General features: G+C 44.6%; 44 protein-coding genes (2 of these 44 only partly in view). 22 read left to right on the forward strand and 22 right to left on the reverse strand.

What is annotated here, in order from left to right; all coding sequences use genetic code 11:
• Positions 1-176 carry the 5' portion of a transcription-repair coupling factor gene (gene mfd, locus BZA03_RS03195; protein ID WP_110287953.1) on the reverse strand. Its footprint begins 3,322 nt before the window's first position, so only the first 176 of its 3,498 coding nucleotides appear in the window; the start codon lies at positions 174-176; its stop codon lies beyond the left edge, outside the window.
• Between the two features lie 58 nt (positions 177-234).
• Positions 235-837, reverse strand: a complete 603-nt coding sequence (locus BZA03_RS03200) for a PilZ domain-containing protein (RefSeq protein WP_110287954.1) — start codon at positions 835-837, stop codon at positions 235-237.
• A gap of 192 nt (positions 838-1,029) precedes the next feature.
• Here BZA03_RS03200 and BZA03_RS03205 point away from each other — a divergent pair, with 192 nt between their 5' ends.
• On the forward strand, positions 1,030-2,367 hold the full coding sequence (locus BZA03_RS03205; RefSeq protein ID WP_110287955.1) for a lipoprotein-releasing ABC transporter permease subunit: 1,338 nt from the start codon (positions 1,030-1,032) through the stop codon (positions 2,365-2,367).
• Positions 2,368-2,444: 77 nt separating this feature from the next.
• The gene (locus BZA03_RS03210; RefSeq protein ID WP_014949139.1) at positions 2,445-3,008 is read left to right on the forward strand and encodes a phosphoribosyltransferase; all 564 of its coding nucleotides are present in this window, start codon (positions 2,445-2,447) and stop codon (positions 3,006-3,008) included.
• A gap of 24 nt (positions 3,009-3,032) precedes the next feature.
• Here BZA03_RS03210 and BZA03_RS03215 read toward each other — a convergent pair whose 3' ends face one another.
• From BZA03_RS03215 to BZA03_RS03235, 5 genes are all read right to left on the reverse strand, one after another.
• The gene (locus BZA03_RS03215) at positions 3,033-4,475 is read right to left on the reverse strand and encodes a sensor histidine kinase (RefSeq protein WP_110287956.1); all 1,443 of its coding nucleotides are present in this window, start codon (positions 4,473-4,475) and stop codon (positions 3,033-3,035) included.
• On the reverse strand, positions 4,472-5,647 hold the full coding sequence (locus BZA03_RS03220; protein WP_110288082.1) for an FIST signal transduction protein: 1,176 nt from the start codon (positions 5,645-5,647) through the stop codon (positions 4,472-4,474). The genes BZA03_RS03215 and BZA03_RS03220 overlap by 4 nt, the downstream gene beginning before the upstream one ends.
• 111 nt (positions 5,648-5,758) lie before the next feature.
• The gene (locus BZA03_RS03225) at positions 5,759-6,400 is read right to left on the reverse strand and encodes an energy-coupling factor ABC transporter permease (RefSeq protein ID WP_110287957.1); all 642 of its coding nucleotides are present in this window, start codon (positions 6,398-6,400) and stop codon (positions 5,759-5,761) included.
• Positions 6,401-6,443: 43 nt separating this feature from the next.
• Entirely contained in the window at positions 6,444-7,253 is an 810-nt protein-coding gene (xthA, locus tag BZA03_RS03230; protein ID WP_014949143.1) for an exodeoxyribonuclease III, read from the reverse strand.
• Positions 7,254-7,436: 183 nt separating this feature from the next.
• On the reverse strand, positions 7,437-8,156 hold the full coding sequence (locus BZA03_RS03235; protein WP_110287958.1) for a hypothetical protein: 720 nt from the start codon (positions 8,154-8,156) through the stop codon (positions 7,437-7,439).
• Positions 8,157-8,473: 317 nt separating this feature from the next.
• Between BZA03_RS03235 and BZA03_RS03240 the strand changes: the two genes are divergently transcribed.
• Positions 8,474-8,869: a DUF2750 domain-containing protein gene (locus BZA03_RS03240; RefSeq protein WP_110287959.1), complete on the forward strand. Its 396-nt coding sequence runs from the start codon at positions 8,474-8,476 to the stop codon at positions 8,867-8,869.
• A 16-nt stretch (positions 8,870-8,885) separates the two neighbouring features.
• Complete coding sequence (locus BZA03_RS03245; protein WP_110287960.1) at positions 8,886-9,278, forward strand: SufE family protein; 393 nt, start codon at positions 8,886-8,888, stop codon at positions 9,276-9,278.
• A gap of 21 nt (positions 9,279-9,299) precedes the next feature.
• On the opposite strand, the gene BZA03_RS03250 is transcribed toward BZA03_RS03245, so the two are convergent.
• Positions 9,300-10,589 (reverse strand): glycosyltransferase, encoded by a 1,290-nt coding sequence (locus BZA03_RS03250; RefSeq protein WP_110287961.1) that lies wholly within the window; start codon positions 10,587-10,589, stop codon positions 9,300-9,302.
• 489 nt (positions 10,590-11,078) lie between these two features.
• Here BZA03_RS03250 and BZA03_RS03255 point away from each other — a divergent pair, with 489 nt between their 5' ends.
• On the forward strand, positions 11,079-11,924 hold the full coding sequence (locus tag BZA03_RS03255; protein WP_014976262.1) for an HDOD domain-containing protein: 846 nt from the start codon (positions 11,079-11,081) through the stop codon (positions 11,922-11,924).
• A gap of 39 nt (positions 11,925-11,963) precedes the next feature.
• Here the strand turns inward: BZA03_RS03255 and BZA03_RS03260 are convergent, their stop codons facing one another.
• Positions 11,964-12,779 (reverse strand): acyl-CoA thioesterase II, encoded by an 816-nt coding sequence (locus BZA03_RS03260; protein ID WP_110287962.1) that lies wholly within the window; start codon positions 12,777-12,779, stop codon positions 11,964-11,966.
• Between the two features lie 169 nt (positions 12,780-12,948).
• Here BZA03_RS03260 and BZA03_RS03265 point away from each other — a divergent pair, with 169 nt between their 5' ends.
• Both BZA03_RS03265 and BZA03_RS03270 read left to right on the forward strand, forming a co-directional pair.
• A complete protein-coding gene (locus BZA03_RS03265) occupies positions 12,949-14,271 on the forward strand; it encodes an MFS transporter (RefSeq protein WP_014949150.1) in 1,323 nt (440 codons plus the stop codon).
• 71 nt (positions 14,272-14,342) lie between these two features.
• The gene (locus BZA03_RS03270) at positions 14,343-15,155 is read left to right on the forward strand and encodes an alpha/beta fold hydrolase (protein ID WP_110287963.1); all 813 of its coding nucleotides are present in this window, start codon (positions 14,343-14,345) and stop codon (positions 15,153-15,155) included.
• Between the two features lie 69 nt (positions 15,156-15,224).
• Here the strand turns inward: BZA03_RS03270 and glgC are convergent, their stop codons facing one another.
• Complete coding sequence (gene glgC / locus BZA03_RS03275; RefSeq protein WP_014976266.1) at positions 15,225-16,511, reverse strand: glucose-1-phosphate adenylyltransferase; 1,287 nt, start codon at positions 16,509-16,511, stop codon at positions 15,225-15,227.
• Positions 16,512-17,217: 706 nt separating this feature from the next.
• Here glgC and BZA03_RS03280 point away from each other — a divergent pair.
• Together BZA03_RS03280 and BZA03_RS03285 are read left to right on the forward strand one after the other, a co-directional pair.
• Positions 17,218-17,751 (forward strand): SRPBCC family protein, encoded by a 534-nt coding sequence (locus tag BZA03_RS03280; protein ID WP_014976267.1) that lies wholly within the window; start codon positions 17,218-17,220, stop codon positions 17,749-17,751.
• A 76-nt stretch (positions 17,752-17,827) separates the two neighbouring features.
• A complete protein-coding gene (locus BZA03_RS03285) occupies positions 17,828-18,982 on the forward strand; it encodes an MFS transporter (protein ID WP_110287964.1) in 1,155 nt (384 codons plus the stop codon).
• A gap of 6 nt (positions 18,983-18,988) precedes the next feature.
• Here the strand turns inward: BZA03_RS03285 and BZA03_RS03290 are convergent, their stop codons facing one another.
• The 7 genes from BZA03_RS03290 to BZA03_RS03320 all read right to left on the reverse strand — a co-directional run bounded on the left by BZA03_RS03290 (position 18,989) and on the right by BZA03_RS03320 (position 27,439).
• Positions 18,989-19,966: a transposase gene (locus BZA03_RS03290; RefSeq protein WP_309146365.1), complete on the reverse strand. Its 978-nt coding sequence runs from the start codon at positions 19,964-19,966 to the stop codon at positions 18,989-18,991.
• Positions 19,967-20,280: 314 nt separating this feature from the next.
• Positions 20,281-21,177, reverse strand: coding sequence for a hydroxymethylglutaryl-CoA lyase (locus tag BZA03_RS03295; RefSeq protein WP_110287965.1), 897 nt, complete (start codon positions 21,175-21,177; stop codon positions 20,281-20,283).
• A 4-nt stretch (positions 21,178-21,181) separates the two neighbouring features.
• Positions 21,182-23,200, reverse strand: a complete 2,019-nt coding sequence (locus BZA03_RS03300) for an acetyl/propionyl/methylcrotonyl-CoA carboxylase subunit alpha (protein ID WP_110287966.1) — start codon at positions 23,198-23,200, stop codon at positions 21,182-21,184.
• On the reverse strand, positions 23,190-23,990 hold the full coding sequence (locus BZA03_RS03305; RefSeq protein ID WP_110287967.1) for an enoyl-CoA hydratase/isomerase family protein: 801 nt from the start codon (positions 23,988-23,990) through the stop codon (positions 23,190-23,192). The genes BZA03_RS03300 and BZA03_RS03305 overlap by 11 nt, the downstream gene beginning before the upstream one ends.
• 11 nt (positions 23,991-24,001) lie before the next feature.
• Positions 24,002-25,609, reverse strand: a complete 1,608-nt coding sequence (locus BZA03_RS03310; protein WP_110287968.1) for a carboxyl transferase domain-containing protein — start codon at positions 25,607-25,609, stop codon at positions 24,002-24,004.
• A 256-nt stretch (positions 25,610-25,865) separates the two neighbouring features.
• Positions 25,866-27,035 carry an isovaleryl-CoA dehydrogenase gene (locus BZA03_RS03315; protein WP_014949160.1) on the reverse strand — a complete coding sequence of 390 codons (1,170 nt, stop codon included), beginning with the start codon at positions 27,033-27,035 and terminating at the stop codon, positions 25,866-25,868.
• Complete coding sequence (locus BZA03_RS03320) at positions 27,032-27,439, reverse strand: MerR family DNA-binding transcriptional regulator (protein ID WP_014949161.1); 408 nt, start codon at positions 27,437-27,439, stop codon at positions 27,032-27,034. Before BZA03_RS03320 ends, BZA03_RS03315 begins: the two co-directional genes overlap by 4 nt.
• 352 nt (positions 27,440-27,791) lie before the next feature.
• Here BZA03_RS03320 and BZA03_RS03325 point away from each other — a divergent pair, with 352 nt between their 5' ends.
• The 4 genes from BZA03_RS03325 (at position 27,792) to BZA03_RS03340 (ending at position 32,979) form a co-directional block, all read left to right on the forward strand.
• The gene (locus BZA03_RS03325) at positions 27,792-28,967 is read left to right on the forward strand and encodes a thiolase family protein (RefSeq protein WP_110287969.1); all 1,176 of its coding nucleotides are present in this window, start codon (positions 27,792-27,794) and stop codon (positions 28,965-28,967) included.
• 108 nt (positions 28,968-29,075) lie between these two features.
• The gene (locus BZA03_RS03330) at positions 29,076-30,218 is read left to right on the forward strand and encodes a S9 family peptidase (protein ID WP_110287970.1); all 1,143 of its coding nucleotides are present in this window, start codon (positions 29,076-29,078) and stop codon (positions 30,216-30,218) included.
• A complete protein-coding gene (gene kynU, locus BZA03_RS03335; RefSeq protein ID WP_080760020.1) occupies positions 30,208-31,443 on the forward strand; it encodes a kynureninase in 1,236 nt (411 codons plus the stop codon). Before BZA03_RS03330 ends, kynU begins: the two co-directional genes overlap by 11 nt.
• A gap of 132 nt (positions 31,444-31,575) precedes the next feature.
• Positions 31,576-32,979: a diguanylate cyclase gene (locus tag BZA03_RS03340; RefSeq protein ID WP_039227064.1), complete on the forward strand. Its 1,404-nt coding sequence runs from the start codon at positions 31,576-31,578 to the stop codon at positions 32,977-32,979.
• A gap of 19 nt (positions 32,980-32,998) precedes the next feature.
• Here the strand turns inward: BZA03_RS03340 and BZA03_RS03345 are convergent, their stop codons facing one another.
• On the reverse strand, positions 32,999-34,654 hold the full coding sequence (locus BZA03_RS03345) for a FapA family protein (RefSeq protein ID WP_014976276.1): 1,656 nt from the start codon (positions 34,652-34,654) through the stop codon (positions 32,999-33,001).
• 127 nt (positions 34,655-34,781) lie between these two features.
• The gene (gene sbcB, locus BZA03_RS03350) at positions 34,782-36,212 is read right to left on the reverse strand and encodes an exodeoxyribonuclease I (RefSeq protein WP_110287971.1); all 1,431 of its coding nucleotides are present in this window, start codon (positions 36,210-36,212) and stop codon (positions 34,782-34,784) included.
• Between the two features lie 241 nt (positions 36,213-36,453).
• On the opposite strand from sbcB, the gene BZA03_RS03355 reads away from it, so the two are divergent.
• From BZA03_RS03355 to BZA03_RS03365, 3 genes are all read left to right on the forward strand, one after another.
• Positions 36,454-40,236 (forward strand): ATP-binding protein, encoded by a 3,783-nt coding sequence (locus BZA03_RS03355; protein WP_110287972.1) that lies wholly within the window; start codon positions 36,454-36,456, stop codon positions 40,234-40,236.
• 148 nt (positions 40,237-40,384) lie between these two features.
• Positions 40,385-41,452, forward strand: coding sequence for an isoaspartyl peptidase/L-asparaginase family protein (locus BZA03_RS03360; protein ID WP_110287973.1), 1,068 nt, complete (start codon positions 40,385-40,387; stop codon positions 41,450-41,452).
• Positions 41,453-41,632: 180 nt separating this feature from the next.
• Positions 41,633-42,052: a CBS domain-containing protein gene (locus BZA03_RS03365; RefSeq protein ID WP_014949170.1), complete on the forward strand. Its 420-nt coding sequence runs from the start codon at positions 41,633-41,635 to the stop codon at positions 42,050-42,052.
• Positions 42,053-42,250: 198 nt separating this feature from the next.
• Here BZA03_RS03365 and BZA03_RS03370 read toward each other — a convergent pair whose 3' ends face one another.
• Positions 42,251-44,569: a phytase gene (locus tag BZA03_RS03370; protein ID WP_110287974.1), complete on the reverse strand. Its 2,319-nt coding sequence runs from the start codon at positions 44,567-44,569 to the stop codon at positions 42,251-42,253.
• A 144-nt stretch (positions 44,570-44,713) separates the two neighbouring features.
• A complete protein-coding gene (locus BZA03_RS03375) occupies positions 44,714-47,419 on the reverse strand; it encodes a TonB-dependent receptor (protein ID WP_110287975.1) in 2,706 nt (901 codons plus the stop codon).
• Between the two features lie 374 nt (positions 47,420-47,793).
• Here BZA03_RS03375 and BZA03_RS03380 point away from each other — a divergent pair, with 374 nt between their 5' ends.
• The 6 genes from BZA03_RS03380 to BZA03_RS03405 all read left to right on the forward strand — a co-directional run bounded on the left by BZA03_RS03380 (position 47,794) and on the right by BZA03_RS03405 (position 57,001).
• On the forward strand, positions 47,794-48,705 hold the full coding sequence (locus tag BZA03_RS03380) for a diguanylate cyclase domain-containing protein (protein WP_014976289.1): 912 nt from the start codon (positions 47,794-47,796) through the stop codon (positions 48,703-48,705).
• An 88-nt stretch (positions 48,706-48,793) separates the two neighbouring features.
• A complete protein-coding gene (locus BZA03_RS03385) occupies positions 48,794-50,065 on the forward strand; it encodes a helix-turn-helix domain-containing protein (RefSeq protein WP_110287976.1) in 1,272 nt (423 codons plus the stop codon).
• Between the two features lie 391 nt (positions 50,066-50,456).
• A complete protein-coding gene (locus BZA03_RS03390; protein WP_110287977.1) occupies positions 50,457-51,803 on the forward strand; it encodes a Na+/H+ antiporter NhaC family protein in 1,347 nt (448 codons plus the stop codon).
• A 100-nt stretch (positions 51,804-51,903) separates the two neighbouring features.
• Positions 51,904-55,899: an ATP-dependent RNA helicase HrpA gene (hrpA, locus tag BZA03_RS03395; RefSeq protein WP_110287978.1), complete on the forward strand. Its 3,996-nt coding sequence runs from the start codon at positions 51,904-51,906 to the stop codon at positions 55,897-55,899.
• Between the two features lie 257 nt (positions 55,900-56,156).
• Entirely contained in the window at positions 56,157-56,459 is a 303-nt protein-coding gene (locus BZA03_RS03400; RefSeq protein ID WP_014949177.1) for a PilZ domain-containing protein, read from the forward strand.
• 284 nt (positions 56,460-56,743) lie between these two features.
• Positions 56,744-57,001 (forward strand): DUF2061 domain-containing protein, encoded by a 258-nt coding sequence (locus BZA03_RS03405; RefSeq protein WP_041693724.1) that lies wholly within the window; start codon positions 56,744-56,746, stop codon positions 56,999-57,001.
• Positions 57,002-57,101: 100 nt separating this feature from the next.
• Here BZA03_RS03405 and BZA03_RS03410 read toward each other — a convergent pair whose 3' ends face one another.
• A protein-coding gene (locus BZA03_RS03410) for a class I SAM-dependent rRNA methyltransferase (protein ID WP_110287979.1) crosses the window boundary here: on the reverse strand, positions 57,102-57,671 show its final stretch. Its footprint extends 624 nt past the window's final position; 570 of the gene's 1,194 nt are visible here — the last part of the coding sequence; its start codon lies off the right edge, out of view; its stop codon occupies positions 57,102-57,104.

Raw genomic sequence — 57,671 nt, forward strand, 5'->3', positions numbered from 1 at the left:
ATTGCCGATGGAGTATCGGCGGTAATCAGTACAATAGGGCCTTTGTATTGGCTGAGTGCTTGGCTAATGCACAGCGCGGCACTACTGCCTTGGAGTTGGCCCCAGTGTTTGTGATCTTGTGAAGAGGCTTCTTTTTTAGGCGCAGGTAATGGAAGCGATAATAAAGTGGCTGTCATGACGTCCTGTTTTTTAAGTGCAAGATGAGTTTTACGGCTTATATACTGATGTTAGGGTCTATTCAGATCCCGCTTTTTTTTCTTTTGCCCGCTTTCTTAACTGTTGTGTTTGAATATGCAAGCTAGCGCGAACCAAAAGCTCCTGATCTTGCTCTCGAATGGTGTTAAAAATAAAGGCAATATGGTAACTATCTTCAACTTGCTCGCAAGTAATTACTTCGCCATAACAAAAAATTGCTGCTGCTTCGGCATCCAAGAAAAGTTTAAGTTCCGCCTTAGCACCCACGTCCAACGCTTCTTTTGACTCGATGACTACACCGCCACCACCGAGCTTTACGGTTTTGAAGCGAAACTCTGGTTCGTCTTGCTGGTGCAAAACGAATGACATCATCAAATCGATTTTTCGTGCCTGATGGTTTAAGTAATCAGTCAGCGACTCAGCATGATCACTTAGGTTGCGAAGCGGACGAATTGCCTGTGCTTCAATAGCGGCCATTTCGCTGGCAATGCGAAATGCATACGGCATCGACTCCTCTAAGTTTTCTTCATCTGGCACTACTTCGTCTTCACCTAACGGGCGCATATTGGCGTTTATGCGATGTGCGATAGAAAAATATTCATCGAATTGGGCTTTTTTTTGTTCTAGGCTAAGTTCGCTCACATCATTCCTCTGCCACTAATTCTTGTGCAGTTAGTAACTTATAAGTAGTATACCGATCACACGTAGTATACCCACTTTACTATTTTGGGGTTAACCCGTCATCTCGTCTTTGGGCTACTTATCTGAATTTTTCATTCATTAAGCATAGCTAAACATAAGGCAGATTACCGTATTACTGAAAAGCAAGGCGCTATGTTTTATCCTCTTTCTGCATTCATTGCTTATCGTTATGCCAAGTCTAACAAAGCAAGCCAAACCAGTTTTGTTTCATTTATTAATCGATTTTCAGTGGCCGGTATTGCACTGGGGTTGATGGCGCTCATTATCGTTGTGTCTGTTATGAACGGCCTAGAAGGTCAACTAAAACAGCGCATCTTAGGCATTGTCCCTCATATTGAAGTTACAAAGACACCCATCATAAGCGAGAGTGAAATTACAAAGACACCCATCATAAGCGAGAACCCTAGCAGGACATCCAATGCAATTACAGAGACACCCACGCAAACTGCAGAAAAAACGCAGACAGTGACTTTAAAAGAAATTAGCGAGACACCCATCAAAGGCGTTGTTGCCACTATGGCTTACAGGGAAGCTGAAGCAGTAGTGCAGTCTCGCTCGGACTTGCGTGGTGTCCAGGTTCACGGTGTTCAACCTGAAGTAATGATTGAGCACACTTTGGTTGCTAACCATATGGAGCAGGGGCGATTTAGCGATCTAACCAAAGGAAGTTTTGCAGCGATCATTGGGCGCTCGCTTGCCATAAAACTTGAAGCACGAGTAGGAGATAGATTGCGTGTCATGGTGGCTGGTGCAAGTGTGTATACACCGTTTGGAAGAATGCCAAGTCAACGGCTTGTAACCGTGGTGGGTGTATTCGATATGGGTTCACAGATGGACGACAAGGTGATGTATATGAACCTTGAAGACGTTAACCGCTTAATGCGAGATCCTAAAGGTAGCGAACAATCCCTCCGGCTATTTTTAAATGACGCTTTTAACTATCAAGCAGTTGTTAGCGCGCTCACCGATAGGGTGGGTGTCTCTGTAAATAATATGAAGACTTGGCGTGAGCGTCAGGGGCCGCTATTTGATGCCGTCAAGATGGAGAAGAACATGATGACACTCATGTTGCTGCTTATTATCGCGGTAGCGGCATTTAATATCGTTTCGGCACTGGTAATGGTGGTAACGGAAAAACAAGGCGATATCGCAGTACTCCAAACTCAAGGTATGTTACCCAGTTCAGTAATGTGGATTTTTGTGTTAAACGGTTTGTTTAACGGCATTAAAGGCGCTGGCATTGGTCTAGTATTAGGCGTAGTGATTACGCTCCAATTAAATAACATTTTGGACCTTATCGGGTCGCCGTTAGCCTTAGCGGCAGACGGTAGAGGGCTGCCAATTGAAATGGACGTTGTACAAATTGCAGGCATTGCTTTGCTGTCTTTGCTACTGTGTGTTTTAGCCAGCGTTTATCCAGCGCGCAAAGCGATGAAAATTGCACCATCGCAAGCGCTCCAAAACGAATAAATCGCTGAATTTACCGTGCAAGTTAGTGCAAAATTCACTATACTCGCGGTCTTTTAAATTTTGCCCAGTGAGACGTCATGAACAAGAATTTTATCACCTCGCAATCGCTTCTACAGGATTCCTTTCGCCTAGCGGCAAAGGTGTATGAAGACGGCTTTCGCCCTGACTTTATTATTGGTATCTGGCGTGGTGGTGCTCCCATTGGTATCGCGGTTCAAGAATTCTTTGAATTTAAGAATACGTCAACCGACCATATCGCAGTACGTACATCGTCTTACTACGGAATAAACAAACAATCGAAAGAGATCCGTGTGCACGGATTACACTACTTGGTAGAAAACGCGAATGCTGATGACAAGTTGTTGATTGTTGATGATGTTTTCGATTCAGGCCGCAGCGTAGATGCACTTATTAAGCAAATTAATAAACTAATGCGTTTGAACATGCCTAAAGATATTCGCATTGCATGTCCGTGGTACAAGCCGCAAAACAACACAACAGACATCGTGCCAGATTATTACGTTAACGAAAGTGATGAATGGCTAGTTTTCCCTCATGAAATTGCGGGTTTGTCGGAAGAAGAAATTCGTGAAGGCAAAGGCGAGCTGGCTGACGTTATGGACATTTTGTTCAAAAAGTAGTGAGTAATTGCTTGATATAAGCGACTAGGAGTTGCTGTCAAACGTATCTAAACCGCACGCTTGTGCGGTTTTTTTATCTTCCAACTTTGTTGGAAAAGATAGGGTAAATGTGGTGCCCACGTTTACTTCACTTTCTACGCTAATGGTTCCCCCCATCGCTTCAACGATGGAGAACGAGATATAAAGTCCTAACCCAGTGCCTTTGCCGGTTGGTTTGGTGGTGTAAAACGGTTCAAAGAGCTTTTGAAGGGCATGCTTTTCTATACCGCAGCCCGTATCTTTTACCGTTATGACGGTGTGATCTTTTTCTTCAAACGAAGAAATAGTTAATTTATCCCCATCTTCCATCGCTTGCGCAGCATTTACGAATAAATTGACTAATACTTGGTTTAATTTTCCTGTTTTTCCCTTAATTAAAGGCACATCGCTTAGGTGCTGTTGAATCTTTATGCGGTGCTTCAATTCACTGTTTACTAATCGCAAGGCGTGAGCTATGCAGTCGTTCACGTTTACGGTTTCATCATCGGGAATATCTGCATCGTGGGAAAAAGAGCGAAGACTGGTGATAATGTCTGTAACTCTATTTAGGCCTTCCTCTGATTCGCTGCAAATATCTGCAATTTCGTCGCTTAATGAATCAATCTTATTTTCAACCTTCCACTGTTTCGCAGCTTCAGCTACCTTCAGCCTCTCATCGTCGGTTGCGCTAGATGCCAATTGTAAGACGATGTCTTGCATTTGCGATAGCGCAGGCAGCACGTTCCTTAAAAAGTGAATGTTGCTATTAATGAAAGCAACAGGGTTATTAATTTCATGGGCAACACCAGCGGCAAGTAAACCTAGCGATGCCATTTTTTCTGAATCGATAAGGCTTTTTTCTACAATGGCTTTTTCTTCTTTCAACCTCACCGTTTCAAGCGCCATTAGCTTAGCCTGCATCCCCATGGCCATTTGCTCGGTAAAGGTACGGTATCTGTTAGCCATATCCACAAATTCTTGGGTGTAATAACCCAGAGCTTGATGGCAAAACACAATAACTGCGTGTTGCTGATGTACTTTAAATGGACAATAAAGTACAGAGGTGACGGGCGTGTCGAATAAGGATAGGTGGCGTTGCCACGTCGCTTGCTGCTTGATGTTGAATAGTGCTATAGGCTCACTTTTTACCGCGCGGGAGAGCGTGTCATCGATTTGCCATACGGTGTTAAGTAGCGGTGGATGGGTGCTGTTAATGCACCTCATTTTGCCAGCGCTTTCATTCTCAAGAACAAAGCAAACTTGATAATTATAAAGTCCTTTGAACACACTAAACATTTTTTTATAAAGGTCTTGTTCGTCCTCTGCGGTAAGTAATACGCGAGTGCCTTCTAGCAAAGCATCGCTTTCCTTCTTATGTGCCTCAGCCTGCTGTTTAAGGCGGTAAACAAGCGCTAGATCTTCTAAAACATTTTCGTAATCTTTATTCATTGAGAGAACACTACCGCTGATATCATAAGGTTGCCGTGTCTGTTCTTGCCATCTAAAAAGCGCCCTTGCTCGCCAAAAGTAAACGGGCCGCAAATAGGTAATGCTGGAAATTTTTCTTGCAGCGAATTCAGCATGAAATTAATTTCGTCTCCAACCATCAAGCGACATCCTGCGCAGTAAATCATTAGTACGCCAACAGGCTTTCTATTTTCGGGCAGCAACATAACCGCATTGTTTATCACACGCTCTGCACGAGACGTAAGGCTAGAAATGCTACCTTCCATCAACACCAACTCTTCACCTTCTTCTACTTCTGAAAAAACATGTAGTGCACCACTTTCATCGACAGAATCGGGGTGGCACAGAAGGTAATTCACCGCACCGTTGTCTAATTCTACTGGTCTGCCTAGCGGTGCTGACGATGTTAGTCCTAAAATTTGACCGCCATATAGCTGTTGAGCGATAAGGTTATTGGTCGCTTTGTTATAAACGGTGCTTGCACCGCTATTGTTAAGCTGTTGTAGTTGGCGTCCTTTCGCTTTCGTTGCTTTAAATAGGGTATCGGTTGGCTTGTATCCTGAGCTATAACTCACCCCTAATGGAGTAGAGGGATACATAACTGCAACTACCACAGTGTGTGGTCCGCACGCATCTTTTGTAACGGTTGTCCAGTCGCCTGAAACCGTGTTGTCTGCCATTGAACCACCAAAAATAGGAACTTGAGTCCCTACAATGCTGGCGAAACCTTCAAGTATTCTTTCTTCTTCTCCTGGCGGCAACGCACACCAAATTAACGCTGGGCTTTCATAAGGTCTTCCCGCATTGTTTAGCGCATTTTGTAACGCGATGGCGCCAGCTTCAAAGGCGCTGTAGCAGGAGGCGCCTGCACTTCCAACGCCGTAGGCTCCACCATCGTCATTCACACAAAAAAGCGCTAACTGGCACCCCGCGTCAACGGTACTGCCGTCGCAAAGTAGCGCTCCTAAACAAGAGCTGGAAATGAAATAAGGCGCGGTAAACGCGCTAAGGCCATGTTGAAGCTCGTTAAAAGGTAAGTCTGCATTGCCGTAGCCAATAACGAGTGAAGGTGTATTTTCACTAAATAACCTATCTATTTCGGACGCCATACTAGGTGCGTCGTTACACTCCAACGAAAATGTTTGTATATACATTCGGCCTTTACCACTCAACCATACTCTTTAATAATAGATTGAAATTAGGAAAAGCTTATTAAACATTAGTTGAAGAGTTACACGAGTTACAGTAAACGTGTTGAAGAGAACTTAATTATCGAGGTAAAACTTGTCGTGAAAGGTATAAACCCACGTTGGCTGGTAGATCACTAAAAGCGTTATCGCCATACCGTTTAACAGAGCTTCAGGAAAGACCAAAAGTGGTATAAGCAAAACGTAGTTGTCAAAAATGATGTCCCAAGTATATGTACCTTCAATGTAATAAAACGCACCGAGCGTTAGCGTCTTTAATGCAATAGAAAGAGCGGCAGGGAAAAAGGCACAAACAAAAATGTACACGAAAAGTTGTCGAGGGATACGGTGAAAAGAAAGCATATAAAATAGATAGGTTATGCCAATAGGTACAACGGTGCCGAGTAGCCCGTTAACGCCAAAGTTTTCCCAACTTCCGTAGCCGACTGCGTTTGCGCCTAATAGCGCGATAAACGATGCAATAATAGCGTTTCTAAAGCCGAGCATTAATGTCAAAACTGAAAGGCCTAGAAAATGAACATCTAGGCCCTCGAAGATGCCTGCTTTAAACAACCAGAGAACGAAAAGCGAAGCAGCAGTTCCAAAAATAAGGTGTTGCTGCTGCTTGTTACTCGCAAAATGAGTAAAGTCCACATGCCTGACCGCACCGAGTAAAAATACACCGTAAATCAGCAATGCTAGCAGTTGTAGTGAACTCACTTTTACTCCTTAGTTAATGGTGGGGAGCAGTATTTAGTACTGTTTACCCTTTATACTCAGCCCAAATAGGCGCGTGATCAGACGGCTTTTCGATGCCTCTTAGCTCATAATCAATACCGGCGTCATGTAGTTTTGCATGAAGCGGTTTTGTTGCCAAAATCAAATCTATGCGAAGGCCACGATTATCGTTGAATCCTTTTGAGCGGTAATCGAACCATGAAAACTTGTCGTTTGTCTCTGGGTTGAGTGTTCGAAAACTATCTTCAAAGCCCCAGTCAATTACTGTGTTCAACCACTCACGCTCTTCCGGCAAGAAGCTGCATTTTCCAGTTTTCAGCCAACGTTTGCGGTTGTCTTCACCAATACCAATGTCCAAGTCTGTATGAGAGATGTTGACATCGCCCATAACAATCACGTTGTCATCTGGTGTGTGGTTATCATCTAGATAAGTCATTAAGTCTTTGTAGAACTTACGCTTAGCTGGGTACTTGGTTTCATGCTTTTCGTTTTCGCCTTGAGGAAAGTAACCATTTAGAACGGTAACGGGCTCGCCAGCATCATCGGTGGTTTTTAAAATAATCATGCGACGTTGGGCGTCTTCGTCATCTGTTGGGAAACCCATCGACACAGAAAGCGGCTCTTTCTTCGCCAAAAAAGCAACGCCGTAATGGCTTTTTTGTCCGTGGAAATAAACGTGATAGCCCATGGCCTCAACGGCTTCTACCGGAAACTGTTCGTTGTGAACTTTAATTTCCTGTAAGCCAATAATATCGGGTTGGTGTGCGTCGATAACCGCCTGAAGTTGATGTAGACGAGCGCGAATACCGTTTATATTAAATGAGATTACTTTCATGCTTTTTTAGTGGTTGCTTCGAATTTGGCTAGAGTTTACCAGAAACTGCACGGCCGCTTAACGACGTTTTGCCACTATATTAATGCATTCAGTCGATTGGCTAGATTAAGTTTATTTATAGCTAATGGTGAAATCGCTGTGTATTAGAATCTCGTCATTAGCATAAATTTAGTCATCCATTAATCACACGCTTGCCTCATGGTAGGGAGTGGCATTTGGTGCCGTGCGCTTGCCCAGTGAAATCAAAAACTCAAACCAAGCATTTGCGTCTTGCACCGCGTTCTTAACAAAGCTTTCATTATCTAGGCCGAGCTCGGGTAAGAGTGTTTCTACTTCTTGTTTGAAAGACACCCATGCTTTGGCACATCCAGCCATCGCTTGATAATACTCGGTAGGAATATCTAACGTCATGGCTTCTAACCGCCTAACAATAATGTTGGCGCCCATTGATGAGCCCAACCATACATAGATAGCTGCGATGGCATGGCTGGTGGTTGAATTGGAGCAAGGAGTTAACTGTGCGATAGCCTGGGCGTTTAATGCAGGCTCATCTTTGTTTTTTATTCTTGTAGTAGGTTCGAGCTTGGCATGGCTGTCATTGTAACGTTGTTGAGCAGAAAGTGTTGCGGACGACAACGCGTGGGCGTCATTGTTAAGCGCTAGTAGAACAACTTCGCTATTGAGCATTGAGGCGATGCGGTTAAGGGAAGGGGTCTGGAGTGCAGCCTGTTTTACGGTTTCTGCTGTTGTTTGGTGAAACACCCTCATGATGTTAAGGATGGCAAGATAGGCCTCATGGTTAAACTCACTATCTTTGTGGTACATCGAGAAGGGAAAGGTATTTTCCAAAATAGCGTGGTTGGCATGGGTGTCTTGCTTAAGAGCAGTAAATAGATTGCGCATGAGGTAAAGGTCTTTGCGTTTAAGCTTTCACAGCGTTGGATGATTTGCTCTAACTTTATCATGGGTGTCTTCGTAACGGGCGAAAAATGTCAATGTTAATAATGTAGTGGCTGATCGAGTTACAACCGGGAGTGATTCCCGTAATTTCAGGGGTAAACTTGGGTGTCTTCTTAATAATGTTTTTGATGATGAAGAAGAGCTATGGATGGGTGTCTTTGTAAGTGTGTTAGCCGAGGGGGCTTTTTTAACGTTTATTGCATTGCGCCTATTACTGGGGCAGGTATACTTGCCGCAAAATTTGAGATAGGTGAAATAACGTGTTTCCAGAAACAGTTGCAGACAAATTAAGTGATGCGGTTATCGAGCAAGCGATGAAGCTAAGTGCAGAAGACCGACAAGAGCTTGTAGTGAGCTATATTGCAAAAGCAAAAGAAATTTGGATGGTGCAAGGTAGTGAAGGTTTTGTGATGTTTGAAGGTGGTGAAAGCGTTCAGCTGCCGGTATTCCCGCATCACGATTTAGCTCAAAAGTTTGTAGATATAAACGAAATTGAGGGCCAATGCGTGAATATTACACTCGATGAGTTTATGCAAACTTGGTTGCCAGGCCTTGATAAGAATGGCGTTGAGCTAGTAATGTTCCCCACCACGAGTGATGTTGAAAACCTAGTTATGACTGCAGATGACTTAGCCTCAGAGCTTAGCGGAAATTAAGCAAGGTATAGAGATCATGAGTTCTCTCGAAACTTTGCTTCCTCTGGCTTCATCTTTGGCTAACGCGAAAGGGTGGGACGATTTTACTCGTACACTGATGCTTGCGGGCAAATCGCTTGTCCCGCTTCCAGCGGAAAAACGTTTGGCTGAAACAGAAGTAGAAGGGTGTGAAAGCCCGGTATGGCTCGCCACTTCTGACGAACAAGGCAGTTTGATGGCTTACTCGCCTAGCAAAGTGATTCGCGGCGTGCTTGCAGTATTGTTAGAAAAAGCAAACGAGTTAACCCCGCAGCAGCGCAGTGAATTCGACTTTGAGAGATATTTGTCTCGCTGTCAGCTGGAACGCTACTTAAGTCAGTCCCGTGGAAACGGGATTAAATCTGTAATAGCTAAATTAAAGGGCATCTAGCCGCTAAACTAGTGGCTGCCGTTATTTGTTTTTTGCTTCAATCCACTGGCTCATGTACTTGCTCGCTGTCAGTGTTTGATGCCACAACAAGCTTTGCATAAATAAACCGTTTCTATGCGTGTTAAGCGACTGTTTTAAATCAGTGATTTTTTCAATTAACGGCACTTCTGGCTGTTCGCTTTCAAATGAGCTAAGTATTGTCGCCGTTAAGTTACTAGCGCTATCCCACGTAGACTTATCATTGTGAAGTGCCACAGCTTGTCTGACGTAGTCTTGAATAACCGCTGCGTCAGTTGTATTCGCGCTACAAAGCGCACCAGGCCATTGCGCTAGCTGCTTTGGATCATCGATTTCTTTTACATTGCTATTAGAAATGATTGAGTCGGTTGAAGTGATACCTTCTGCGCCTATCCACGTGGTGATACTAGGAGTAGCGCAGCGCATCGCATCAATTAGTTTGCCTTTAATGCCTGCGCCAAATCGTAAAGGAGCAATCAGCACCTTTGCGCTCAACATTATAGATTCCACATTTTCGGCCCAACCTTTTACCAAAAAGCCTTGTTTTTCGTTGTGCAGTTGGGTGGCCTTTTTAGGCGGGTAAGCGCCGTATATGTGTAATTCTGCTTTGGGTAGCGCTTTTCTTATCTCAGGCCATATGCTTTGCTTAAGTTGCAGAACCGCGTCCCAATTAGGCGCATGGCGAAAGTTCCCAATATGAACAAAGTGCGCTCTTTCCTCAAAAGGAAGCGTGACGAGGGGCGTTTTTCCTACCACAAGAGGGTGGTATTGGAGCTGCGCTCTAGGTACACTGTAATGTTCCGTCAAAAGCGCCATTTCTCGTTTTGAAATTACTAATGTAAGGTCGCTTCTTAGTATTGCTGCAACTTCTCTTTGCGCCAATTCGCTATTTAACTGAGCAAGGCGAGCATCATTGTCCTGTTTTACCGCTTCGTGCCTAGCCTGACGCAGGCTGTGCAAATCTTCAGTGTTTAAAACTCGAAGTGCGTCTGGGCACGCTTCTTTTACTCGCCAAGAAAATTGCTCTTCTGTCATGTAGCGGTCGAATATAACAACGTCAGGCTTTATATGCGCTATTTGGCTATTAAAAGAACTGCAATTCAGTGCCACAGAATGCATATCAACGCCTAATGCTGTAAGGTCTTCTTTATGGTCGCTATCGGTGGCAGCGGTCAGAAATGTCACATTGAAATCGGCAGATAAGCAACGCTTAATAATAGCTAACATATTTTGGCCCGCGGCCGAAGAATTTGGCTCAGGCCACACATAACCGATAACAACGACATTTAACATGGATGGATTACAACTTTTGCTTTAAGAATTATGCCATCAAGGGCATAGTGAATAGTATGCAAATACTACCATAAATTTGAATTGGTCATTACAAAAGCAAGTGTTCCTTAGAAAATCTAATTCTTATAGGTAATTACCCTAAGTTTTTCTGTGTATTAGAATTATTTGTATGTAAAAAGGGGCAAAAAGCTATAATACAGGCCTTCCAGAGATGCGCTGAATACACGAGTGTAGTGCGTATCAGCGGCGTTGCGTGGATTGTTGATGTTCAGCGTAAAGCAAGATTTTCAAATTGAAAATGAGCCCCGCGGTATCAAGGCTTATGAAGGATTCAGGTTAACTTAATGATTAGTAAAGAAATCATACTTTTTTACTAGTTGATACTTATTGACCAACTACATTTTTGTGCCTATACCTTAATGGACACAAGGCGAATGGAGGTGCCTTCAACGCTATATTGACAAAGGCGGCATGAAAGAGAGTGCACGAATGAATTTAGATGAACTAGTTTCGAAAGCGGAAAACCTCTTTGTTTTACCTGATTCGGTAACTCGACTTAAAGCTTGTATGGATGATGAAGCTTCAAGCATTGACGACATCGGCGATATTATTGCTTTCGATCCGTCATTGGCAACGCAATTGCTAAGAGTAGCAAACTCAGCGCTCTATCGTTTTCCTAATAAAATAGACACCGTCACAAGAGCCATCCAGGTAGTGGGGACTCGCTCCACTTACGACTTGGCACTGGCTTATGGCGTAAGCCAAGCATTCAGTGATGTAGACGGTCAACGTATCGATCTCGACAAGTTTTGGGAGCAAAGTGTATCGTGCGGTCTCCTGGCAAAATACTTTGCCGATATGCGCAATATTCGTGAGCCTGAGCGACTCTTTGTTTCGGGGCTGCTTCACAACATAGGCGAGCTGGTAACCGTTTCGGTTTTGCCTGAGTCGGCAACCCGTTGTCAGGCATTCAACACCAGAGTAAGTCCTGCTGAACTTCAATTTGGAGTGCTAGGGTTCACGTATGCGGAATTATCGGCAAGATTAATTGAAAAGTGGGATATTCCAAGCTCTATTTATACGCCAATTGCCAGTATCCACAAAGAAGAGGAGGAGTCTGCTTCTACAGATGAGAAGATTCTACAACTCTCGTATGTGTTGGCACTCGATAACGTTAACCCTGAGATCTACCCGAGTTATCACAACTTAAAGCCAGAATTGCATGAGGCATTGTCGCTTAATCGCGAAGATTTAGAAGACGCGCTAGATATAACCAACCTGCAGTGTATTTCGGTGATTTCTCTGTTTAACCCTAACGCGTTTATGCTGTATTGATGTAACGTTTTTAACGTGCTTTTCGAAATGCCGTAGCGATCAGTCGAAAATCGCTACGGTTTGCCTACTGATGGCAATCACTTCATTATCCTTATCCCAAATCGTCGCTTCAGTATGGCCATAACCATCTGCAGCTTGTCTTGTGTGAGCTTTATAAGCAAACCAGTCTGTCGGGCTTACCGGCTTGTGAGGATGGATAAATTCCAATTTCCAACTTACTGTACTGGCTGGTGCCGGAAGCTTCATCATTTGTAAAAGTGTAGGTGGCCATGCGTCGATCATAGTAATGATATGTGCATCAGTGATGGCTTCGGGGGGCTGCTTGAAGCGCATAAAGCCGTGATAATGGCTGGTTTTTCTGCGCGTAAATGGAATGCCGCCATCTTCAATTGCCAAATCAAAATAGCGTAAGAATTTAGGCGTAACTTTAGGTATTTGCGGGATGAACTTTGCTTTATTCGGCTGAGGCATGTCGTGTGTATCTGTATTCTCAACTTGAATACCTGACTGACGCGCAACACCAAAACAGGCTTGCGAAAAAACACAGCTTTTGCCGTCTTGAATAGCATGAGCGGTGAACTGAGAGACGTTTTTCCCTGTTCTAAGTAGCGTTACTTCTATAGAAAAAGGCGTTTCAAGAGATAGGGGACCAACAAAGTTAGTGGTAAAAGAGCGCAGCACGCGGTTATCAGTGACTTGCTGCTTTACTGCGGTGTAAAGCATACCGGCAGAAATTCCTCCAAACGCAGTTCGTCCCTGTCCCCACGTCTTAGGGATAACTAGTCCATCAACTTTCCATGTGTTTTCCGAAGTTTGAGATAATTGAGGAATATTGAGCAATTCATCTACTGTCATATTTGCTTGTCTGGTCTGATGAGTTAAGTGTTTGTCATCGTACCTTAAGCGCTATAGAACGAAAAGCCTCAGTTAGAAATTTTCGTTATGTTAACAAATAAGTAACAATTAGTTGTTTATTTTTTTGCCTAATGCATAGACTGGGCTATTGTCACTCAAAAGGACTGTTATGGCCCATACTCACGTTGAAGGTATTCCCGCTGCAGAAGCTGGAGCATCTAGAAGTTACCGGAATTACGTTCTATTCATATTAACCTTGGTGTATGCCTTTAACTTTATAGACAGGCAAATCATTGGGATTCTATCTCCTTTTATCAAAGCCGATTTGGGGTTAGATGATGCCCAACTCGGGTGGCTTAAAGGCATCTACTTTGCGCTACTTTATACCGTGATGGGGATCCCAATTGCATGGCTTGCCGACAGGTACAGCCGCGTTAATATCATTGCGATCTCTCTAACGCTTTGGAGTGGATTTACCGCTGCATCTGGGTTAGCTGCCAATTACATGCAGCTTGCCATAGCACGTATTGGTGTCGGCATTGGTGAAGCGGGTGGTAGTCCACCGTCCCACAGTATTATTTCTGACTTATTCCCTAAAGAAAAACGCGCGGGCGCGCTCGCAATATACTCTTTGGGTATTCCTTTTGGCGTCATGCTTGCGTTTTTTGCATCAGCGTTCTTTTTACAGGGCGGTTCTGCCGACTGGCGAACGGTAATGTACAGCGTGGGTATTCCAGGGGTGTTACTGGCTATTTTGCTTAAGCTCACGGTCAAGGAACCTGCCAGAACGGTCTCTTTACCAAGCGCAGATGATGCGAATAAGCCGAGTGTAAAGTCGTCGCTCAAGATGCTACTGAAAATTCCGACGTGGTGGGGAATGGCTCTGGGTATTTCCTTTGGATCATTCGGTAATTATGCCATATCGACATGGGTAATTGATTACTACGTTCGCGCCTTTGCGGGTTTAGATATTACACAGTTGCTAATCGTTTTTGGCATTATCAATGGCACCGCCTATGCGCTCGGTGTATGGCTAGGGGGCTATATTGCTGATAGATGGGGTAAGCACAATAAAAAAGCTTATGCGCTATTGCCCGCTATCGCACTTATTATTGGTGTGCCGGCATTTTATGCATCGTTACAAGTGCAAGATTTGTGGTTATCAGTAGGGCTCATGGCGCTGTTGTTATTCACCAGTGGTTCATACCTAGGGCCAAGTTTTGCGATGGCACAGACACTAGCTCCAATAAACGTAAGAGCCATGTCGACAGCGTTGTTCTTCTTTGTATTGAACATCATTGCTCTGGGTGGTGGCCCAACGCTGACGGGTATTATTAGCCAAGCATTGGTGCCATCTTTAGGCGAGACGGAGGCATTGAGACAGGCACTCATCTACCTAGTAGTTCCTTACGCGCTTTCTATTGCCGTGTTCTTGTGGACGAGCACGAAGATTGTAAAAGATTGGGAAATGGCAGAAGCCAGAGGCTTATAGTATTATCGAACTTTCATGCTAAGGGGCTGATTTAAAGCCCCTTTGTTGTTTGAGTATAAAGGAGTGTATTGGTGACATCGTCAGAGTTGAGTTTTCATTTTGCCCATGCAAATGGATTTCCGGCAGGTAGTTATAATGCGATGTTTTCAGCGTTACCTGATCACTTTCATCGTCTTCATGTTGAGCGCTTCGGACACGACCCTCAGCTTCCAGTGAATGGTAACTGGCGCAATCAAGTTCAAGAACTTATCAAGCATATAAAAAAAGAGAACAAGGATCCGCGAGGCGTGTATGGTATTGGGCATTCATTTGGTGCTGTAATTACCTACATGGCGGCTTGCGAAGCGCCAGAGCTGTTCAGAGGCATTATTTTATTCGATCCGCCACTTGTTGTCGGCCCGTTAAGTTACTTTTTTAAATTCGCGAAACACACGCCGTTAATTAACAAGCTAACGCCAGCGAAACTCGCGCAAACACGCAATACCAGTTGGCCAAGCAATACTGATATGGTGGCGTACTTTCACAGCAAAGCATTGTTTAGGGATATGGATAAACGATGCGTGCGCGATTATGTAAAATCTGTAACCGCCTTGAAGGGGGACAATATTTCGCTCACATTTCGTGCAGAAGTAGAAGCTGATTTGTTTCGCAATGTTCCGCACAATTTGGGTAAATATAAAGGAAAGCTTAAGTGTCCGGCCGTATTGGCGACAGGAAGCAAAAGTAACGTGTGTAAGCCAGAAATGTACTCGCGGCTTCTGAAGCATAATGCTATTGAGCATAGCGTGCTCGATGGTGGCCATATGTTTCCACTAGAACACCCTGAGCAGGTAGCGAGCTTTATTGAGCGTACTTTAACGCAGTGGAGTAATGAGGTGAATTAAATATTACGGAGATTGATTTAAGCGTTTTAACGCCAAAATCAATCTCGCCATAACATTAGGATAAATGAGTTAGTCGTGCTTTCTAGGCTTGCTTAGTCCACCCACGGGCTGACCTAACATTTCTCGCGTCACCAGTACCACGCCTTTTTCAGATACGCGGAATCCACGTGCCTTGTCTTGCTCGTGATCGTAACCAATTGTAGTACCTTCAGGAATGACACAACCTCGATCGATAATCACCTTTTTCAGCTTGCAATGGCGTTTAATTTCCACATCAGGAAGAATTACGGCGTCTTCAATAAGGCCATAGGAATGTACGCGTACATTGGAAAAGCAAATAGATGAACGAAGTGTAGAGCCTGAAATTATACAACCCCCAGAAACTACGGAGTTAATCGCTTCTCCACGTCTGTCGTGGTCTTCCCAAACAAATTTTGCTGGTGGCAGTTGCTCTTGGTATGTCCATATGGGCCATTTTCTATCGTAGAGGTTCAATTGAGGTACAGGAGCAACCATTTCCATATTGGCTTCCCAAAATGAATCGATAGTACCTACATCGCGCCAATAGGCGTTGTCTCCGCCACTTTTCTCAAAAGGATAAGCGTATACAGGGTGGTCGGCGATGATTGATGGAATGATGTCTTTACCGAAATCTCGCTGCGAGCCCATATTTTCAGCATCAACACGTAATTGCTCGAATAAAAACTCTGTATCAAACACGTAATTGCCCATAGATGCTAAGCAGCGCGTTGGGTCATTTGGAAGTGGAGTCGGGTTAGCTGGCTTCTCTTCAAATCCGTTAATACGATAGTTTTCATCAACCGACATAACGCCAAACGCACCCGCGGCTTCTTCCAAGGGCACTGACATACATGAAACCGTCATTTTTGCACCAGACTCTTTGTGCTTGGCCAACATATCACCGTAGTCCATACGGTAGATGTGGTCGCCTGAAAGGATCATGACATATTTTGGAAGCTCATCACGAATGATATCTATGTTTTGGAAGACCGCGTCTGCGGTTCCTTCATACCAACTGTCGGAGAAACGTTGAGAAGCGGGTAGGATTTCTACAGATTCGCCAAGTTCTTTTTTGAAATGACCCCAACCGCGAACCAAGTGACGAATAAGAGAATGCGACTTGTATTGGGTAACCACGCCTATTCGACGGATACCTGAATTAACACAATTTGATAGCGGGAAATCGATAATTCTAAATTTACCGCCGAAATAAAGTGCCGGTTTGGCTCGCCAATTAGTGAGCTCGTGTAGTCTAGAACCTTTACCACCCGCGAGGATGAGCGCATATGTATCGCGAGTAAGGTTACTGATGTAACGAGAACTTTGATCTGCCATTTCCTATAAACTCCTGTAATAAAGCGACAACTGTGTATCGATAGAAATATAAAAAGAAAACGAAGTGTTGCGATTGACTGCGCTATGCATGATAGGCCTGATTGAACAGGCTTTCTTGATAACCTAAATCCATATTACACAAGATAATTTAGAATGACAGCGCGATTTTCATGCTTTGTGATGAAATGGTAAATGTTTTTAAAAAATTGTAGGTTGGGGGGCACTCGCCCTTACAGAGACACCCACCCTTATCTTTTATTCTTAAGCTGGAATAGGCTTCTAGAATTAAAGTATTAGCATGACACCCATCGCTACTATGAGTTAGTTACTTAGTAAATTTGACGATAAAAAAGTTAGCGAGACACGCAACTCAATTTCATCATGCGCATCCTGAAAAGACCCTCGATCAAAGCAAGTCATTGTGTAGACACCCATTTTTAAACTGTAGAAAGTTAGTCTACACTTTGCTCGATAAACGAAGTGGTTACTTCATGCATCATAAGGTTTTATTGCTGAGTGTCCTTTCTCGGTAACGCGAAAGAGAAGGCTCAATAATAGTTATGTTGAGTATAAATTTGCTTTCAACTGCGTTAAACATGACGGGATGGGTGTCTATCTAACAGTAAAATGAGCAAGAAAGATCTTTAAGTGACAAATGTTAATTAAATGTTATATTTGAAGGGTCAATTCTTTTATGGAGTCTCAGATGGGAGCGTTAAAAAAACTCTTAATGGTCGTAGGTGTTGTTATAGTATTATTTGTCGCAACGAGCTTTTTTATTCCTAAAGATTACAGCGTTGAAAGAACAATTAATATTGATGCTCAGCCATCAGAAATATATCCCTATGTCGTTGATTTGAAAGAGTGGAAGAAATGGGGCGTATGGTTCAAGCGTGATCCTGATATGAAACTTGATTATTCAGGGCCTGATAGAGCTATTGGGATGCGTTCCGAGTGGTTAAGTGAAACCGAGGGAAATGGAGAAATGGAGATTACGCAACTAGAGCATAACAGACGTGTGATGTACCGATTATATTTTCCCGATTTTGACATGGGTTCATCGGGCGTCGTAGAAATTGAGCCTACAGAAAATGGTTCTCTTGTAACCTGGAGAGATGAAGGTTCGGTAGATAATAACCCAATAAACAAATATTTTGCTTTGATGATGGACAGCATGATTGGTCCTGATTTCGAAATGGGTCTAGAAAATCTCAAAATACTCGCCGAAAACGCTGGGTAGGGCATACAACTTTCTGATCTGACTGAATAAGTGCACCGTATATGTTCAATCGAATTGCGGTGCATGCTTACCTTCCATGAAACAAAAAAATTTACTTATTACAGGCCTTTCGCTTAATAAACTAGCCGACCTTCTGATCTCTGCTAAAACAACCTTGACCGCACTTCTTATTAGCATTGGCGCACCAGTTTGGATGATAGGCTGGCTGGTTCCAATTAGAGAGTCGGGCGCGCTTCTGCCTCAAGTACTTATTAGCATTTATCTTCGAAAACATACTCAGCGGCACTTGGTTTGGCGTGTCGGTATGCTCACACAAACGCTTTCAGTTTTCTGTATGCTGCTCGCGGTCATTTCATTTTCAGGGGGCTTGGCGGGTACCTTGATACTTATTTCCCTTGTCTTCTTGAGCCTGGGTCGCTCTGCCTGTTCTCTTACCGTGAAAGATATGGAGGCTGACGTAGCTAAGAAAGGAGAGCGGGGTAACCTAATCGGAATTGCATCTACCGTTTCAGGCATGGTCACTCTTGTTATCGCTATACCTTTGACAATTTACGACGGCTCTCTTTCTTCGAACGTGCTGCCGATAGTCTTGTGCGGGAGTCTTTTATCATTTGTTTTGACCCTTATATGTGTATGGCCTGTTAAAACGACGGTAGATGTGGGTGGTAAAGAGGAAAAAGCGTTTAGTATTGACTTCGACGCCACGGTTTACAAATTCATTTTGGTAAGAGGGCTTTTCGTTCACTCAGCCTTGGTTGCGCCTTATTTTATGATAGAAAAAAATGGAGATGTAAAAGAGCTGCTTCCTATTTATATAGGAGCCGAAGCAACTGCTGCTCTTTTATCATCAATAATTTGGGGAAAGATTGCAGACAAAAGCGCAAAGTTAACACTTCAAATTTCAGGGTTACTCGCAATAATTTCATGCATTGGTTTGCTTACATTGCAAACGACGACGATTGTAACCTCTGCACTGTTGTTTTTCTTGTTATCGGTATCCCATGCTGGCGTAAGAACCGGACGGAAAACATATAGTTTAGATGTTAAAGAAGGCCATGAAAGAACAGAGCTGGTTGGCTTCTCAAACACGGCTATAGGTATGATTTTATTAGCATTCGGTGCACTTTACGCTGCATTAACCCCTGTTTTAACCTTTTCAGTGGTTTATATTATGGCTGGTATGCTGTTACTGGCAATTATCACTACTGTTATCTTACCTGACGAGAAGTAGAATGGTTTAGTCAAAGCATATCGCTGCCGAAGATATTTTGGCCATTCGTTTTCTTTTAGTATTTGCTTGGAACTTCCGCATAGATGAACCGTCTCCTGCCGCGACTGAAAACACGTTTTCGAAATCACTGATAATGTGATGCCAATGATGTTGGTATACACCAAAAGGTTTTACATGTTGAATGGGTCTCGTTTGAGCGGCTGTCGAATCGGTGTTGCGCAACAGTTCGATTGACTGGTTAAGAAGATCGCAATAGTCATTCAATGTGAAATCTAAGCCGCGAGTGTTTCTACATCGTTGGTGGCTCTTTAATGGCATTAACCCTTTTATTGTCTTGTTTTGTGAAATATTCGTGTTCAATCTTTTATTAATGCTTGTGTGATATGAGTCTTGTAAGCCCGTTGCGACCTTTGCGCGTATAGGGTTTAAGTCAACATATGCCATACATGACAGTAGAGCTTTTTCTGTTAGCAATGCTTGTGAACGGAAGCGACCTTCCCAAAATCTGCCAGTACAATCGTCCTCTTCGTTTGCTTTTCTCGCAATATACTCGTTTAAATTTCTCATAAACCAGCTTATGTCGAAGAGCCTTTTTCTATACACATCAGCAGTACTTTTAACTGTCTCATACTCACTTTCGCTCAAAATGTCGCCCTTCATAAACTTTTGAGTAAGTACGGTTCCTTTGTGCATTTTATGCCATTGATGTAACACAGTTTGTAATGACCATGAGAGCGCTGCCTCTTTATTCACGCATAAAACGATATGGACATGGTTGCTCATAACAGCGTAAGCACAAATATCTATCGCGAATACCCGGCTCAAAAATAACAGCCGTTGTTCTACCCACGATTTTCGATGCTCGTAACTAACTCTATTGTTTCGGTCGTACCCGCAGAGGTAGCTACGGCGCACGCAGCGAGATATACAATGATAGTAGGGTGTATCTTTTAAACTAATGAGGGATTTTCTGCTTTGAGCCATGTTAGATAAATGCAAGGTAATTAGTCATTGTGTGACCTTAGCATTGTGAATATTGAGTTGTGACCTGACCGATGGACTTGTTTTGTTTTAGAAGAGACACCCAACGTAAGACTTTTCGCTGAAAAGCAATGAATATTTGAAGAGACATCCATTGCAAAGCGAACTAGCTGAGCGTGAAAGAATGTATTTATGAGTTTGTGCCTATAAACTTATAAAGACACCCATTACATAAACGGTGATTTTAAGTGAAACTTCACAATTAGGGTGGATGTCTTTCTTAGAGGGGGCGCATTGCCGCATCCCCCATCAGTTTTTTATTTTGCTAGAAGCGCATTAGCTACTTTCGACACGGGAGAGCGGCCTAAAAGTTCTGAAATGTAAGAAGACGCTTTTAACAATTTCGCCATGTCTATACCTGTTGATATCCCCATACCGTTCAACATATATAGGACGTCTTCAGTTGCAACATTCCCACTTGCACCTTTGGCATACGGGCAGCCTCCAAGTCCTGCAACAGCTGAATCAATGGAAGAGATGCCATATCCAAGGGCAGTGTATAAATTCACTAGCGCTTGTCCATAAGTATCATGGAAATGGGCGGCAACTTTGCTGACATCAACCTCGTTTAAGACGTCATCTAATAGCAGTTTTGTAGACATTGGTGTGCCTACGCCGATAGTATCGCCAAGGGATACTTCGTAACACCCCATGTCAATAAGTTCCTTACTCACCTGTGTAACGGCACTAGGTGAAATTTCACCTTCATAAGGACACCCCATTACGCATGAAACGTAGCCCCTCACTTTGATTTTGTTTTCGCTTGCCAGGTCAAACACTGCCTCGAAACGCTTTAAGCTCTCGCTTATAGAACAGTTAATGTTCTTTTGTGAAAAGGACTCAGAGGCAGCACCGAATACTGCAACCTCTTTCGCACCCGCTTCAATGGCTGCTTCCAAGCCCTTAAGGTTGGGTGTCAATGCAGAATAATGAATCTTGTCTTCGGGGCTAAGCGCCTTAAAAACCGCATCCGAGTTCGCCATTTGGGGCACCCATTTGGGTGATACAAAGCTTCCTGCTTCGATACGATTAAGGCCAGTTTTAGAAAGAAGTTGAATAAGTTCAATCTTTTGTTCGGCGCTTAAGGCCTGCTTTTCATTCTGAAGGCCATCTCGAGGACCTACTTCAACAATACTCACTTCTTTAGGAAACATCACATCAAACCTCGGCAGCTTCTTTAGTGGAGAACGCCAACAGTGTTGCGCCACCGTCAACTAGTTCACCGGGATTGAAAAAGAACTCTTCCACTGTACCATCGTGCGGGGCAATGATGCTGTGCTCCATTTTCATCGCTTCCATAACTAGTATAGGCTCCCCTTTTTTGACCAACACACCCTTTTCGACCAAATGCGCCACTATGGTTCCGTTCATCGGGGCACTGAAATTAGCGTCGCCATTATCATCGTTATCATCACCAAGAGATACTGAGATTAGGCTGAACTTAGCAAGGGTGTCTTTGTTGAAGAGTGTAAACACGCCATCATTATCTGAATACGTAAATGTTGATTTGTACCCATTAATTGTTGCATGCAAAGCACTATCTACCAGCTTGCCTGTAACGTCATAGGAATTGTCTCCAACAGTTAGCTCCCAAGCATCTTCAGTTCCGTGCCGCTGGTGTTTGACTCCAACATGCACTTCTTCTTGGTTGCAAAGCAAGGTGAGAGTTTCTGTGTGATTTGCGTTAGCGCGCCACGCACCGGCGGTTGACCACACAGATGGGGTTTTATCGCTTCTAGAAACTTTTCTATTTAAAAGTGAAAGCAATGCCATCACAGGAATGTTTACTTGGGTGTCATCGCTAGCTGCATCCTCATTTGTCGCGCTAAACAACGAATCATGGTGTTTCTCCACAAACGTAGTTGTAAGCTCAGCGGCAACGAACGCAGGGTGTGTAGCGACACGCTTTAAGAAGTCGATGTTTGTGCTTACACCGTCAATATAGTAGTCACCCAATGCACTAATTAGGCGTTTGAGCGCTATCTCACGGTTCTCTCCCCAAACCACGAGCTTAGCAATCATAGGGTCGTAAAAAACGCTTACCTCATCACCTTCAACGACACCTGTGTCAACGCGAACTACGTCGTTTTCTTTTGGCGTACGTAAAAGGCACAGCGTGCCGGTAGAAGGCAAAAACTCGTTGTTTGGATCTTCAGCATAAATGCGCGCTTCGAATGCGTGTCCTGTTAAGGTGAGTTCATTTTGTTGTTTGGGAAGGGGCTTTCCTTCGGCAATAGTTAATTGCCAGTGAACCAAGTCCTCACGGGTGATCATTTCTGTCACAGGATGCTCTACTTGCAAGCGTGTATTCATTTCCATGAAGTAAAATGAATCGTCTTCATCAAGTAAAAACTCAACCGTTCCCGCACCTACGTAGTTAATGGCTTTCGCCGCGAGTATCGCCGCTTCACCCATTTTTTCTCTCACTGACTGAGACATGTTGGGGGCAGGGGCTTCTTCAATAATCTTTTGGTGTCGGCGTTGAACTGAACAATCACGTTCAAAAAGGTATACGCCGTTGCCATGAGTGTCACAGAAAACTTGAATTTCAACATGACGAGGGCGCGTCAGGTACTTTTCAACCAGCATGTGGTCGTCACCAAAGCTCGCCATAGATTCACGTTTGGCTGCGTTTAATGCTTGAGAAAACTCTTTTTCACTCCAAACTTGGCGCATGCCTTTACCGCCACCGCCAGCAGCGGCTTTTAATAGGACTGGGTAGCCCATATCATCGGCAGCGCCTTTCAATACCGCTTCACTTTGATCGTCGCCGTGATAGCCTGGGACCAAAGGAACACCAGCTTTTTCCATAATGTGTTTGGCGGCAGACTTAGAACCCATCGCTTCAATTGCAGATGCTGGTGGGCCTACAAAGATAATATTGTTTTTGGCGCATAGATTCGCAAAGTCAGCATTTTCTGAGAGAAAGCCGTAGCCTGGGTGGATAGCGTCTACACCAAGCTCCTTTGCTTTTTCAATGATCAACTCGCCTCGTAAATAACTTTCCTTCGACGGAGATGGCCCTAGATAAACAGCTTCATCAGCCATTTGTACATGAAGGGCATTTTTGTCGGCGTCAGAGTAAACGGCTACCGTCTTTATACCTTGAGCGTTGGCTGTCTTTATAACGCGGCATGCAATTTCACCACGGTTTGCAATTAGTAATTTATTTATCATTCTTAACCTCCACCCATGAAGCACTGCGCTTTTCTAAAAAGGCTGACAAACCTTCTTGACCTTCTTCAGATGTCCTAACTTGTGCGATAAGTTTGCTCGTCTTTGTGAGAAGCGCATTGTTAATCTCTTGCGTAGACACCCATTGCACTAAGTCTTTTGCTTTCGCCACTGCTTGGGGGCCGTTTTTCAGTATGTTTGATAAAATATTGTCGATAGTGCTATCGAGTTCGTCTTCTGTTACTGATTCGCTCAAAAGTCCAAGTCGTCTCGCTCTGCGCGCAGAAAATACTTCAGCGGTCTGGAAGTAGCGTCGGCATACTCGTGCGCCCATTGCTTCTACCACATAAGGGCTGATAGTTGCTGGAATAAGGCCAATTTTAACTTCACTTAAGCAAAATTTACTGAGCTTGCTTCCAATAGCAATATCGCAACATGCAATTAAACCAACAGCACCGCCAAAAGCTGCGCCTTGTACTCTTGCTATCGTGGGCTTCGGCATTTTATAAAGCGTCTGCAGCATGGTTGCTAATGCAAGTGCATCACTTTCATTTTGCGTTTCGGTATAACTGGCCATTTTTTTCATCCAGTTAAGATCGGCCCCTGCACTGAAACTTTTGCCTTCAGCTCGTAAAACTAGCGCGCGAACGTTTGCGTCTTCCCCCGCTTTTTTAAAAACGCGAGTAAGCTCGTTTATCATTTCGTCGTCAAAGGCATTATGTTTTTCAGCTCTGTTTACAGTAACAGTGGCAATGTTTCTTTCATCTACGCTGTAAATCACTGATTGTTCCATTACCTGCACTCCTACATTCTAAATATGCCAAATTGGGTGTCTTCGATAGGCTTGTTAAGCGCCGCTGAAAGCGATAGACCAAGTACTAATCGAGTATCCGCTGGGTCAATAACGCCATCATCCCAAAGCCTTGCAGACGCATAGTATGGATGTCCTTGTTTTTCGTACGTATCGATAACAGGTTGTTTAAATGCCTTTTCTTCTTCTGCAGACCATGATTCGCCTGAGCGCTCTTTTTGGTCGCGCTTAACCTGGGCGAGAACGCCAGCAGCTTGTTCACCACCCATTACAGAAATTCGAGCGTTTGGCCACATGAAAAGGAAGCGTGGGTCATAGGCTCTGCCGCACATCCCATAGTTGCCTGCACCGAAACTGCCGCCGATAAGGACAGTGAGTTTTGGTACATTCGCACATGCTACAGCGGTTACCATTTTTGCACCGTGTTTTGCGATACCGCCGTGCTCGTATTGCTTACCGACCATAAAACCTGTGATGTTTTGCAAAAATACGAGAGGGATTTTTCGCATGGCGCATAGTTCGACAAAATGAGCACCTTTAAGTGCGCTTTCACCGAAAAGTATGCCGTTGTTAGCCACAATGCCTACAGGGAAACCGAAAATGCGCGCAAAACCACAAACCAAGGTTGTGCCGTAAAGCGGTTTGAACTCATCAAGGTCTGAGTCATCCACAACACGCGCAATGATTTCTCTTACATCGTATGTCTGACGACTATCAGCAGGCACAATGCCGTAAATTTCTTTGGTGTCGTAGCGTGGAGGTTTTACCTCGGCCACGTCTAGGCATTCTGGCTTCTTTCTGTTTAGTCTGGAGACAGCATTACGCGCTAGTGAGAGTGCGTGGTGGTCGTTGTTGGCGAGATGGTCGGCAACGCCCGAAATTCGAGTATGAACGTCACCACCGCCAAGCTCTTCTGCGGTAACCACTTCACCTGTTGCAGCTTTAACAAGCGGTGGTCCGCCCAGAAAAATAGTCGCTTGTTCTTTAACGATAATGCTTTCATCAGCCATGGCGGGAACATAAGCACCACCAGCTGTACAGGAACCCATTACTACCGCAATTTGAGGAATATTCTTAGCAGACATATTCGCTTGATTAAAAAAGATGCGACCAAAGTGATCTCTATCTGGGAATACATCATCTTGGCGAGGTAAGTTAGCGCCACCTGAATCTACTAAGTAAATACAAGGTAGGTTATTTTGCTCTGCGATAGTCTGAGCGCGAAGGTGCTTTTTAACGGTAAGGGGGTAGTACGTCCCGCCTTTTACAGTGGCATCGTTAGCTACAATCATACACTCGATACCTGCAACAATACCGATACCGGCAACGACTCCGGCACAAGGTACATAGTCTTCATAGACTTCCCATGCTGCCAGTTGGCCTATTTCCAGAAAGGGCGTGTCTGGGTCAATCAGTGCGTTGATTCGGTCGCGAGGTAGAAGTTTTCCTCGAGACACGTGGCGCTCCGCCGCTTTTTCACCGCCACCTTGGCAAATTTGTTCGATTTTTTCGAGGAGATCATTTACCTGAGCCTGCATGTGTTCAGCATTTGCGATAAATGTTTCGGATTTAGTATTTATATTTGAGCGAAGAACGGGCATAACCCCTCCTTGTGTTGGGCCTAGGCGACGGCTGTCGCGTTAGCCACTAGTTAGCAAGATGATTAGCAAGACACCCATGCTAAGCGCTTTCGCTGCGCTGGGTGTCTTTGCAATTCATTAGCCTATTAATAAAGTTCAGCGTTTCTAAATCTACTTTAAATAGAGTAGGGTGGGTGTCTTCCTAATTTCTATGACACAGGGAATGCCTAAGCTTTCCCTGTTTCAAACGAAGTTTGTTTCCACCCAGAACTCCGTGTTATTTCGATTCGTTAAATAGCTCGCGGCCTATAAGCATTCGGCGAATTTCAGACGTTCCTGCGCCAATTTCATAAAGCTTGGCATCACGTAATAAGCGTCCCGTCGGGTATTCGTTGATGTAGCCATTACCACCAAGTAGTTGAATAGCATCTAATGCCATTTTGGTTGCTAGTTCCGCTGAATAAAGGATAGCGCCAGCAGCATCTTTTCGCGTTGTTTCACCGCGATCGCATGACTGTGCAACGGTGTAGACATACGCGCGTGCGGCATTCATTTGCGTGTACATGTCAGCTACTTTGCCTTGTACTAGCTGGAATTGACCAATTGATTGGCCAAACTGCTGACGGTCGTGAATGTAAGGTACTACGATATCCATGCACGATTGCATAATGCCTAGCGGGCCACCTGATAAAACAAGGCGCTCGTAATCTAGGCCGCTCATAAGTACGCGAACACCTTCGCCTTCTTTGCCAAGAATGTTCTCAGCTGGTACTTCGCAATCTTCGAAAACTAATTCACAGGTATTAGAAGAGCGCATACCTAGTTTGTCGAGTTTCTGTGCGCGGCTAAAGCCAGGGAAATCGCGCTCTACGATAAACGCTGTGATCCCTCTTGGCCCTGCGTTAGGGTCGGTCTTAGCGTAGATAACAAATGTATGTGCATCAGGTCCGTTTGTGATCCACATCTTGTTGCCGTTAAGGATGTATTTGTCGCCGCGTTTTTCAGCCTTCAATTTCATACTAACAACGTCTGAACCTGCATTGGGTTCACTCATTGCCAGTGCACCAATATGTTCACCGCTTACTAACTTAGGCAGGTACTTTTCACGCTGGGCATCATTACCGTTTTTAAAGATCTGGTTAACACAAAGGTTCGAATGCGCGCCATAGCTCAAACCGATACCACCTGACGCGCGGCTCACTTCTTCCATTGCGATAGTATGCGCAAGGTAGCCCATATCAGAGCCACCATATTGCTCTGAAACTGTAACGCCCAATAGGCCCATATCGCCAAGTTTTGTCCACAATTGGTTTGGGAATTGGTTGTCTGCGTCTGCTTGTTCAGCAAGAGGAGCAATCTCATTTTGTGCAAATTGATAGACCTGATCACGTAACATCTCGATGTCTTCGCCAAGTCCAAAATTTAAAGTAGGGTAGGAGGTGTTCATGCGATATTTCCTCGTTTGAGTTCTGCGAGTTCTTCACGGCAACGTGCTTCAACATCATCCAGTTCAGTCATTAACATCTGGATGTCTTCTAGCTGCTGTTTAAGCACCGCTCTTTTCTGTTCAGTCATTTCGAGCATGGCTTCTAACTGAATAGCCGAATTGGGGTTGGTGTCGTACATGTCGAACAGTGTTTTGACTTCAGCAAGGGAAAATCCTAGTCGTTTTCCTCGCAAGATCAGCTTTAAGCGCACTCTATCTTTGTTCAGATAAACGCGATTTTGTCCCGTTCTTGACGGTGACATTAGGCCTTGTTCTTCGTAAAAACGAATTGAACGAGGAGTAATGTCAAACTCTCGAGCGAGTTCGCCTATTGCATATGTTGTTTCGTCGTCGTACTTGCTCATTACACGTACCTTGTATTTCAGCGCTGTTTAACACCCTTGTTTTGACGTGGGTGTCTTTGTAATTCAATTCTCTGTAGTAGGTTGGGTGTCATTGCAATAGCACTATCGTTTTAAGGTAGATGGTTTTATATACCGCTATATTAAAACGTAGTGTTTGGTTGACACATACTTAGTACAGGTTTACGTTAACGTTAATTACATTTTACGTTAAGGTAAAGTAACATTTTGCTAACGTCAATTTTTCATGGTGAAGGCAAGACGTTGTAGCTGTTAGGGGTGTTTACTTTTGTATACATCTACGTAGCTTTCTTCACTTAACTCTATAATTTATATGAATTTTAAGGGCACGGTTATGAGTAACGAATCAGTAGTTATTGTCGCGGCTAAGCGCACACCAATGGGTGGTTTCAACGGTAATTTATCTTCGCTTGCTGCGACCAAACTTGGAGAAGTTGCGATTAAAGCAGCCTGTGAAGAGATGGATGTCTCTGTAATTGATGAAGTCATCATGGGGTGTGTATTACCTGCTGGTCTTGGTCAATCTCCGGCGAGACAAGCGTCACTGGGGGCGGGGCTTCCGCTTAGTGCAGGTGTGACAACTATCAACAAAGTATGCGGGTCGGGCTTAAAAGCGGTAATGATGGCCCACGACTTAATTAAAGCGGGCAGCGCGACAGCAGTCGTGGCGGGTGGAATGGAAAGCATGAGTAATGCGCCATATATGTTGCCTAAAGCTAGAACGGGATATCGTATGGGTCATGGTCAAGTACTTGATCATATGATGCTAGACGGTCTGGAAAATGCCTATGACGGCAAAGCAATGGGCCGCTTCGCACAGGATACTGCTGATGAAGAAAATATTTCTCGCGGCGAAATGGATGAGTTTGCACTAAGCTCGCTTTCCAAGGCACATGAAGCAATAAACAGCGGAACTTTCGTCGATGAAATAGTACCCGTTACAGTTTCGTCTCGTAAGGGCGATACTGTTGTTGATACCGATGAAGGCCCAGGTTCCGCTCGACCTGAAAAAATTCCAACATTAAGACCAGCTTTCAAAAAAGACGGTACGGTCACGGCTGCGAATTCAAGCTCAATCTCTGACGGTGCAGCGGCACTGGTTGTAATGAGCGAAAGCAAAGCAAATGAACTTGGTCTAGCACCGCTTGCGCGCGTGGTTGCTCACGCTACAAATTCTATTGAACCTGAAAACTTCACCGTTGCGCCTGTTGGCGCTATGGAAAAAGTGCTGGATAAAGCAGGTTGGACGAAAGAAGAAGTCGATCTTTTCGAAATTAACGAAGCCTTCGCCATGGTAACCATGTTGGCTGTCAAGAAGCTTGGACTAGATGAAAGTAAAGTAAACGTAAAAGGCGGCGCTTGTGCATTGGGTCACCCAATTGGAGCCTCTGGTGCACGCATTTTGGTAACACTACTTCACGCGCTAAAGCAACGCGGTGGTCGCAAAGGTATCGCATCTTTATGTATTGGTGGTGGTGAGGGTGTAGCGCTTGCCGTTGAAATGCTCTAAGCCACTGCTCTAAGCCACTATAGATGGCTAATATGTAAAATATTTAATCACGGAGCCTAATCACATTGATTTCGCTCTGTGGTTCAATATAAAGAAAAATACAAAAGCATGAAGACAGTGACTTACGTTATCAACTCTATAACCCTTGCGGTTGCGCTATCCACTTTAACGCTTGTTGCGAAAGTCCAAGCTGACTCATCGTTTTCAGTAAACTCGACTTACGCAGACACCCACGATAACAATGGCACTCACTACGAGGAATCACGTTCTTTATCGAGTAATGAAGACACCCACGATGACTTAACTCTGTCTCCGCTTCACGAAACCCAATCAATCGTTAATGTTTCTGACGACGCTGTTTCGGAAGACACCCACACTAACGAAGAAAAAAAGACTTCGGGTGACACCCATGCCAACAGTGCCCATGCCAACAGTGAATCGTCAGCTATCTACCCCAAGAAAATAAGCCAGGTACCTTATTCAGCGTTGGGTGTCTTGCCAACAAGCGAAGCTGATGAACAATTCAGCTACGGCGATGACCCATTACAAACGATTTATACTTGGCATGGACGTTCGTCTACGAACGAAAAGTATGCTGATAAAGCGTTAATATTTATTCACGGTGGGTGTTGGCTTAATGCCTACGGTTACGAACATGCGAAAGGGATGTACCATGCTTTAGCAGAGCTTGGGATGGGTGTCTACGTAACAGAGTATCGGCGTGTAGGTGATGAAGGCGGTGGCTGGCCCGGTAGTTTAGACGACGTGACACAAGCAATAAGTACAGCCCTAAAACGAATAGAGAACGAAGGGCGCTACACTAACATTTACATTGCGGGGCATTCTGCTGGTGGGCACTTAGCTTTGCTTGCTGCGCAACGCCTTTCTTCGTCATCCTTGAACTTATCGCGCGCAAACATAAAACGGATTATCGGATTAGCAGCAATTACGGACATCCAGTCCTATGCCATGGGACATAACAGCTGCCAGTCGGCTACAGCGAAATTCATGAATGGAACGCCTGAAGATGTTCCAACCGCATATCAAAGGGCGACACCACGCCCAACCCATGGCAGTTTGCCAATTACACTACTCCAAGGCGATGCTGATAGTATAGTGCCAGCGCGCCACGCTGTATTATCTGGAACCAACCAAAAAATAATTAAAAATGGTGGCCATTTCGATTGGCTTCACCCTGAATCAACATCCTTTGATGCTTTACTTGAGGTTATTAGTGAACATGATGAATAAGGTTTTTTCAGCTGAACAACTTGATATTAAAGATCCACTCCGTGACAAGGCCCAGGCGTTTTCGCTTCCCGCTAATACGGTCTATTTAGACGGGAATTCGCTAGGGCCTCTGCCTAAGGCAGCCAAACAGCGAGCTGACGACGTTGTCAATGAACAGTGGGGAAAGGGGCTCATTACAAGCTGGAACAAGCATCAGTGGATCCATCTACCTCAAATAGTGGGTGATAAGATTGGCGGCTTGATTGGCGCTAAAAGTGGCCAAGTTATTTGTTGTGACTCCATTTCTATTAATCTGTTTAAAGTATTAAGTGCGGCGTTGAAAATGCACCCAAGTCGCAAGGTAATAGCGACTACCCGCGATAATTTTCCTACCGACATATACATGGTGCAAGGCCTGCTTGACTTACTCGGCAGCGATTACAGTATTCGCTATGTTGACGAAGCATGCATTGGGTCGCAGCTAACTGATGATATTGCCGTACTGATGCTGACACAGGTAAATTTCAGAAGTGGCAATAAACTCGATATGCAAATCATTACCGAGCAAGCCCACCAAAAGGGCATTTTAACTTTGTGGGATTTAGCGCACAGTGCTGGAGCATTTCCTGTCAGCTTAGACGCATGTAATGTGGACTTTGCAGTCGGCTGTACCTACAAATATCTAAATGGCGGCCCTGGTGCGCCAGCGTTTATCTATGTCGCTAAACGACATCAAGCACAGTATCAACAACCTTTGTCTGGTTGGATGGGGCACAGCTCGCCTTTCTCATTTTCTCCTGATTACGCTGGCGACAATTCCGTGAAGCAAAACTTGTGCGGTACGCCAGGAATTGTTGGAATGAGCATTTTAGATGCGGCATTAGACGTATTTGAAGATGTATCACTTAAAGCTATTGATGAAAAATCCAAAAAGCTACAGGCATTTTTCATCGCTGAAGCCAAGCGCGCAGGCCTTCTGGACAAGTTTTCCATTGTAAGCCCCAGCATCGATAATCGAGGTAGTCAGCTTGCTTTCGCGCACGACCACGCTTACGCCATTTGCCAAGCTTGGATCGCTGAGGGGGTGATTGCAGATTTCCGTGCACCAAATATTCTGCGAATAGGTTTTGCGCCACTGTATTTAAGCTTCGTCGATATTGAAAAAGCGGTGGCAAGCTTGACCAAAATTATGAATGAAAAGCGTTATGAAAACGATGAGTTTCAGCAAAGACAGAGCGTTACCTAGCTGAAAAGCGAGATTATCAGCTAAATAATTGCATTTTTTGAATTTACGCTTAATACTTCGCGGTTGTCATCGATATCTTCACATGTTTTGGGTGTGCAGTTGAAAAAAATAAGAAAATATCTGCTTTGTACCATGTTGTTTGTAGGAGCGAGTTGTTTTAGCGCGCTCCTACAAGCAGAAGCTGGTCAAAAGGCGGCATCTGAACAATCTAATAATGTAACGTACTGTATAGATCCTAACTGGGCGCCTTACGAAGCAATCAGAAACGGTATCCATGTGGGGATTTCTGCCCAATATATGCAGCTTATTGCTGAAATATCTGAGTTAACGTTTACCCTAGTGCCCACTGAGAGCTGGCAACAGAGCCTAGAGTACGTACAGCAGGGGAAGTGCCAAGTTATCCCCATGCTAAATACTTCCGACTATCGAAAGCAGTTCCTCGACTTTAGCGTGCCGTATTTTGAAGCGCCCAATGTGCTGGTGGCTAAGTCTGGTATGCCAATGATACAAGGCTATGCTGGAGTGGGAAATCGAGTAGTAGGGATTGTTCAGGGTTATCGCCAAGTTGAATATATTTCACGTCACTATCCGGGGTTACGTTTAAAGCTTATTCCGTCTGAAGAAGAAGGGCTAAAGCAGCTGGCGAATGATGAGTTTGATGTAATGGTGGGCTCATTAATGAGCGTGAATATGCACATCAATAATTTGAAGCTGAAAGACCTCAATATTGTTGGTTATGCCGAGCCCTTCGACTCATTAGCTTTTGGTGTGAACAAAACCTATGGCCACCTGGTGGACAAGCTCAACTTTGCCATTGAGCGTATTCCAGAAACGCGAAAGGTAGAAATTTATAAGCAGTGGAATAATGTTCAAGTTCGCTATAGTCGTAACTATGTTGTTATGGTTTTGAGCACCGCAATTGTCATTTTAGTTTTCTTGCTTTTTACTTTTAGAAATAGAAACGTTAGCGGCTACAAGCGTATTATTAACCAGAAAAACGAGGAAATAGGTGCGTTACAAGCAACCTTGTTAGAAAAGAACAAGACCCTTGCTTTCTTGTCTGCTCACGACACGGTGACGGGGCTATATAACCGCAATCATATGATCCAGCGTGCGGAAGAAGAAATCTCACGTTTCCATCGATTTCACACTACGGCTTCGTTAATTGTAATCGAACTAACCCCTGTAAGCGATGACAGAGATTCAATTGAGCCCTCGGCTAAAGAAGAGGCGCTAAAAGCCGTGGCAACGAATTGTCTAAATACCGTTCGAGAAGTCGATGTTGTTTCGCGCTTTAGCGGTGAACAGTTCATTATCTTGTGCCCTCAAACCGAGTTAAACGCAGCTAAAAACCTTGCAGACAGATTGTTAGACTGCATTTCTACCCATCACTCGCTTGTCGAGAGCTTTAAAACGGCCATGGGTTTATCTGAACTCAGGGAGTCTGAGGAATTCACAGAGTGGTTTGAACGCACCATGAAGGCACTGTACCAGTCAAAGCGCCAAGGGTATGGCAACGTAACTGTGGCACAGTAACTTCAGTGAACTAGTTCGGTTAAATTAATGGGTCGTAGTGCCATTGGTGCGAATCGTAACGAATTTGCGCCCTGTCGTATTCTCGCTCAGAACGCCAGTTACGGTTATTAAGCTTCGCCGAGACCCCGGGATAAAGACGTTTGTTCGCGATAAGTTTTATATCTGACTGGTAGTTTTCTTTTGCTGCTTTGACGTCGTTGGCTTTGTTTTCAAGCCACTCCAGCAATGCGCTCTCATTGTTAAAAAGCTCTAACGCTTCAGCTACTTTACGTTGAAGCTCTTTAGGCACTTTCTTACCTTGAATAAGGTTAATCTTTTCTTTGTGTTTAAGATTGTTTTCGCGAATTTGCTTCAACAATTCATCTAAAGAGTCTTTGCGCTCTAACAGTTGGTTAAAGCCCGGGCTAAAATCAACTTTCAACGTACTGCCAGATACAGCACCTAAAGTGCCAGCTTCAACGCGATCTTGGCTGATAATGTCACAAGCAAATAGATTTCCCATGGGCTTATCAATTTGTCCAACTATGACTGCGCCGCCGCAGCGCAGGCGACTATACGCCAACTGACGACCAACGGTAATATTACCGCTACATTGTATATCAATGCCTTGACCGTGTTGAACGTGGATACTGCCGGCTGCGACTAGTTGGCATTGGAATTCACCTTGGGTATCGTTAACTTTACCCATCGCGCCTTCGGTAATGATGATGTCGCCGCCAGACTCGATATACGCCGACTCCACAAAGCCGTTAATGGTTACATCTCCAGCGGCTTTGATTTGCATTTTCTCTGTAACATCGCCGTTTACCAATACTGCACCTTCGTAATTCACGTGCCCAGAGCCAACGTTCACGCCGCTACAAATGAAGGTATCGTCAATGTTCATTATCTGGTCTCGGTATTTCGGCATACCAGAAATTGCAGACATTAATAAATTGGCGTCGCTGTCGGACACAACGGTGCCGCTGCCCATTTTAAAGTTGACCCATTCGCCCGCAACGGCTGGAATTTTATTCCCTTTGATATCGAAGCCAGAACGGCCCTGAGTTGGCTCGGTTCTTCTCAGCACAGGCGTGTTCACTTTAACGCAAATAACTTCGCCTAAATTACGCATGTCCACGCGCTCGCCATCACCCGTCTGGGGTTTTAACACCCTTTCAAGTGCGTTTGGCACCAGGGGAATAAACTTTGAGTTTTTGCCATTTCTAGCTGGTAGGCCCTTCGCGACAATTTGCTCTAGTACTGTGCCTGGAGGAGACTGCCTTGCTTGGGTAAGCATAGATTCAATGGTTTTGGTGCTTAAGCCACGAATGATTCTGTTTTTTACTGCTAGAGATTTAACGGTACTTAATGAGGGAAGTTTACCGCCATAGGGTGTGGTCAGCACAAGGTTCGCCTGCATCCCATCCTCGGGAATGCGAAATTCAATTTCAGCATTTTTGCGCTCGCCAATGCGTTCCTGAACAACAGTGCTATCACCCGTCTTAAAATAATGATTAGCTGTATCACAGGCCGACTTTAACGCTTTTTCAGAAACATACAGCCGCTTAGTTTCACCGCTCTCTAGTTGCTTTCTTATTTCCCTACTATCAACTTCTGACGTGAAATCAGAAGGATTTAACTGTAAGTTAATGTAGGTTCTTGATTTGTCGAAGCTTATTGTTACGCCATTCATAACTTCTTTATTCCCTTGCGCACGTGTATTCTTTTTATCGGCGGCATCTATCGATTACTTGACGTTGACTTGTTCTCGGCCTGTCTATTTTTTTCATCTACTAATTTAAGGCGTTCTAAAACGCCCGTCAAAGGTTTTCGGCATATTGGTAAAGTGCGCGTAATATGGCCTGCTTCTCAGGATTGTCGCTGTGTTCATGCGCCAATGATTCCAACCGCATCATATAGTTTTCTAATGTGATTGAGCCGTGAAAAGCTGAATCAGTCAAGCGAGCTTGGCGATGATTCTGCCACCTGGTCATTTCATCTGCGGTCAGTGTATTAGGATAATTTCTAGCGCGGTATCGAAATAGCTGCTTTCTGAGCCCTTCGTGCTGTGTTTTTTCACTCAGAGTGGCTAAATCATCAGGCTGTGCTTCAATTACACGCTCACACCACCTTCTGTCTTCGTCATTAAGAAACCCACCACTATATAGCGCGTGATCTATATCCAGTTCACCACTTTGAATGTCGTCATCATAGACATCTACGATTTTAGTGGCCAGTTCGGGCATACCGGCAAGTACTTTGTAATTGTCTAAGCAGCGCTCGCGATCCAGTCCTAGTCGTGCGGCATTGTCTTCTGTCATTGCTTTAGCTGTGGTAATAAACGGCGAGCGGTTGACGTGAATGAGCTTAAGTCCTGGTCTTTCTAACGGATCGTCAAATGTATCTGACGGAGCATAAAGCGCCTGTCTAATCTCTTCTGGTGTGTCATTCACTAAACTGTCAATGTCATGCGATAAATCAATAGCGATAAATGCATTGCTGTTGGTTGGGTGCTTAGCCACAGGCATAACCCAAGTGCAACAGCCTTGAGAGGCAGGGAGTTTAGACGAGATATGAAGCAATACAGATGGTTTAGTGAGATCAATTTGCTGCATAACCGTGTGTTTACTGCGTAACGACAGCGTATAATCGAAAAGGCGAGGCTGCTTTTCTTTTATCAGTTTAGCAAGGGCTATTGTGGCGTAGACGTCACTCAAAGCATCGTGAGCGTTTTCGTGGCCAATATTATTAGCTGCAGTTAATGCCTCAAGTTTAAAGCTTGGTGCACCATCTTCTCGGCGCGGCCAATTAATACCATCGGGTCTCAGTGCATAGCACGCTCGCGCTAAATCGATTATATCCCAACGGCTATTGCCATTTCGCCATTCACGTGAATATGGGTCGTAAAAGTTTCTATAAAACAGGTAGCGGGAAACTTCATCGTCGAATCGGATACTATTAAAGCCCACACTACAGGTATTTGGCGTCGACATTTCCTGATAAATTCGCGCGGCGAAGTCAGCTTCGTTAGAACCGTCGCGAATGGTTTGCTGCGGTGTTATGCCGGTCACCAAACATGCTTCTGGATGTGGTAAATAATCATTCGCAATGGCGCTCATGATATTTATGGGTTTACCAATCACATTTAAATCCATATCAGTTCTTACTGCAGCGAATTGGCAGGGGAGATCTTTTTGTGGGCTGGTGCCAAAGGTTTCAAAATCGTGCCACAAAAATGTAGGTGCGTGCATAACCACTATTGCGATGTTAGAGAAATATTGATGGCAGTGTACACCGCGAGAAATTGAATACCAAATGCTGGCGTTAATATGAACAGTGATTTACTTGTTCGCCATCGGCAAGACTTAAAAAAACGCGTTAATCATTGTCTTTTTTTGAGTATTTTGCGTTTTGATGTATCACGCGAAACTTGCGCATTAACAAAATGATGACTAGCTTTAAGTTATCAAAATTTATACGGATATTGCCTGTTTGTCGTTCCTTAAATCCAGTTCATCCATCAGTGAAGCTAAGAGTACTTTAGGCTTAGCGTTAGTACTTGCAACAGTGCTTGTTGTACTTGTTGTTGGTTTGTTCGAAAGTAATATCAAAGCGACGGCTGAATCTCAAACTTTCACGGCATTAGAAGAGAGTGCCGCCAGTGCTGAAAATGCTGCAAACTCTCAGGTGAGAAAGTATATCAATGCGCTTAACTTTCTACATCAGACACCACCCATAAGCGGCATCGTCCGCGCGACTGAAAATGAAAATCTAGACCCCAAAGACGGTACGACGTTGGAACAGTGGAAGCAGCGACTAGAAACGATTTTCGTTGCTTTTATCGAAAATAACGAAGAAGTCGACCAATTAAGAATCATTCAAGCCAATGAGGATGGAAGTGAGTTTATTCGGGTGGAAAGAAACGGGGGAAGTGTTTTAGTAGTTAAGGACAACGATTTACAACCTAAAGCAGCGAGAAGTTACTTCATAGAGAGTGTTAAGCGCAATAAGGGCGAGTTTTATATTTCAGATATCAATTTGAATCGTGAATATGGGAAGCTCGAGTTTCCTTATAAAAGCGTTATTCGCCTTTCTCTCCCAATCTTCAGCAGCTCTGGTGAGCGTTATGGTTTTATAATCATGAATGTAAACGCCCAGTTTCTACTGTCGCAAATGGAACAAACGCTTGTCGGCAATCAATTACTATTTGTTACCGACAGTGAAGGCTTTTTTGTCAGTCATCCAGACAGTGATAAGTCCTTCTCCAGAGATTTAAATCCTATGGTGAATTGGGCGAGCGAGTTCGAAAGTCCTTCGAAAATAGGCAGGGCTAAAATTAAACAGACCGCACAGACAAACTCATCTTTGTATACGGTCACTCGTGCTTTTACGATAAACGGAAATCAGCAAACCGCCCCGTTTTTTCTTCATACGGCATTGTCTCAGTCAGAAGTGGCAGCCCTTATCAATGAGAAGAGGATTAGCGTTTACAGTGTAATTGGGGTAGTTACTCTAATTTTTGTAAGCGTTTTACTCTTCGTACACCGAAGTAACAGTAAAAACATTGAGCTGGCTAAGGTGCGCGGTGAGTCCGTTGCTATTATCGCTATATCTAAAGATGCGATTTTTAGCGTAGATTCTGCTGGCGTGGTGAAAAGTTGGAATATGGCAGCCGAGTCACTTTTTGGGATCCCAAGCCAGCTTATTTTAAATCATCACTATTCGTCATTTGAGGAGCTTTCTCTATTAGGGCTTGAATCGGTTCTCACCAAAGGCGGAAAGCAAAGTACCTTTACAACCCCTTACACCGATGACGAAAAAGAAGAGCACACGCTACTTATAACCGCATCTACCATTTGGGGTGAACAGTCACAGTTTTCAGGCGTTGCTGTTGTAATTAGAGATGTGACCGACGAACGCAAGGCAAAAGACGCGATAGAAAGGGTAAACCTGAAGCTTGAAGAAAAAGTGGTAAGCAGGACGAAAGAACTTGTTGAAGCGACGCAAGAGGCGCGAAAAGCGAGCAGTGTTAAAAGCTCTTTTATTTCTAATATTAGCCATGAAATGAGAACACCGTTAAACGGGGTAGTTGGCTCGTTGGCGCTACTTAAGCGTCAGCCCCTTAATGAGAAAGCTGAACAGCTTGTTTCCATGATGGAAATTAGCTGCAACAATCTCAGCGTGCTGATTAACGACGTTCTCGACTTGTCTAAAATTGAAGCGGGCAAGCTTGATATTAATAATCAATATTTTGACCCGCTTGCACTTATCGAGTCTATCGCCAAGGTCTTTACCGTTAAAGCAGCTTCTAAAGGACTACAGCTTCTTGTTGACACAACAGGTCTTCCCCCGGTGGAAATAAACTCAGATCCACACAGAATCAACCAAATTCTTAGTAATTTATTGAACAATGCTATTAAATTCACTGAAGAAGGGCATATAAAGTTACAAGCATCGTTAAGTGATGTAGATGCGGGGACACAACAGCTTCATTTCAGCGTATGTGACACGGGCGTAGGGATAGCACAAGAAAATCAGCCCAAACTGTTTACCGCGTTTACGCAGGCTGATGCATCTGTTGCTACCCAATACGGAGGTACCGGACTTGGCTTGTCTATCTGCAAGCAATTGAGCCAGCTTATGGGAGGAGACATTACGTTCAATTCTGAAGTTGACATAGGCAGCACCTTCTCATTTTTCGTTACTCTTCCTGAAACAACTTACGACAGCGCGTTCGAGCATAAAATGGCGGTGGAAAACGAAAGTATGCTGCTTAACGGGATCACAATCGGTGTTTCTGCAAGTTATCCACCTTTAGAGGAAAACATCTGTTGTTTAGCCTTACACGTCGGTGCAGAGCCGCAAGTAATAGGTAAGCATTCTGAATTAGGAACAATACCTTGGACGCAATTTAATGCCATTATTGTGGACGAGGCCAGTTCACTCATTCGTGAGCTAGATGATATATGGCAGGCACAAGCTGCCACTAAAGACGCAGGTTCGTTACCTGTGGTTTATATTCTTCAAAAACTAGAAGGGACACCTTTCCACTTCAATCACCTTGTGCCGCTTTACTTGCCAAAGCCATTATTCAGGTCGAGTTTTGCAATTGTCCAACAAGGGTTAGACGCTGCGCTGTCGGGATATACATTAAACCAGTCAGATATCTCATCGGGTAAAGGGAAAGCTGAGGACATCTCAGACGATGAAGGGGCAGCAGACGATACTGAGCAGCAATTGTCTATTGAGAATGCCAACTTATTGATAGTTGATGACAATATGATCAATCGCGAGGTGGCGAAGGGAGTGCTGGAAAGTTTACCTGTTAAATTGTTTACCTGCAGCGATGGTGAGGAAGTTGTGGCGTTCTTGACGAAATGTGAAAGCAAAGGCCGCAGAATTCACAGCATATTGATGGATTGTCAGATGCCTAATATGAATGGTTATGACGCTACCCGAGCCATACGAGAAGGTAAGGCAGGAGCGATGCACAAAGATGTACCTATAATTGCCATGACAGCCAATGCCATGCTCGGCGAAAAAGAGAAATGTTTAGAGGCAGGTATGGACGACTTTGCGACAAAGCCTGTCATGGCCGATGTACTTATTCCTAAAGTGAAACAATGGTTAGTGCATCAAATAACGGCATTAGCAAGTGCAGAGCTTAACGATACTGATACGAGGTCAGGTACCGGAATCACTGCCAGCGAACCCCCACTGGTTGACAGTTTGTTGAGTGCCATCTCAAAAGAAATGGACTGCGACACGCTATCGCATTCAAGAACAGAGGCTCAGTCAAGTAAAGAGTCTGAAGTAGAAATAGCCCCCACGATAAAAAACGCGAAAATAGCTAATGATATCGCCGCTCGCGAGGGCTCGGAGAAGGAGGCTGAAATTGATAACGTCAATCAAACTCAAGCTGATGAAAACAATTCAGAGGGGCTTGATGGATGTTGGGAAAAAGACGATGCCATTGCTCGGATAATGGGCGATAAAGCGCTATTTTCTCGTGTCTGCGACCTGTACTCCAGAAGCGCGCCTGACAAGCTTAAATTACTGCAGCAGGCTGTTGATAGTCGAGACTTCGAAAAGGTTCAGGTGCTTTCATTGAAGCTCAAAGGTATGTCTGCAGATATTGGTGCCGTACAGTTACAACGAGACTTTGAGAGCTTATGGGAATTGTCAAAGGCGAAAAAGTGGGAAGACGCTGAAGCGCTACTCCCTTCCATCACCGATGATCTTAATACTTTCTTAGAGATCCTCGAGGTAGCCTAGCCTACCTAAGCTAATTGTGTCATCTTACGTCTAAGGTCGCGTAAAAATCGCATCAACAGAGCGCGTTGAATTGATTCTAGAAATCTGTACTCAAACCATCTCACAGATTATGCGCGCACGTAAAACGTAGCTATTAGGAGTAAAGCTTTTGAACCCATCTCGTATTTTTCGCCAGCCGAATAAAGTTCGACATGCACTGTATACAATAGGCGCGCTTGCTGCATCGTTTGCCATTACGAGTGTTCCAGCATTAGCGGATGATTCCAAACAATTAGGAAAAACACCCGTAGCTATCGCTATTCATGGCGGTGCAGGAACCATTTTAAAATCATCGATGACGCCAGAAAAAGAAGCGGACTACAAAAGAGTATTAACCCAAGCGGTGCAGCATGGCTACGCCTTGTTGCAGAAAGGCGAAAAAGGTGAAGTGGCGGTAGTAGAAACCATCAAAATTCTTGAAAGCTCGCCGTTATTTAATGCTGGCATCGGTGCGGTATATACCTTCGACGGTGAGCACGAGCTTGATGCGTCGATAATGCACGGCGGCAGTAAAAATGCAGGTGCTGTTGCGGGGGTGAAAACAATAAGAAGCCCAATAGAGGCTGCGTTATTGGTAATGAATGAATCTCCACACGTTATGCTTTCAGGGAGAGGCGCTGAAGATTACGCAAAAGAAAACGGCCTTGAACAGGTAGACAACACCGTTTTTGATACCGAGTTTCGCAAGCAAGCTTTAGATAAAGCGAAAGCACGTATGCAGCAGGTATCGAGTGGTTACGGTTCGCAGCAAGGCAATGAGCGCTTTGGCACTGTTGGAGCCGTAGTATTGGATCAAGGAGGCAACATTGTCGCGGGAACATCCACTGGCGGAATGACGGCTAAACGATATGGACGTATTGGAGACTCGCCTGTTATTGGAGCGGGTACCTATGCCGACAATGAAAGCTGCGCGGTATCGGCCACAGGACATGGTGAATATTTTATTCGATACAACGTGGCAGCAGATATTTGTGCGCGAATGAAGTACCAGGGTTTAACGTTAAACGACGCTGCGAACACTGTAGTTAACGACGTACTTGTAAAAGCCGGTGGCGATGGCGGTGTGATTGCTATTGACGCTAAAGGTAACGTCGCTATGCCGTTCAATTCTGCGGGTATGTACCGCGCTAGCGTTGACATAAATGGTAAAGTGAAAGTGGCAATTTACAAAGACTGATCACTGAAAAGCTATTTGTTATTTTAATGTTAAATGTGCTGGCTTGTATGCAACGAAACGTCTAATCTTAAAGTGTGGGGGAAAATTGCTTTCACATGTGGTTAAAAATAATTGAAGTGCCGTAACGCCAATTAAGTCGTAGTATCGGTCACATTAGGCGCCACGGCTGGAGAATTGAAAATGGAATCGTTGCAAGTCAGTGATTATATGAATACTCACCCAGTGAAGCTTAATGTCGATATGCCCGTTGCGCAGGCTGTCGAAGTGTTATTAGCCAGTGGGCAGAGTGGTGGTCCGGTACTCGATAGCAAAGGTAGAGTGGTGGGCTTTTTGTCTGAGCAAGACTGTATCGCTCAAATGATTGCGTCAAGCTACTATCGCGAACAAATTTGTAGAGTAGGGGAAATCATGAAAACCCCTGTGATTTCTATCAAACCTTATATGTCGGTAATAGAGTTAGCGCAGTTGCTGTTAAAGGAAAAGCCGAGAGTTTACCCCATTGTTGATGATGACGGGGTACTTCTAGGCTCAATTAATCGAACGGCAGTGCTACGGGCTATCGATGTTCAATTAAATGATGGATACCAGCGCGCGGGCTAGACATTGGTTGGGCTAACGCACTTTAATTTAGCTTGGTAGGATTTAGCGCTGCAGGTAGCGTAATGAATGAGAATGCGGCGCTGGGTTAGAACGGCCAGAAGCTAGTGCGACGCCATGCATTTATCATATACCAGAAAGGAGGCGTTAACTTGCTTAACGCCTCCTTCTTATTTATTTATTTATTTTTCGTATTATTTGTTACATGTGTAAGTGGCGTTCACGCTTGGCGCTCGCTAATTTTCTGATCGCATCTTTAAGTGAGGCACCAGCAACTAGCTTAAAGTTTTGGGTCTCGCTAGGCATGACGTTTCTTCCATCTTGTACTACCCAAAGCCCTTCGGTGAACCTTCCTCCCAAGTTAGCGTTGGTTACATCAAGCCCATCTGTTTCCGACACGCCGTCAATTTGCGCGGCTTTATCTGCCGTAATTTGAACAAGCCCCATAAGTTCCAAGACTTCAGGGTTTTCAGTGTGTACGTGATAGATAGCATAGCTGTTATTACCCTGACTCGATACGATTAGGTAAGTTTGTGCATCTACATTAAACAGAGCCAAACCTTCTACATCAGCTTCTACCGGAGCTTCTATCTCAGCGATGAACTGAGGCTGATTGCTGTTTGAAGTAATATCCAAGGCCCAAATCCCAGCACCTTCCTCACCTAAGTATGCCGTGCTCGTTTTAGTATCCACAACACATCCTTCTGGCTGTGAAGGCAGTGAAAAGGACTGTGTTAAGTGTCCATCAACAGATTTGTCTGGGGAGATAGACACGCTATACCGTTCGAAGCGGCCACTGGTGTCGTTAGCAAATACATGAGCTACTCCGCCTGACACAAACAGACACATGCCGTATATATCATTGAGTGTAGTGCTTATGTGGCCAAGTTGAGTCATATGGCCGCGTTTATCTATTTCAAATACAGACAAACTGTTATTCGACCGGTTTGATGCTACTGCGATATCGATAAGTGGCGTATCGCTTTGCTGTGCTTTGGTTTCTGCCACAGATACCTTGTATCCCACATCAACGTTATTCACTCTGCCAACAGGAAGGCTTTGCACTAGCTTGCCGGCTAAGTCATAGCTATTCAATGCGCCTTTTTTGTCGGTGCCGATTATGCGGCTTTGTGAAGCGCTGTGCGAGTTGACCCAAATGGCAGGGTCGTCAGCAGCGTCGCCATGATTTTCCACAGGGTCAGTTTCAACATCGGGTTTAACCTTGATAGTGAGGTTTGCATGTTGGGATGCGCTGTTATTTGTATATGCCTTCTCCATGTGATTTTCTTTTGGCGAGGTAGCTTTAAAATCGGTGCCGCATTGTCGATGAAGTAAAGCTGCGCTTAGTTTTGAGGGAAGTTCGGCAGAAAACACGTCGCCTGATTCATCATCATCAACAACAAGAGAAATGTGTGTGCCTTCTTCACTTAACGACAGGTGAACGAATTCAGGCTGAATAGAAGTAGACCTGTTGTTTGCTTTTAACTGGCGAGCTGCTGAGTTACTTTCGTTCGCCGTATTTATTAGCGAGACAAATTGCGTAAGACATGGTGCTTTGAGCCATACCCCGCTGGCATCCGGGCTTACCCAAGCAGCGACATCTTTGGCATCTTTTTTTGTCGAAGACAGGGTGGCTACACCTTCAATGGCCACACCTTGATCGTGAAAAATAAGGGTTTTTGCTAGCTCACTTTCAATATCGGTATCTAATTGCCACACACCGGCAAATTCGTCAGCAAGGTATAGCGTTTCGGTGTTGGCATTTATCGCGCAACTTTTAATGCCTGGACCTATCGCAAAGTCTCTAAGCGATAAAAAGCGCCCGTTGTAAAATTCATACTGATTCAGTGTGCCGGTCGCATCGATATTAACAATTTGCAGTTCGCCAGCGCTTGATGTTGTAGCACAAATGGCTTCAGAACCTATGGTCAATTGAGTTTGCGGTTGATCAATCTCAAGAGACGCGGCGTTAATGCGATACACCTCTATGTACTGGGTGTTGTTATTGAACACTACTAAAAACACCCATTGTTTTGCATTAGACTCCACAACTTCGGCACGTGCTAAGCTGTAATGTCCCGCAATGAAGTGTTTTTTTCCGTCAGAGTTGCTTAGTGAAATACCCTTATGTTCGTTAACATTAATGTTGATAGCGTGGGTGTCATCGTAAACTTTATGTTTGTGGTTGGCGCGGGCGTCCTTGCTAGTGTTGTTAGCATGGGTGTCTTTGTAAGCGTCTTGGTAAGCGCTTTGGGTGTTAGAATGGTCGGCGTGCGTTTGGTAGTGCAGAGTTAGGCCTAAACCATTTTTTAGCTTTGTTAGCGGTAATGCGATGCTTTGGCTTTCTGCTTTTACTAGCTGGCTTTCGCTGTGCGCTAACTTGATATTTGCACTGGTATCTGCGCTGGTATTGGTACCGGGAGAGGCTGCGCAACCGAACAACGTCAAAAGTGCGCTTGAAAGTGCCGCTGTGGTAATTGTGGTTTTAAAAACTGTTTTGGTGTGACGCTGATTGGTCATTGTTGTTATTGTCCTGAAACTTACTGAGATCAAACCATGCATGGCGCATCGACTAAAACATGGCTTACAGATTATTAAGAGCAGGTTTGAAGGCCATACTACCTACGGCCTTCAAGCCCGATAATTAACTTTCGATATACCTGCCTAGTTAAGCTGCCAAGTAAAGCCAAGTTCGAACGTGCGGCCGTATTCTTCATACTGCGCGTTTTGGTTGCGCGTATCGAAATAGTTGTAGAAAGGTTCGTCACCTAAGTTGATGCCGTTGAAATACACCTGCATGCTGTCGTTGATGTAGTAGCGCGCCATGAAATCAACCTGTACGTGGTCGTCTTCAAATCTGAGCATGTCACCATCAATCTCTTCGAAATTGTCGCTTTTATAGGTGGTGGCTAGACGTACACTGAAGTCATTCGCTTCGTACCCAATGGTGATATTGCCAATACGGTCTGATTGATTTGGTAACTGGGTTTCAAATTTTGCGCCATCTAAGAAGGTAGTCGCTTCAGAATCGGTAAAAGTAGCATTGGCGGAAACAATGAAGCCATTGTTAAAGGCTTTCACCCAAGAAAGTTCTAAGCCGGCTAAATCGGCAGAGTCGCCGTTAATTGGCTGTATGACCTCTTCAAAACCTTCCCAACCGGTTGTACCTGCAACATCAGCGTACACAACGAAGTTATCGATATTCTTGTAGAACAGCCCTGCTGAAACTACACCAATGTCACCTGGATAGTATTCAATCGACAAATCAACGTTTTGTGCTTCGTATGGCTGAAGGTCAGGGTTGCCAACTTCCGCCTCTCGTTCGGTCACAAATACGCCATCATCTTCTTCCGTTTTACTCTCGATGATTTGAAATGCCGCTACATCTTCAAATTTTGGTCTTGAAATGGTTTGGGTGTAGGCAGCGCGAAGCTGAAGTTTATCTGAAACGGTGTATCTGGCATTTACACTGGGTAACCAATGATCGTAGTCGCGCTCCGCTTCCCACGGCGTATTTTGCACTTCTTCCACGTCGGTTTCTTCGTTTTCTACAAGCTCTACTCGCATACCCGATGTAGAAAAGTCAGTACGCTCATAGCGAACCCCTGCTACCAAATGAAGTTTATTTATATCTACGCTGCCCATGATATAAGCGGCAAAAATATCCTCTTCATTCACATAGGTCGCGCCACGAGATTCTACTTCAGAATTTAGGCTGTCTAATTCCAAGCTCTCGCGGTTTTCGTTAAAGTAGTTGCGCATTTCACTTCGATTAAGCCCAGGCCCAAAGTTATCAAGAGAGTAGTCTGGACTGGCAGCTCCGAATTGCGAAGCGTCTAAGTCGTCGAAGTCTCCATCAAAAATAGCGATGCTGCTGTCGCGGTCTTTTTCTCGGCTTCGGTATTTCGAGCCAATTTTTAACTCACCGATATAGCCACCAAGGTTGATGGGGCGGGCGGCGTCGAATTTAATACTGGTTTCGGTATCTTTCGTGTAGTTATCTTCAAAGCTGATCTCATCGACTTCATAGGTTGATAAGTCCATGGCATCAGCGTTTTGTGACACGGTTGGACGCATAGTATTTAAGTCTGCGTCGATACTGTCATTTTCGGTTTTGAATACGTAATACAGTGCATCTGGCTCGTCTTCATCAGACTTTGCATAACCGAGCTGCCAGTTTGCTTTCCAGGTATCTAATTGGTGTTCACCACCTAACGCCACAGTAAAAATACTCTGACTTTCAAAGCGGTCTTTACTTTCTCTTTCTATTTCTGAGTCTTCGCCATCGAACGTGAATATATTACCTTGACGGTATTCGTCGTCAGAAAACTCACTGTAAAGTGTGCGAAGAAAGTATTGGTTGTTGAAGTCAGGACGAAAATCGATATTTAACGCACTACCCAAACGTTCGCGAGTGATCGTGTAGTGACGTTGCTCAAGCTCATCGTCACCGTTACTTTCAACATTGTCTGAACCAAAATCTCGGTCAAAGTAGGAAATGGCGCCAGCCACCCCCCATTCGGGCGAAAGCTTCTTAGTAAACGTACCAGAAAGCTTTGGACTGGTTTCATCGCGTAAATCATTTTGACTGGCTTGCACGGTTACGCTCGCGGTATCTCGAGCCTTATCAAACGCACTCACGCTTTTCACCGCGACTGAACCACCAATGGCGTCTCCGTCCATATCGGGCGTTACCGATTTAGATACCTCTAACGTTTGGATGAGTTCAGAGGGAATGACGTCAAGGGCTACTGAACGTACGCCTGATTCAGGCGAGGGAATATTCAAGCCGTTAATGGTTACGTTATTCAAGTTGGGGTCGATACCGCGTATGCCGACGAAACGACCTTCACCCTGATCTCGCTCAATTGACAAGCCAGGTAAACGCTGTAACGACTCAGCAGCATTTTGGTCTGGAAATTGTCCAATGGCATCTGCGGATACAATAGACGAAATACGATCTGACGTTCGCTGCTGGTTTATGGCACTTGCCTGACCGCTTCGTTGACCACGTACCAAGATTTCATCGATGGTATCGCCGCCGCCAAACTCCACGGCTGCGCGCGCAATGCCGTTGTCCGTCACTTTTATCGCTTGCGTAACCGTTTCCTCACCAAGATAAGAAATTTCTAGCGTGTAAGTACCCTCTGGAATAGAGGGAAACCGGAATGTACCGTCTGTGCCTGCTTCAGTAACCAGTCCTAATTCTTTAAGCTTAATTTGAGCACCGGTATAGCTGCGCGTCTGTGCGGCGTCTTTTACTGAACCGATAATTACGCCATCAGCAGCTGAAGCAGGTATAGCGACACTAAGGCCCATTGCCGCTATGCAGGCAAGTGTTAGAGAAGAGTACGCGGTTTTAATTTTCATTTATTTTCCAATTAATTAAGCAGTAAAAAGGCGTTTTGAATAAGTGCTAAGTAAGTGAATGAGTACCCTAAGAATCCTGCATGACAGTTATATGACGATTTGATGGAACAAGCGGTACACAATCGGTAATTGTCGCCTATTTGCAATTGGCTGAGCTAAATTGACCCTTGCTTAAATTACTGATTTTGTTTGGTTTGTGTGTCTTTTTTTATGCTCCTAAAGTTCGCTGCCATCAAGATGTCACATTGCTGAGCCAAACTGACCCTCGACAGTTTCATCAGATTTGGGCAAGACTCTCGTTTTGTTATGAGCGCTGGCGGTGGCCGGACTAACGCGTGATGTATCCAATTCAAGAGATTTCCAAAGAGAGCACTATGTTTACCTTTACAAATTCAACACAATTTAGGCATCACAAGCTTTGGCTAGCATTTACATTTTGCGTAGTGGCGTTAGCGGTTTGTTTAGCTTTTATGTTTGGCAATGCAAAAGAAAGCACCGTGATATCAGGCCTCGATATTGTGGGAGAGGGAAGCATTGCTTTTTTAACTTTGGCGTGGATGCTAGCTGCGCTTGCCAGCCGTCCCCCAGGTAAAGTAACGAGCCTTCTCACGGTAGGGCTCGGCTTCTTTCTATTTTCAGTTAGTTTAGATTTTTTGGATGAGTTTTTTCATTATCCTGAAGAGGCTTATTGGCTTAGCATGATTGAGTCTTATCCTGCGGCTGTGGGTATGGTAGTAATGACCGCGGCACTGTATCAGTGGCACCTTGAGCAGCGCGCGTTAAACTTGCAATTACGACGCAGAGAATGGGACTTTCGCGATCACGATGCTATCGACCCCATCACTCAGCTTTACCGCGCAGAGTATTGGAAAACACAAATTAATAAATTACAGCAGTCTGGCAAGTCAGCTGTCATCGCCATTATCGATATCAATAACTTCTCTTTGTTCAACCAAAAGCATGGGTATACAGAAGGCGATAGGTATCTGCACGATATTGCGCAATTGGTGATTATGAATTTGCGTCAGCAAGATTTAGCGTGCCGCTATGCCGGTGATAGGTTTGCTATTCTGATACCTGACGTCTCGCCCATGCAGGCTGACGTTATCCTCAACGATATCAAAGTGAGCATTCAGCACCTTGCGTTTAGACACAGCCAAAATGCAAACGCTATTTACACTACCGCTCGCAGTACTCAAGTGACTTTGTTACCTAATCAACGCCTTGCGACAGTGCTTAACACCATGCTCTTAGAACTTGAGCGTGCCCATGGTAGCGCAGCGTAATTAGGCCGGTTTGGTCAGTGTATTTGGCGATAGTAATTGGTAGGGGTAACCGGTGAAGATGAATGAAGATGCCTGCAGCGAGTAACTTATGGATTTAATGTTACCAAGACTAAACGCACTACGAGACTCTGAGGACGAAGCTGCAATTGCAGGTGCTGAGTACCGTCATTCAACTCGTCTTTCTGGAGTGGGTTTCTCTCTAAAAGATGATGCTAAAGCGCTTGGCATGGGTGTCTCTGTAAAAAGCGATGCTGATATGCTTAACATGGGTGTCATCGATAGTGCTGGTAGTGCTCATGTAGTGATGTCTAACCAAGATAAAGTAATAGTTGGGTATTGGTTAGTGAGGGCAGCACTTAATGTGGCGCTCTCTCGTGGTGCGAATAAAAATAAGCTCTTGCGCGGTACAGGAATTTTTGAAGATGCGTTGCAACACCAATCACTATTAAGCATAAATCAATATTCATCGCTGTTAGTGAATGTTCAAAGCCAGGCGAGAGGCGGCGACGTTAGTTTTTTGCTGGGGGGAGCTTTCGCCTCGCAGTGGCTATCTAGTCCACTTAATGCGCTCAAAGCATGTGAAAATGTAGAGCAGCTACTTTTACAGCTGACTCAACGCCAAACATACCGGTGGTGTAGCCTACCGCTCTGTCAGTTTCAGCGTTTTGAAAACGCAGACCAAATAATGTTAGTGCCTCAGTTTACAGGGATAAGCAGCAAACAGCTTCAGTTCTCCATTGAAATGGCATTCGCAAGCGTTGTTGCACTTATGAAAAGTATAGCGAATAAGCGAATTCGTTTATCTTTCTCTTTTACCGAGAGTCGACCAAGAAATATTGCTGATTACGAAACCCACCTTGGGCTTAAGTTATCGTTTAATCGCGCTTTTAACAGTATTTGCATTGAGAAAGACGTATTACGCCAACCTTTGAAGCTAACAGCTCAGTCGGATTGTTCTGCTGAATCACATGTTTCTCTGGAAGGTGTCGTTAGTAACAGCGCAACGCAAACAAAAGAAGGGGCTTCTATTGAATTGCAAAACCGCTTGTCTTTGCCTGATTTTGTGAGGCGTTATGTTTATGCATCCTCCAACACACAGGCAGCAAATATCGGATTACCTGAACTAGCGGAAACCTTAAACGTCAGTGTGGCTACGCTAAAGCGGAAACTAAAAGAGTACGGCACTAGCTATCGCGCGCTCTGCGAGGAAGTACAGCGCAATCATGCACTTTTACTTCTTTCGGTGCACAAAGTGAGTAACGAGACGGCGGCCAATGCAATGGGCATTAACGATTTACCTAACTTTCGACGAACGGTAAAACGGCTTACAGGTAAAACCCCTAGCGAGCTTAGAATTTAACGTGAATGACGGATAGCGCCTGTCCAAATTTCTACGTAACAGAGCTATGCCACACAATTATGCCAAACATTTATGCAACACAGCTATGAAAAATAGCTAGGCGGCAGTCGCGTTCTACGGCTTAATGGTTGTAGCTTCACTCGTGTAATAACTCGAAATCTCATCGTAGCGTCTGGCACAGTGCAGATGAGTTAATTATTGGAAAGTAAATTTCTTTTCAATGCTTTAAAAACCTTTTATCCTTTGCAGCTTTAGCTTTTCACCGTTCAAGACCGTCAAAATATGGTTTCGTTGAAGCTTTTTCTTACGCATTCGCAACCGGCAGGTGGCTTTTCCGCGTAGCCTTTAAACTGTTGCTAGCAGGCAATAAAACCCAAAAAGAGAGTTTTCTGTGCACGAAAATAAAGACATTGCACCAAATTCTATTGCACCTAACCCGCTAGGTTTAACGCCTATTTTACTTTTTGTGATCCTTGTTGTGGTAACCGGCATTACTACAAACGACATCACTGCGATGCCTATTTTGGTTGCGTTTTTTATCAGCGCTGGCTATGGGCTATGTTTAAACCCGAAAGGGAAAAAGGTCAGCTTCTCTGAAAAAGTACAAACGTTTTGCAAAGGCGGTGGCGATAAAAACATTATTCTTTTGGTGCTTATTTTCCTGTTAGCCGGTGCGTTTTATGCGGTGACTATTGATATTGGCGCTCGAGATGCCACGGTCAATTTGGCACTTCAATTTGTGCCTTCTGCACTTATATTGCCAGGTCTGTTTTTGATTTGCTGTTTCATATCATTTTCAATGGGCACGTCCATGGGCACCATTACCGCGCTCTCGCCCATAGGTGCAGGTCTTGCCACAAGTTTAGGGCTGCCGGTAGAAATGGCGCTGGGTATTGTGGTGGGGGGCGCAATGTTCGGTGATAACCTCTCGTTTGTTTCAGACACCACCATTGCCGCAACCCGTACCCAAGGCGTTCAGCTAAAAGACAAGTTCAAGGCAAACTTAATGGTTGCTGTGCCGGCGTGCATTGTCACCATGGCGTTATTGCTAATGGTGGATGTTGATACTTCTGGCATTGTTGAAGGCGGCAGCTACGATTTTTGGCGCATAGTGCCTTACTTGTGCATTATCGCTTTTGCGCTAACAGGGTTTAACGTCATTAGCGTGCTTGCAGTGGGTATTGCCAGTGCCTGCGTAGTAGGCTTGCTACAAGGAAGCTTTACGCCACTTTCAATGATGCAGAGCATCCAAAAAGGGATGGGCTGGATGCAAGACTTGGCTATGATTGCCATAACCATAGGCGGTATTGTGGCGCTTATGCACGCTAACGGCGGTATAACCTGGTTAATCGAGCGCTTAACCCGTAAAGTCACGTCAAAGAAAGGCGCTGAGTTCAGTATTGCTGGCCTAGTTAGCTTTTTAGACGTTACAACGGCGAACAACACTATTGCGATTGTTACCGCTGGTCCAATTGCTAAAGACTTAAATGAAAAATACGGTGTTGACCCTCGTCGTACCGCATCACTTTTGGATATCTTTTCGTGCAGTTTCCAAGGTTTAGTCCCTTACGGGGCACAGCTTTTAAGTGCCGCGGCCGTAGTAGGTATTTCACCGTTAGCTATTACACCGTACTGCTGGTATCCCATGCTGATTTTCGTGTTTGGTGTGGCGGCCATTTGGTTCGGTTTTCCCCGTTTTAAAACGCCCCAAGACGATGAATTAACCCAAAGCGCTTAAATTCTCGTAACGCTTAACACGCTGGCTTTTTAGGGCGGTATCTTCTAGGATCACCGCCCGAATTTTATTGATGATTAGAAACACGCTTTAGGATGTCACTTTGTCTTCAACACTTGCAATAAAACCTCTTTACAACAAACTAGATGATTGTTTGAGCGCAGATAAATTTCGCTTGAAGCGCCGCATTACGCAGCTTGCACAAAAAGTGAATGATAAATCGGGTGTTGAAGGAAAAGGCGCGGAGAAAAAAGCTGCTAATCCCAAAGTTTCAAAACGTAACAGCGCGGTTAGCGAAGAAAGCTTAAAAGCGCAGTTTGAAAAACTTGAAGGCGACATCGATGCATCGGTAGAAAAGCGTAATTGGCGTAAGAACAACCTACCCAAAGTTGAATACCCACCGCTGCCGGTTAGCGATAAAAAAGAAGACATTAAAGAAGCGATTGCGAATAACCAAGTGGTTATCGTTGCGGGTGAGACTGGGTCGGGTAAAACTACGCAGCTACCTAAGATATGCTTAGAGTTAGGTCGCGGTGTAAATGGCATGATAGCCCACACCCAGCCAAGACGATTAGCGGCGCGAAGTGTAGCCACCCGTATAGCCGAAGAGCTCAACACGCCGCTTGGCGAAAAGGTGGGTTTTAAAATTCGCTTTAGCGATCAGGTAAGCGAGCGAAGCTACGTTAAGCTTATGACCGACGGTATGCTGCTAGCTGAAATGCAGCAAGACCGCTTTTTAAATCAATACGATACTATCATCATCGATGAAGCCCACGAGCGAAGCCTTAATATCGACTTTTTGTTAGGCTATTTGCGTCAGCTTTTAGATAAGCGCCCTGATTTAAAACTCATCATAACATCAGCTACTATCGACCCAGAGCGATTCTCTAAGCATTTTAATAATGCGCCTATTATCGAAGTGAGCGGACGTACCTATCCGGTAGAAATTCGCTACCACGCGCCAGAAGACAATGATGACGATATTGATCAAAGCGACGCCATCGTAAATGCTGTCGACGAGCTAATGCGTGAAGCTCCGGGCGATATCTTAGTGTTCTTAAGCGGAGAACGCGAGATACGCGACACCCAAGATGCTTTGAGCAAACAGCATTATCGCAACACTGAAATTGTTCCGCTGTATGCGAGGTTGTCGGCGGCAGAGCAACACCGCATATTTCAGTCTCACAGCGGTAGGCGCATTGTACTTGCCACCAACGTGGCAGAGACCTCGCTCACGGTCCCCGGCATTAAATACGTCATTGACCCGGGCTTTGCCCGTATTTCACGCTACAGCGCTAGAAGTAAAGTACAGCGTTTACCTATTGAGCCCATCTCTCAAGCGTCAGCGAATCAGCGAGCAGGGCGATGCGGCCGTGTGTCAGACGGTATTTGTATTCGTCTTTATAGTGAAGATGACTATTTAGGCCGCCCAGAATTTACCGACCCAGAGATCCTGCGAACCAACTTAGCGTCGGTTATTTTGCAAATGCTTGCTTTAGGGTTAGGCGATATCGCTGCGTTTCCATTTGTTCAGCCGCCTGATAACCGCAATATCAACGACGGTTTCCGTTTACTTGAAGAAATTCAAGCTATCGCGAAAGGCAAAGATAACCGAAAAACCAAGCAAAGCGGCAAGATGCAGCTTACTCCGTTAGGTCGTCAAGTAGCACGTTTGCCTATCGACCCTCGCTATGCACGTATGGTGATTGAAGCCGAGCGCACGAACGCGCTCAGCGAAGTCATGGTGATTGCAGCGGGCCTCTCAATTCAAGATCCGCGAGAGCGCCCACAGGAAAAACGCCAGCAAGCAGACGAGAAGCACAGCGAATACCACGATAAAGATTCTGACTTTATCAGTCTTTACAACTTGTGGGTGGCGTTTAGAGAGCAGCAAAACGCACTGAGTCAAAACCAATTGCGCAAATGGTGTAAGCAAAATTTCATCAACTATTTACGTATGCGTGAGTGGCAGGACATTGTTAGCCAACTTAAAAAGTCTATCGCTGAGCTGGGCTTTGGCATTTCAAAGCAAGAAGCCGACTATCAGGCTATTCACCAAGCCATCGCCAGCGGCTTGCTGTCTCACATGGGCTTTAAAGATAAAGAGCGCGAGTATATGGGCTCGCGTAATTCGCGCTTTCTTATTTTCCCTGGTTCAGGGCTATCAAAGTCTCAGCCCAAATGGGTAATGGCAGCTGAGCTTGTAGAAACCTCTAAGCTATTTGCTCGTATGGTGGCAAAAATTGACCCAGCATGGGTAGAGCCTTTGGCCGAGCATGTTGTGCAAAGAAGCTATTCAGAGCCACATTGGTCTAAAAAGCGCGGTGCGGTGATTGCCTTCGAAAAAGTAACCTTGTTCGGGCTACCCATAGTAATGAAGCGTGCGAAGGTTTATAGCCTCATCGACCCGCCAATTTGCCACGAGCTATTTATCCGCGAAGCGTTAGTCGAGGGCAATACTAAGCTCAATTACAGTTTCTTACAGGAAAATCAGGCGCTGCTTGAGCAGGCTGACGAGTTTGAACAAAAGACCCGTCGTCGCGATTTGATAGTCGATGATGAAGAACTGGTAAGCTTTTACGCGAAGCGCATTCCGGTTGAAGCCAATAATGATGCGGCGTTTAAGAAATGGTTTAAGCAACACGGAAGCAACGACAGTTTAACGTTTAAAGAAGAAGACGTATATCGTCAGCAGCCTGGGCAATCGGTAGCAAACGCATTTCCTGATGTATGGCGCCAAGGCAATATTACGCTGCCGCTTCGCTATAACTTCGAACCTAACGCTGAAGACGATGGCGTAACTGTTGTCATCCCGCTGCCTGTGCTTAATCAAGTCGACAATATAGGTTTTGATTGGCTGGTGCCGGGACTAAGGCACGACCTTATTGTGGGGTTAATTAAAACCTTGCCAAAACGCTTGCGTCGTAACTTTGTGCCTGCGCCAAACTTTGCTGAAGCATGCCTTGCTGATATCTGTGAAACAGATAAGAACAACCGTCCGGTGCCTTTGCTTGAAGCTGTAACCGATAAGTTACGCAAAATGACAGGCGTTATTATTGAAAGCGAAGAGTGGAATTTAGATCAGCTTGATAAGCATTTAAAAATGCACTTTGCAGTAGTTAATGACAATGGTGATGATATTGCCAAAGGTGACGACCTGCACGCGCTTAAACAGCAGTGTGCAGGGCAGGTGAAGCAAACCTTTGAGAAAGCCGCAACACCGGAATTAGAGCGAAATAACATCGAACAGTGGGATTTCGAAAGCTTGCCAGAAACCTTTGTGCAGAAAGTTGGTGGGTTTGAAGTTCAGGCGTTCCCGGCTCTGGTTCAAAAGGGCGATAAGGTAGATATTGCGCTAATTGAAGAAGCGGATAAAGCCCAAGTGCTGCACAAGCAAGGCGTGAATGTATTGATTAAAAACGCCATGCCGTCGCCCCTTAATTATTTGCAAAGCAAATTACCTAATAAAGCCAAACTGGGTTTGTATTTCAACCCATTTGGACAAGTGAAGGCGCTAATTGATGACTGTATTTTTGCGGGTATCGACGCCATTGTCAGTGATTACTGCAAAAGCAATAACACCGACATTCGCAGCAAAGCCGATTTTGAGGCCTGTTTAGAGATTGCTCGTGCAAACATTAATGACAGGGTGTTAGAAATTGCCACGCAAGTGGAGCAGGGGCTTACCCTTGCGCACCAGTGCCAAAAGCAAATGAAAGGTAATGTACCGCTGACGATGATAAACGCCCTAGGTGACTGTAAAGCCCACTTGGCATCGTTAGTTTTTCCTGGTTTTGTTTCTGAAATTGGCGAGAGCAGATTAGATGATTGGAATCGTTACATTAAAGGTTTAGCTCGTCGGCTAGAGAAGCTCCCCATTGATCCCAACAAAGACAGAATGCATCAGGTCACGGTAGAAAAGTCGATTAAAGAATGGGAAAAGGCGTGCAGCAAATACCCCAAAGGTAAAGTACCTCAAGCTCTTAATAATGTGCGCTGGATGATAGAAGAATTACGGGTTTCGTTGTTTGCGCAGCAGCTTGGGACGGCTTACCCGATTTCGGCTAAGCGTATCACTTTGCACCTCGCTGACTTTTAAAAAAGGGCGTTAGGTGTAAGGTAGCATCAATGAGCTAGGCTAGGGCATGAGGGCACATATTTGTTATCGCAAACAAAACAGCGGGCAGAAACGGCTGAGTCGCTGATTTAAGTGGGAAGGTAGTCGAAATTAGACCAAAGTACACTTTTAATAATTGTTGAATAAATATTATACAGTTCGATTGACAAGTTACCGGCATCGCCCTATAACATCAGATGTAGTCGTCAGCGTAACGCTAAAAATCAGGAGAAGTAGACATGTTGGGATACGACGATAAGCGAAATTTTTTCAGGATGATGGTAAATTCGCCTTGTCAGTTACAAATTACTGATGATGAGTCGAGCCGCACCATGCAGGCAATGTGTAGAGATATCAGTGCTACAGGTATGTCTTTGGAAGTCGATGAACCCTCAATTGAGGTGGGTACACAAGTGAGTGTTGCAATAGAGTCATCTAGTTCGCAAATCCCATCTTTGGCAGCATTAGCGACTGTTGTGCGCTGTGAACCTGAATCCGAGTCAAGCTGTATTATAGGCGTCGAAATTTCTCAGATGAAATAGTCTAATCTAATGTGTTAGGGCGGGGTAAAAGCTTCGCCTTTTCGTGTCTAACTAAAAAGCACAAAGCGTCAGGGTCTACAGCAATGACATCCTCGCGGTGTTGCTTCTTTCTTTACACTCCTATGTTGACCAGCCCGTTGTGGTTTGAAAACAGTCTTTCAGCTTTCATATACTAAACCGAATAGGCCGTTCAGTTTTTTCTATTTTAACTCTCAGTCTTAATTGCTAATAATTCTCATTAATGCGAAAGCAAACTGATTTAATATTTTGAGAGAGCGATGAATATGAAAAAGACGATGACCTTTGCAGTGATGCACTTTTCAGTGGCCTTTACGGTTGCCTACTTACTGACAGGAAGTGTGGTAGTAGGCGGTGCTGTAGCGTTGGTTGAGCCAGCCATTAATACCGTGGCGTTTTATTTTCACGAGATGGTGTGGAAGAAAGTTGAAGAAAAAGAGGGTGTTGTTAAGGAACAATCAGATGACAGTTCACAACAGTTATCAAGTAGCTTTTCTAACAATGAGATAACCTTTGCATCTTAAGGGAGTGGATTTACCTTCGTAAGCTTTTCGCACAACGTAATGTTAGCTCAATAGATTTCGTTAAGCGCCCTATACATCAACAAGGGCGCTTTTTTAATCGCTAGTCGTCGGTGACTTCACACACTAGACCTTTCAAGTAATAGCCTTCTGGATAGCTGCCAATGATAGGATGATCTGAGGCTTGATTAAGCCTTGCGATAATTTTGATAGTACGACCTGCATCAAGTGCAGCGTCTGCCACAACTTTCTGGAATAAATCTGCCGGCATAAGGCCAGAGCAGCTAAATGTAAGCAGCAGCCCACCAGATTTAACAGCATGTATGCCGTACATATTAATGTCTTTATAGCCGCGGGCAGCACGGTTTAATGTTGCCTTGCTGTCGACAAACTTTGGCGGGTCGAGTATCACCATATCAAACTGTTTGCCCTGCTCGTGATACTCCCTGAGTGCCTTAAACACGTCTTGGTTTACGTAATTGGCTTTGTTTTCGTCTAAACCATTGATGGCTACATGGTGCTTAGCCAAATCAAGAGCAGGCTGAGATACATCAACGTTAGTCACTGATTTAGCACCGCCAGCAAGTGCGTAGCAAGAAAACGTACCTGTGTAGCTAAAACAGTTGAGTACGTCGTCATCTTTCGCATAGTGTGCAGCCGCCGCGCGACTGTC

The organism is Alteromonas sp. I10 (assembly GCF_003201515.1).
In the GTDB taxonomy this organism is placed as follows: domain Bacteria; phylum Pseudomonadota; class Gammaproteobacteria; order Enterobacterales; family Alteromonadaceae; genus Alteromonas; species Alteromonas macleodii.

What these genes read in the sequence shown, in the direction of transcription:
- BZA03_RS03215 (WP_110287956.1), bottom strand. Translation starts at nt 4,475, where the DNA reads ATGAATAAAGATTACGAAAATGTTTTAGAAGATCTAGCGCTTGTTTAC.
- BZA03_RS03245 (WP_110287960.1), top strand. Translation starts at nt 8,886, where the DNA reads ATGAGTTCTCTCGAAACTTTGCTTCCTCTGGCTTCATCTTTGGCTAAC.
- BZA03_RS03295 (WP_110287965.1), bottom strand. Translation starts at nt 21,177, where the DNA reads ATGTTTCCTAAAGAAGTGAGTATTGTTGAAGTAGGTCCTCGAGATGGC.
- BZA03_RS03265 (WP_014949150.1), top strand. Translation starts at nt 12,949, where the DNA reads ATGGCCCATACTCACGTTGAAGGTATTCCCGCTGCAGAAGCTGGAGCA.
- sbcB (WP_110287971.1), bottom strand. Translation starts at nt 36,212, where the DNA reads ATGCACGCACCTACATTTTTGTGGCACGATTTTGAAACCTTTGGCACC.
- BZA03_RS03285 (WP_110287964.1), top strand. Translation starts at nt 17,828, where the DNA reads ATGAAACAAAAAAATTTACTTATTACAGGCCTTTCGCTTAATAAACTA.
- BZA03_RS03345 (WP_014976276.1), bottom strand. Translation starts at nt 34,654, where the DNA reads ATGAATGGCGTAACAATAAGCTTCGACAAATCAAGAACCTACATTAAC.
- BZA03_RS03370 (WP_110287974.1), bottom strand. Translation starts at nt 44,569, where the DNA reads ATGACCAATCAGCGTCACACCAAAACAGTTTTTAAAACCACAATTACC.
- BZA03_RS03365 (WP_014949170.1), top strand. Translation starts at nt 41,633, where the DNA reads ATGGAATCGTTGCAAGTCAGTGATTATATGAATACTCACCCAGTGAAG.
- glgC (WP_014976266.1), bottom strand. Translation starts at nt 16,511, where the DNA reads ATGGCAGATCAAAGTTCTCGTTACATCAGTAACCTTACTCGCGATACA.
- BZA03_RS03280 (WP_014976267.1), top strand. Translation starts at nt 17,218, where the DNA reads ATGGGAGCGTTAAAAAAACTCTTAATGGTCGTAGGTGTTGTTATAGTA.
- BZA03_RS03235 (WP_110287958.1), bottom strand. Translation starts at nt 8,156, where the DNA reads ATGCGCAATCTATTTACTGCTCTTAAGCAAGACACCCATGCCAACCAC.
- BZA03_RS03375 (WP_110287975.1), bottom strand. Translation starts at nt 47,419, where the DNA reads ATGAAAATTAAAACCGCGTACTCTTCTCTAACACTTGCCTGCATAGCG.
- BZA03_RS03330 (WP_110287970.1), top strand. Translation starts at nt 29,076, where the DNA reads ATGAAGACAGTGACTTACGTTATCAACTCTATAACCCTTGCGGTTGCG.
- BZA03_RS03310 (WP_110287968.1), bottom strand. Translation starts at nt 25,609, where the DNA reads ATGCCCGTTCTTCGCTCAAATATAAATACTAAATCCGAAACATTTATC.
- BZA03_RS03255 (WP_014976262.1), top strand. Translation starts at nt 11,079, where the DNA reads ATGAATTTAGATGAACTAGTTTCGAAAGCGGAAAACCTCTTTGTTTTA.
- BZA03_RS03210 (WP_014949139.1), top strand. Translation starts at nt 2,445, where the DNA reads ATGAACAAGAATTTTATCACCTCGCAATCGCTTCTACAGGATTCCTTT.
- BZA03_RS03250 (WP_110287961.1), bottom strand. Translation starts at nt 10,589, where the DNA reads ATGTTAAATGTCGTTGTTATCGGTTATGTGTGGCCTGAGCCAAATTCT.
- BZA03_RS03300 (WP_110287966.1), bottom strand. Translation starts at nt 23,200, where the DNA reads ATGATAAATAAATTACTAATTGCAAACCGTGGTGAAATTGCATGCCGC.
- BZA03_RS03340 (WP_039227064.1), top strand. Translation starts at nt 31,576, where the DNA reads ATGTTGTTTGTAGGAGCGAGTTGTTTTAGCGCGCTCCTACAAGCAGAA.
- BZA03_RS03220 (WP_110288082.1), bottom strand. Translation starts at nt 5,647, where the DNA reads ATGTATATACAAACATTTTCGTTGGAGTGTAACGACGCACCTAGTATG.
- BZA03_RS03405 (WP_041693724.1), top strand. Translation starts at nt 56,744, where the DNA reads ATGAAAAAGACGATGACCTTTGCAGTGATGCACTTTTCAGTGGCCTTT.
- BZA03_RS03315 (WP_014949160.1), bottom strand. Translation starts at nt 27,035, where the DNA reads ATGAACACCTCCTACCCTACTTTAAATTTTGGACTTGGCGAAGACATC.
- BZA03_RS03290 (WP_309146365.1), bottom strand. Translation starts at nt 19,966, where the DNA reads ATGGCTCAAAGCAGAAAATCCCTCATTAGTTTAAAAGATACACCCTAC.
- BZA03_RS03380 (WP_014976289.1), top strand. Translation starts at nt 47,794, where the DNA reads ATGTTTACCTTTACAAATTCAACACAATTTAGGCATCACAAGCTTTGG.
- xthA (WP_014949143.1), bottom strand. Translation starts at nt 7,253, where the DNA reads ATGAAAGTAATCTCATTTAATATAAACGGTATTCGCGCTCGTCTACAT.
- BZA03_RS03400 (WP_014949177.1), top strand. Translation starts at nt 56,157, where the DNA reads ATGTTGGGATACGACGATAAGCGAAATTTTTTCAGGATGATGGTAAAT.
- kynU (WP_080760020.1), top strand. Translation starts at nt 30,208, where the DNA reads ATGATGAATAAGGTTTTTTCAGCTGAACAACTTGATATTAAAGATCCA.
- BZA03_RS03320 (WP_014949161.1), bottom strand. Translation starts at nt 27,439, where the DNA reads ATGAGCAAGTACGACGACGAAACAACATATGCAATAGGCGAACTCGCT.
- BZA03_RS03305 (WP_110287967.1), bottom strand. Translation starts at nt 23,990, where the DNA reads ATGGAACAATCAGTGATTTACAGCGTAGATGAAAGAAACATTGCCACT.
- BZA03_RS03385 (WP_110287976.1), top strand. Translation starts at nt 48,794, where the DNA reads ATGGATTTAATGTTACCAAGACTAAACGCACTACGAGACTCTGAGGAC.
- BZA03_RS03325 (WP_110287969.1), top strand. Translation starts at nt 27,792, where the DNA reads ATGAGTAACGAATCAGTAGTTATTGTCGCGGCTAAGCGCACACCAATG.
- BZA03_RS03205 (WP_110287955.1), top strand. Translation starts at nt 1,030, where the DNA reads ATGTTTTATCCTCTTTCTGCATTCATTGCTTATCGTTATGCCAAGTCT.
- BZA03_RS03260 (WP_110287962.1), bottom strand. Translation starts at nt 12,779, where the DNA reads ATGACAGTAGATGAATTGCTCAATATTCCTCAATTATCTCAAACTTCG.